Source organism: Bacillus sp. BML-BC051, assembly GCF_019656175.1.
Lineage (GTDB): Bacteria > Bacillota > Bacilli > Bacillales > Bacillaceae_G > Bacillus_A > Bacillus_A mobilis.
Genome location: NZ_BPLI01000042.1, coordinates 57,672 through 115,342, shown reverse-complemented (window position 1 = coordinate 115,342; position 57,671 = coordinate 57,672). Strand labels below are relative to the sequence as shown.

At 32.1% G+C, this 57,671-nt stretch carries 55 protein-coding genes, 4 pseudogenes and 1 other annotated feature (2 of these 60 cut by a window edge); of the genes and pseudogenes, 13 read left to right on the top strand and 46 right to left on the bottom strand.

Features of this window, described 5'->3' with window-relative positions; genetic code table 11:
- From K5S59_RS17635 to K5S59_RS17625, 3 genes are all read right to left on the bottom strand, one after another.
- Positions 1-242: the 5' end (the start) of a sensor histidine kinase gene (locus K5S59_RS17635; protein WP_000593187.1), read on the bottom strand. It extends 742 nt beyond the left edge of the window; only the first 242 of its 984 coding nucleotides appear in the window; the start codon lies at positions 240-242; the stop codon falls past the left edge of the window.
- On the bottom strand, positions 239-946 hold the full coding sequence (locus K5S59_RS17630) for a response regulator transcription factor (protein WP_000238977.1): 708 nt from the start codon (positions 944-946) through the stop codon (positions 239-241). Before K5S59_RS17630 ends, K5S59_RS17635 begins: the two co-directional genes overlap by 4 nt.
- 126 nt (positions 947-1,072) lie before the next feature.
- The gene (locus tag K5S59_RS17625; RefSeq protein ID WP_098147150.1) at positions 1,073-1,987 is read right to left on the bottom strand and encodes an acetamidase/formamidase family protein; all 915 of its coding nucleotides are present in this window, start codon (positions 1,985-1,987) and stop codon (positions 1,073-1,075) included.
- Positions 1,988-2,142: 155 nt separating this feature from the next.
- On the opposite strand from K5S59_RS17625, the gene K5S59_RS17620 reads away from it, so the two are divergent.
- The gene (locus K5S59_RS17620) at positions 2,143-2,571 is read left to right on the top strand and encodes a cell wall hydrolase (RefSeq protein WP_001128407.1); all 429 of its coding nucleotides are present in this window, start codon (positions 2,143-2,145) and stop codon (positions 2,569-2,571) included.
- Between the two features lie 57 nt (positions 2,572-2,628).
- Here K5S59_RS17620 and lysS read toward each other — a convergent pair whose 3' ends face one another.
- A complete protein-coding gene (gene lysS / locus K5S59_RS17615) occupies positions 2,629-4,182 on the bottom strand; it encodes a lysine--tRNA ligase (protein WP_120450224.1) in 1,554 nt (517 codons plus the stop codon).
- A gap of 82 nt (positions 4,183-4,264) precedes the next feature.
- Positions 4,265-4,521: a binding site (T-box leader), on the bottom strand.
- Positions 4,522-4,587: 66 nt separating this feature from the next.
- Entirely contained in the window at positions 4,588-4,758 is a 171-nt protein-coding gene (locus K5S59_RS17610) for a DUF2197 domain-containing protein (RefSeq protein WP_120450223.1), read from the bottom strand.
- A gap of 230 nt (positions 4,759-4,988) precedes the next feature.
- On the opposite strand from K5S59_RS17610, the gene K5S59_RS17605 reads away from it, so the two are divergent.
- On the top strand, positions 4,989-5,690 hold the full coding sequence (locus K5S59_RS17605) for a class I SAM-dependent methyltransferase (RefSeq protein ID WP_001080013.1): 702 nt from the start codon (positions 4,989-4,991) through the stop codon (positions 5,688-5,690).
- Positions 5,691-5,836: 146 nt separating this feature from the next.
- Here the strand turns inward: K5S59_RS17605 and K5S59_RS17600 are convergent.
- The 6 genes and pseudogenes from K5S59_RS17600 to K5S59_RS17575 all read right to left on the bottom strand — a co-directional run.
- Positions 5,837-6,087, bottom strand: a pseudogene (locus K5S59_RS17600) (glutamine amidotransferase); the annotation flags it as partial.
- A 24-nt stretch (positions 6,088-6,111) separates the two neighbouring features.
- On the bottom strand, positions 6,112-7,593 hold the full coding sequence (locus K5S59_RS17595) for a UDP-N-acetylmuramoyl-L-alanyl-D-glutamate--2,6-diaminopimelate ligase (protein WP_120450221.1): 1,482 nt from the start codon (positions 7,591-7,593) through the stop codon (positions 6,112-6,114).
- A 275-nt stretch (positions 7,594-7,868) separates the two neighbouring features.
- Positions 7,869-8,501 (bottom strand): class I SAM-dependent methyltransferase, encoded by a 633-nt coding sequence (locus K5S59_RS17590; RefSeq protein WP_120450220.1) that lies wholly within the window; start codon positions 8,499-8,501, stop codon positions 7,869-7,871.
- Positions 8,502-8,734: 233 nt separating this feature from the next.
- Complete coding sequence (locus tag K5S59_RS17585; RefSeq protein WP_120450218.1) at positions 8,735-9,232, bottom strand: DUF421 domain-containing protein; 498 nt, start codon at positions 9,230-9,232, stop codon at positions 8,735-8,737.
- A gap of 192 nt (positions 9,233-9,424) precedes the next feature.
- The gene (locus tag K5S59_RS17580) at positions 9,425-9,592 is read right to left on the bottom strand and encodes a hypothetical protein (protein WP_098191431.1); all 168 of its coding nucleotides are present in this window, start codon (positions 9,590-9,592) and stop codon (positions 9,425-9,427) included.
- Positions 9,593-9,809: 217 nt separating this feature from the next.
- A complete protein-coding gene (locus K5S59_RS17575) occupies positions 9,810-10,736 on the bottom strand; it encodes a zinc-dependent alcohol dehydrogenase (RefSeq protein ID WP_098257852.1) in 927 nt (308 codons plus the stop codon).
- A gap of 103 nt (positions 10,737-10,839) precedes the next feature.
- Here K5S59_RS17575 and K5S59_RS30205 point away from each other — a divergent pair, with 103 nt between their 5' ends.
- Complete coding sequence (locus K5S59_RS30205; protein ID WP_098257853.1) at positions 10,840-11,082, top strand: hypothetical protein; 243 nt, start codon at positions 10,840-10,842, stop codon at positions 11,080-11,082.
- A 27-nt stretch (positions 11,083-11,109) separates the two neighbouring features.
- Here K5S59_RS30205 and K5S59_RS17570 read toward each other — a convergent pair whose 3' ends face one another.
- The 3 genes from K5S59_RS17570 to K5S59_RS17560 all read right to left on the bottom strand — a co-directional run bounded on the left by K5S59_RS17570 (position 11,110) and on the right by K5S59_RS17560 (position 13,197).
- Positions 11,110-11,313, bottom strand: a complete 204-nt coding sequence (locus K5S59_RS17570) for a hypothetical protein (protein WP_000538970.1) — start codon at positions 11,311-11,313, stop codon at positions 11,110-11,112.
- Positions 11,314-11,461: 148 nt separating this feature from the next.
- Positions 11,462-11,809 carry a hypothetical protein gene (locus tag K5S59_RS17565; protein WP_000087545.1) on the bottom strand — a complete coding sequence of 116 codons (348 nt, stop codon included), beginning with the start codon at positions 11,807-11,809 and terminating at the stop codon, positions 11,462-11,464.
- The gene (locus K5S59_RS17560; protein WP_098257854.1) at positions 11,806-13,197 is read right to left on the bottom strand and encodes an aminotransferase-like domain-containing protein; all 1,392 of its coding nucleotides are present in this window, start codon (positions 13,195-13,197) and stop codon (positions 11,806-11,808) included. Before K5S59_RS17560 ends, K5S59_RS17565 begins: the two co-directional genes overlap by 4 nt.
- Before the next feature lie 127 nt (positions 13,198-13,324).
- Here K5S59_RS17560 and K5S59_RS17555 point away from each other — a divergent pair, with 127 nt between their 5' ends.
- Together K5S59_RS17555 and K5S59_RS17550 are read left to right on the top strand one after the other, a co-directional pair.
- The gene (locus K5S59_RS17555) at positions 13,325-14,263 is read left to right on the top strand and encodes a DMT family transporter (protein ID WP_120450216.1); all 939 of its coding nucleotides are present in this window, start codon (positions 13,325-13,327) and stop codon (positions 14,261-14,263) included.
- A 17-nt stretch (positions 14,264-14,280) separates the two neighbouring features.
- Positions 14,281-15,972 (top strand): M3 family oligoendopeptidase, encoded by a 1,692-nt coding sequence (locus tag K5S59_RS17550; RefSeq protein WP_001164189.1) that lies wholly within the window; start codon positions 14,281-14,283, stop codon positions 15,970-15,972.
- Between the two features lie 14 nt (positions 15,973-15,986).
- On the opposite strand, the gene K5S59_RS17545 is transcribed toward K5S59_RS17550, so the two are convergent.
- A complete protein-coding gene (locus K5S59_RS17545) occupies positions 15,987-17,075 on the bottom strand; it encodes a helix-turn-helix domain-containing protein (RefSeq protein ID WP_001002081.1) in 1,089 nt (362 codons plus the stop codon).
- A 192-nt stretch (positions 17,076-17,267) separates the two neighbouring features.
- Here K5S59_RS17545 and K5S59_RS17540 point away from each other — a divergent pair, with 192 nt between their 5' ends.
- Positions 17,268-18,215 (top strand): phosphotransferase enzyme family protein, encoded by a 948-nt coding sequence (locus tag K5S59_RS17540; protein WP_098257855.1) that lies wholly within the window; start codon positions 17,268-17,270, stop codon positions 18,213-18,215.
- A gap of 76 nt (positions 18,216-18,291) precedes the next feature.
- Here the strand turns inward: K5S59_RS17540 and K5S59_RS17535 are convergent, their stop codons facing one another.
- The 7 genes from K5S59_RS17535 to K5S59_RS17505 form a co-directional block, all read right to left on the bottom strand.
- Positions 18,292-20,169, bottom strand: a complete 1,878-nt coding sequence (locus K5S59_RS17535; RefSeq protein WP_220784071.1) for a hypothetical protein — start codon at positions 20,167-20,169, stop codon at positions 18,292-18,294.
- Complete coding sequence (locus K5S59_RS17530; RefSeq protein ID WP_098047566.1) at positions 20,154-20,954, bottom strand: ABC transporter ATP-binding protein; 801 nt, start codon at positions 20,952-20,954, stop codon at positions 20,154-20,156. The genes K5S59_RS17535 and K5S59_RS17530 overlap by 16 nt, the downstream gene beginning before the upstream one ends.
- Positions 20,955-21,071: 117 nt before the next feature.
- Positions 21,072-21,824: an aminoglycoside phosphotransferase family protein gene (locus K5S59_RS17525; RefSeq protein WP_098257857.1), complete on the bottom strand. Its 753-nt coding sequence runs from the start codon at positions 21,822-21,824 to the stop codon at positions 21,072-21,074.
- A 116-nt stretch (positions 21,825-21,940) separates the two neighbouring features.
- Positions 21,941-22,735, bottom strand: a complete 795-nt coding sequence (locus tag K5S59_RS17520; RefSeq protein ID WP_120450213.1) for a VOC family protein — start codon at positions 22,733-22,735, stop codon at positions 21,941-21,943.
- A 194-nt stretch (positions 22,736-22,929) separates the two neighbouring features.
- A complete protein-coding gene (locus K5S59_RS17515; protein ID WP_098123934.1) occupies positions 22,930-23,682 on the bottom strand; it encodes a class I SAM-dependent methyltransferase in 753 nt (250 codons plus the stop codon).
- A gap of 69 nt (positions 23,683-23,751) precedes the next feature.
- Positions 23,752-24,615 (bottom strand): serine/threonine protein kinase, encoded by an 864-nt coding sequence (locus tag K5S59_RS17510; protein ID WP_098257858.1) that lies wholly within the window; start codon positions 24,613-24,615, stop codon positions 23,752-23,754.
- 237 nt (positions 24,616-24,852) lie between these two features.
- Positions 24,853-25,176 (bottom strand): winged helix-turn-helix transcriptional regulator, encoded by a 324-nt coding sequence (locus K5S59_RS17505; RefSeq protein ID WP_120451100.1) that lies wholly within the window; start codon positions 25,174-25,176, stop codon positions 24,853-24,855.
- Between the two features lie 138 nt (positions 25,177-25,314).
- On the opposite strand from K5S59_RS17505, the gene K5S59_RS17500 reads away from it, so the two are divergent.
- Positions 25,315-26,031, top strand: a complete 717-nt coding sequence (locus tag K5S59_RS17500; protein WP_098047562.1) for an SDR family oxidoreductase — start codon at positions 25,315-25,317, stop codon at positions 26,029-26,031.
- 42 nt (positions 26,032-26,073) lie between these two features.
- On the opposite strand, the gene K5S59_RS17495 is transcribed toward K5S59_RS17500, so the two are convergent.
- Positions 26,074-26,634: an NUDIX hydrolase gene (locus tag K5S59_RS17495; RefSeq protein WP_098257859.1), complete on the bottom strand. Its 561-nt coding sequence runs from the start codon at positions 26,632-26,634 to the stop codon at positions 26,074-26,076.
- 39 nt (positions 26,635-26,673) lie between these two features.
- Positions 26,674-27,240: a D-glycero-alpha-D-manno-heptose-1,7-bisphosphate 7-phosphatase gene (locus K5S59_RS17490; RefSeq protein WP_120450211.1), complete on the bottom strand. Its 567-nt coding sequence runs from the start codon at positions 27,238-27,240 to the stop codon at positions 26,674-26,676.
- Between the two features lie 133 nt (positions 27,241-27,373).
- Between K5S59_RS17490 and K5S59_RS17485 the strand changes: the two genes are divergently transcribed.
- The 4 genes and pseudogenes from K5S59_RS17485 to K5S59_RS17470 all read left to right on the top strand — a co-directional run.
- The gene (locus K5S59_RS17485; RefSeq protein WP_098257860.1) at positions 27,374-28,600 is read left to right on the top strand and encodes an MFS transporter; all 1,227 of its coding nucleotides are present in this window, start codon (positions 27,374-27,376) and stop codon (positions 28,598-28,600) included.
- A gap of 33 nt (positions 28,601-28,633) precedes the next feature.
- On the top strand, positions 28,634-29,278 hold the full coding sequence (locus K5S59_RS17480) for a hypothetical protein (protein WP_259653017.1): 645 nt from the start codon (positions 28,634-28,636) through the stop codon (positions 29,276-29,278).
- Positions 29,279-29,390: 112 nt separating this feature from the next.
- A complete protein-coding gene (locus K5S59_RS17475) occupies positions 29,391-29,591 on the top strand; it encodes a hypothetical protein (RefSeq protein ID WP_162937120.1) in 201 nt (66 codons plus the stop codon).
- A pseudogene (locus K5S59_RS17470) lies at positions 29,521-29,976 on the top strand (transposase); the annotation flags it as partial. The gene K5S59_RS17475 and the pseudogene K5S59_RS17470, both read left to right, overlap by 71 nt.
- A gap of 221 nt (positions 29,977-30,197) precedes the next feature.
- Here K5S59_RS17470 and K5S59_RS17465 read toward each other — a convergent pair.
- The 6 genes and pseudogenes from K5S59_RS17465 to K5S59_RS30195 all read right to left on the bottom strand — a co-directional run bounded on the left by K5S59_RS17465 (position 30,198) and on the right by K5S59_RS30195 (position 34,644).
- Entirely contained in the window at positions 30,198-30,830 is a 633-nt protein-coding gene (locus K5S59_RS17465) for a type 1 glutamine amidotransferase family protein (RefSeq protein WP_120450209.1), read from the bottom strand.
- 74 nt (positions 30,831-30,904) lie between these two features.
- Entirely contained in the window at positions 30,905-31,867 is a 963-nt protein-coding gene (locus K5S59_RS17460; RefSeq protein WP_120450207.1) for a helix-turn-helix transcriptional regulator, read from the bottom strand.
- A 63-nt stretch (positions 31,868-31,930) separates the two neighbouring features.
- Positions 31,931-32,167: pseudogene (locus K5S59_RS17455) on the bottom strand (helix-turn-helix domain-containing protein); the annotation flags it as partial.
- Between the two features lie 318 nt (positions 32,168-32,485).
- On the bottom strand, positions 32,486-33,400 hold the full coding sequence (locus tag K5S59_RS17450; protein ID WP_120450205.1) for a phosphotransferase family protein: 915 nt from the start codon (positions 33,398-33,400) through the stop codon (positions 32,486-32,488).
- A 78-nt stretch (positions 33,401-33,478) separates the two neighbouring features.
- Positions 33,479-33,964, bottom strand: coding sequence for an MFS transporter (locus tag K5S59_RS30200; RefSeq protein WP_236078370.1), 486 nt, complete (start codon positions 33,962-33,964; stop codon positions 33,479-33,481).
- A gap of 44 nt (positions 33,965-34,008) precedes the next feature.
- Positions 34,009-34,644 (bottom strand): MFS transporter, encoded by a 636-nt coding sequence (locus K5S59_RS30195; protein ID WP_002071801.1) that lies wholly within the window; start codon positions 34,642-34,644, stop codon positions 34,009-34,011.
- Between the two features lie 205 nt (positions 34,645-34,849).
- On the opposite strand from K5S59_RS30195, the gene K5S59_RS17440 reads away from it, so the two are divergent.
- Positions 34,850-36,280, top strand: a complete 1,431-nt coding sequence (locus K5S59_RS17440; protein WP_001068146.1) for an IS4 family transposase — start codon at positions 34,850-34,852, stop codon at positions 36,278-36,280.
- Positions 36,281-36,453: 173 nt separating this feature from the next.
- Here K5S59_RS17440 and K5S59_RS17435 read toward each other — a convergent pair whose 3' ends face one another.
- The 10 genes from K5S59_RS17435 to K5S59_RS17390 all read right to left on the bottom strand — a co-directional run bounded on the left by K5S59_RS17435 (position 36,454) and on the right by K5S59_RS17390 (position 49,605).
- On the bottom strand, positions 36,454-37,263 hold the full coding sequence (locus K5S59_RS17435; RefSeq protein WP_120450203.1) for a MerR family transcriptional regulator: 810 nt from the start codon (positions 37,261-37,263) through the stop codon (positions 36,454-36,456).
- Between the two features lie 115 nt (positions 37,264-37,378).
- Positions 37,379-38,830 carry a serine hydrolase domain-containing protein gene (locus tag K5S59_RS17430; RefSeq protein ID WP_098872124.1) on the bottom strand — a complete coding sequence of 484 codons (1,452 nt, stop codon included), beginning with the start codon at positions 38,828-38,830 and terminating at the stop codon, positions 37,379-37,381.
- Positions 38,830-39,342: a DUF1129 domain-containing protein gene (locus K5S59_RS17425; protein ID WP_120450201.1), complete on the bottom strand. Its 513-nt coding sequence runs from the start codon at positions 39,340-39,342 to the stop codon at positions 38,830-38,832. Before K5S59_RS17425 ends, K5S59_RS17430 begins: the two co-directional genes overlap by 1 nt.
- A complete protein-coding gene (locus tag K5S59_RS17420) occupies positions 39,339-39,644 on the bottom strand; it encodes a PadR family transcriptional regulator (RefSeq protein WP_000338007.1) in 306 nt (101 codons plus the stop codon). Before K5S59_RS17420 ends, K5S59_RS17425 begins: the two co-directional genes overlap by 4 nt.
- 411 nt (positions 39,645-40,055) lie before the next feature.
- Entirely contained in the window at positions 40,056-43,226 is a 3,171-nt protein-coding gene (locus tag K5S59_RS17415; RefSeq protein WP_120450199.1) for an ATP-binding cassette domain-containing protein, read from the bottom strand.
- A gap of 79 nt (positions 43,227-43,305) precedes the next feature.
- On the bottom strand, positions 43,306-43,785 hold the full coding sequence (locus tag K5S59_RS17410; RefSeq protein WP_000559809.1) for an SRPBCC family protein: 480 nt from the start codon (positions 43,783-43,785) through the stop codon (positions 43,306-43,308).
- A 189-nt stretch (positions 43,786-43,974) separates the two neighbouring features.
- Entirely contained in the window at positions 43,975-44,535 is a 561-nt protein-coding gene (locus K5S59_RS17405) for a class I SAM-dependent methyltransferase (protein ID WP_000985675.1), read from the bottom strand.
- A 118-nt stretch (positions 44,536-44,653) separates the two neighbouring features.
- Positions 44,654-46,894, bottom strand: coding sequence for a SpaA isopeptide-forming pilin-related protein (locus K5S59_RS17400; protein WP_120450197.1), 2,241 nt, complete (start codon positions 46,892-46,894; stop codon positions 44,654-44,656).
- Between the two features lie 153 nt (positions 46,895-47,047).
- Complete coding sequence (locus tag K5S59_RS17395) at positions 47,048-47,851, bottom strand: class C sortase (RefSeq protein WP_167457951.1); 804 nt, start codon at positions 47,849-47,851, stop codon at positions 47,048-47,050.
- Positions 47,852-47,943: 92 nt separating this feature from the next.
- Positions 47,944-49,605, bottom strand: coding sequence for a SpaA isopeptide-forming pilin-related protein (locus tag K5S59_RS17390; RefSeq protein ID WP_162937138.1), 1,662 nt, complete (start codon positions 49,603-49,605; stop codon positions 47,944-47,946).
- A 568-nt stretch (positions 49,606-50,173) separates the two neighbouring features.
- On the opposite strand from K5S59_RS17390, the gene K5S59_RS17385 reads away from it, so the two are divergent.
- Positions 50,174-51,400: an AraC family transcriptional regulator gene (locus K5S59_RS17385; protein ID WP_120450191.1), complete on the top strand. Its 1,227-nt coding sequence runs from the start codon at positions 50,174-50,176 to the stop codon at positions 51,398-51,400.
- A 298-nt stretch (positions 51,401-51,698) separates the two neighbouring features.
- Here K5S59_RS17385 and K5S59_RS17380 read toward each other — a convergent pair whose 3' ends face one another.
- The 6 genes and pseudogenes from K5S59_RS17380 to K5S59_RS30725 all read right to left on the bottom strand — a co-directional run.
- Positions 51,699-54,365 carry a M4 family metallopeptidase gene (locus K5S59_RS17380; RefSeq protein ID WP_120450189.1) on the bottom strand — a complete coding sequence of 889 codons (2,667 nt, stop codon included), beginning with the start codon at positions 54,363-54,365 and terminating at the stop codon, positions 51,699-51,701.
- Positions 54,366-54,572: 207 nt separating this feature from the next.
- Complete coding sequence (locus tag K5S59_RS17375) at positions 54,573-54,947, bottom strand: hypothetical protein (RefSeq protein ID WP_097844966.1); 375 nt, start codon at positions 54,945-54,947, stop codon at positions 54,573-54,575.
- A 108-nt stretch (positions 54,948-55,055) separates the two neighbouring features.
- On the bottom strand, positions 55,056-55,904 hold the full coding sequence (locus K5S59_RS17370) for a GNAT family N-acetyltransferase (RefSeq protein WP_000617093.1): 849 nt from the start codon (positions 55,902-55,904) through the stop codon (positions 55,056-55,058).
- A 96-nt stretch (positions 55,905-56,000) separates the two neighbouring features.
- Positions 56,001-56,636: an SDR family oxidoreductase gene (locus K5S59_RS17365; protein ID WP_000450431.1), complete on the bottom strand. Its 636-nt coding sequence runs from the start codon at positions 56,634-56,636 to the stop codon at positions 56,001-56,003.
- Between the two features lie 16 nt (positions 56,637-56,652).
- Entirely contained in the window at positions 56,653-57,390 is a 738-nt protein-coding gene (locus tag K5S59_RS17360) for a phosphorylase family protein (protein ID WP_098872130.1), read from the bottom strand.
- Positions 57,390-57,671: pseudogene (locus K5S59_RS30725) on the bottom strand (DUF3885 domain-containing protein); its annotated part runs 30 nt beyond the window's last position; the annotation flags it as partial. The gene K5S59_RS17360 and the pseudogene K5S59_RS30725, both read right to left, overlap by 1 nt.

The window sequence follows — 57,671 nt, the reverse complement described above, 5'->3', positions numbered from 1 at the left end:
GATTTTTGAACAGAATCATCCAAAGAATGCAACGGATTTGCTAATCTTTCATAGAACGTACGATGAGTAAAGTAACGAAATACTAAATAACCTACCATAAAAAAGACACCTAAAAACATTGCATATAATGCCGTTGCAATATGGTTATGCCCATCAAACCAATATACAAGAAATATGGCTAGTAGCTGGATTACTGTAAAACAAATAAGTGGTATATGATCACGAATAAATAATTTTATCATTTCTCCATACCATTATCCCAAGTTATATGTAATCTATAACCGACACTACGAATCGTTTCAATTGCATCTTCAATCTGTAATGTTTTTAACTTTTTACGCACACGAGTTGTATTTACGCTTAAAGTATTATCATCAACATACGATTCGCTATCCCATAATTTATTTAATAGCACTTCTCTACCCACAACACGCGGATAATTTTTCATTAACATCTCTAATAAAATAGCTTCATTTCTTGTTATATCAATCTCTTGATTCTTAAGCCTCAATACAAGCCTTTCGGGATATAAGCAAAGACCTTGTTGCTCAACCATCCGTTCTTCTACTTTCGGTGCATAATCTCCGTAAGCGCGTCTTAAATGACTACGAATTTTCGCCATTACAACTTCGTAATGGAATGGCTTTGGAATAAAATCATCACCACCGTTTTCAAGCGCCATAACTTGATCCATTGTGCCTTCACGAGCCGAAATAAATAATATCGGACATGTAGAAACTCCGCGAATTTGACGACACCAATAGTACCCATCAAAACTTGGTAAATTAATATCTAATAAAACTAACTCTGGTTGTTCTTCTAAAAAAATGTTTAATACATTTTGAAAATCCGATACAATAATTCCTTCATACCCGTATTTCGCGACATGTGTTGATAATAATTCTGCAATTTTCATATCGTCTTCTACAATCATAATTTTAACCATGTGTTTACTCCTTTTTCGATCCACAATCTTATATTCAATTATATAAAATAAATACTACCTTTTTTTATATCATACGTAAATCAAAAAAGGATACTTTTATACAACAGCATCCTTCTTCTATTATTCTTATTTAATATGAAATTTACTCAAAGTAAACCCTAGTTTTTCCATATAATTCATACCTAATTCCATCCTAGCAGTCTTCAGTGGATCCACAACTTGGCAAATTTTTAAATTACCTGCTGCTGATAATAAAAGCGTTGCATCAGCTTTAGACATTTCTAATTCTTCATGTAAAAATGTCACCATATTTCGCACAGCACGATTCGCTGCATCATCTAATAATTTCTCTGAAGCAATCGTCATTACTTTTTCTTTTTGGATAGCCATTGGTAATGGCCATTTCTTTCCTTTTATAATTTGAACTGTTACAGTAACCTCACCAGCAACTTCTACGCCACTAACACCAATTTCACCATCACCCATCGCTGCGTGTAAATCACCTATTGCTAATAGAGCGCCAGGAACATTTACAGGTAATAGTAATGTCGTCCCTTCTTTTATCTCTTTACAATCCATATTCCCACCATGATCATGCGGAGTGCCACATGAAATGCTCTCTTCTTTCGGCGCAGTACCAATAACACCAATCATTGGATTAATCGGAATTTGTAATTCATTTGAAAATAAAACATGTTCATTATGTATTGGGACAATTTTCACTGTATTTTCATGTAGCTCTTCACCCATTACGCCAAGATTCGTTCCTGTAGTTAAAACACCTTGCTCTGCAATTTTAATCTTTTCAATCGATACGACTAAAATATCACCGGGTTCTGCACCATTAATAAATACTGGACCAGTGGCTGGATTAATACGGTTCCAATCTAATTCTTGAAACGCAACATCTTCAGAATCAATTTGATTTTCAAAGCAATCATATGTTTCATATACAACACGACTCCCTACTTCTACTTCCATACAAGGCTGATTATCTGGTGACATTGCGTAAATGATATGTTCTTTATGAATACGATACATGTTATCTCTCCCCTTTTATATTGGCCTACAATTACTAATTAGCTTTTTTCGTACAAGATCCTGTTAAAAATTATAAATTTACATATAGAAAAGCACCTAGCTTATTTTCATACATACACTCTTTACTATAATAGATAAAGAAAGGTGGTAGCACTATGCCCCTTATTCCATATAACGAAAGTGATGTTGATTTACTAGCTCGTTTAATTCGTGCTGAAGCTGAAGGAGAAGGTCGACAAGGTGAACAACTTGTTGGCTGCGTAGTAGTAAATCGTGTATTTTGTGATTGCTTAGATTTTAAACAGCTTCGTTCTGTACGTGACGCGGTATATCAAAGCCCTGGCGGATTTGAAGCAGTGCAATACGGATATTTTTATCAGCGTGCTCGTGATTCTGAAAAAGAAATTGCAAGAAAAGTTTTACAAGGTGAATGGCGCTGGCCAGCACGATGGGCTCTATGGTATTTCCGTCCAGTTGGAGCTTGTCCGCCTGAATGGTATAATCAGCCATTTGCAGGGCAATTTAAAAGCCACTGCTTTTATGAACCACGTGGTGATGAATGTCCAAAAATGTATTCACGATAGCATAATTTGAAACGCAAGTACTCAAATCTCTGAGTACTTGCGTTTCTTTTAGATTGTTTAGAAATCTAATAATGCGATGAACTTTTCAACTCCCACAACATGTATTAATAACGGTATACGCGGGCCGCTAGACTGATTCATAATGAGCCTATATATAATCAAAAACAATTGTTTTTGATTTTCTTTCATTATTTTTTTATTTTCATGATGACAAATTGAATACAAATTTTCCATAAAGTTAGAGTAATCTTTATTAGAACGAAGTATTTTGCAAACTTCTACTAACCATTCTTTCTGTCTTTCATCTAATGTGTTGTAAAACTCTGTATTTCTCTCTAGATTTACCGCAATTAATTTTTCAGATTGAAAGTTTCTTATCCAATACTCTGCGCGGTTACATATCGCTATCATAGCATCTAATGTATAACTTCTATCTATTTTTTCTAATATACCTTGTAAAATAGATGAATCAAAATTTAATAGCGGTAACGTTCCTGCTACTTGATTAAATTTCGGATATTCTTTAATTCTGCTATCAACTCTAGAAAGTTTAATTGCCTCAAATAAATCTTCATTTTTGAGCGTTTTATTCTCATAACTATCTTTCAATCGTTCATATTCTGTATAATTGCGAATTACATCTTCATCAAGACCGATATGAAAAGCTGCGTTTGGTCTATATTTAGCAAACATGAAAAGAATCACTTCTGGTAAATACACTTTTAACAACTCGCTAGGTGTAATACTATTCCCTGAAGAACTAGACATTTTTTCGTGATGCCCTTTTATTCCTATGAAATCATACGCAACGTAATGAGGAGCTTCACGATTAAATATTTCTTTTGCGATTTCCTTGGATACATTATAACTACCCGTTTCCGATGAATGATCTCTTCCACCCGGTTCAAAAATAACATCCTCTATCATCCACCTCATCGGCCAATCGATTTTCCAATTCAGTTTCATTTTATTTGTATTTAATACTGATAATTCATTTTGATTTCCACATACACATTCATACTGAACTGATTTTAATACTTCATCAAAATGTGTAATCGTTGTTGCATCTTTCCCGCATTTTTCACAATATAATGTAACTGGATAAAAGCTCTCTCGCTCTTCTTCACTACACTCTCCAGTTTTAAAACTCATTAAAATATCATATATTTCTTTTCTTTTATATAAAGACTCGAATATATTTTCGTTATACCTTCTGCTTCTATATTCAGCATGTTGATATATGAATTCCACTTCAATTCCAAATGCTTGAAGAGATTTCTCAAACTCTTTTTCAAAATGCTCTGCATACGAATTATGACAGCCATATGGATCTGGAATATCACAGTATGGCATACCAATATATTTTGCAAAAGATGGATCAATATTTTTAGGGACTTTTCTAAACCTATCATAATCATCCCATGAAAATATAAAACGAGTCTTTTTCCCTAAATCTTGAAGTGCTCTTACAACGAAATAAGTCGTTATTATTTCGCGAAAATTCCCAATATGAACAGAACCAGATGGACTTATTCCAGATGCACAAACAAATGTTTCTTTGTTTGGATGTTTTCTAATTAATTCATGTGCTACTTCATACGCCCAATGCATATATTACTCACCTCATTTATTATTTGTTTTTACATTTTCAAATTTATACAATAAAAAAACTCCCACCCCCAAGATTATTCATCTTGAGGACGAGAGTTGTTAGCTTCGCGGTACCACCTCAGTTTGTTAATACATCGCCATATTAACCTCTTCAGGTACGACAAAATATGCTTATACCCTATCTCTATAACGGGAGAACCCGTCGCACCATCCCTAAACAAATTAGTTCCTTGCGCAGCTCCAAGTCTTTTTTCGTTAAAATGTATACCGCTCTTTCTCAGCTACCAGAGCTCTCTGTACGTATCCTTTTTTAACTACTCTTCTCTTCCATGCCATTTTATATATTAGTTTTTTCATATGATAATTTATAATACTATTATTGTCAAACTTTTTCAGAAATAAAAGCTATCTAAATAAATGCTTTATCGCTTCTAATTGAATTTTGTGGCTACACTCATCACAACAATATGTCCCTTTCGATTTTTCTTTAAATCGCTTATATTTTTCACTTCCCTCGTAAACACGGAATATATTTTTACAAGAAAAACAAACAATTTCATAAAACATCATATGCATTTTCCTCTCCATGTTTATACATTTGTTTAATCGCTTGAGAAAACTAATTTTCCAAAATACAAATCTTAATATCTTCCGACTAAAGGTTTACCTCTATTCTTATTGAATTATATAAATATCTTATAAAGCGAGGTGAAAATCTTGATCAGCAATATACAATTGGTTTCATTTACCAAATCTAGTTTAGCTGAAGAACCTTGCTGGAATGAAAGTATTGGAGTTGAATCATTATGAATCGTATTAGTTACATAAGAAACGAAGAAAAGAAATATCATGACCTTTGCTATGAACAATACAAACTATTTGAAACTGGCTCTTGGCTTTACAAACCGGTTAAAACAGTTATGGACTTAATGGAGTACTTTGAAGGACAAAATAACTTACAAGTACTTGATCTCGGCTCTGGCGTTGGAAGAAATAGTATTCCAATTGCACAAAAAATAAAAAATGCTAGTGGTACTGTTACTTGTGTGGACTTACTGGATTCCGCTTTAACAAAATTACAAACTTACAGCAAAGAACATGATGTATTTGAAGTCATACAAACAGAACAAGCAGCAATTGAAAACTACTACATCCAACCTGATACTTATGATTATATCGTTGCAGTATCAAGTTTAGAGCATGTCAAATCAGAAGAAGATTTAAAAAACGTGCTCCATTCTATGAAAAAAGGTACAAAAACTGGTGGTATCAATTGTTTCATTATTAACTCGAACATACAAGAAATAGACTTACATACGAATGAAAAATTAGATGCTTTAATTGAAATTAACCTTCCTACTGAAGATATGATATATCTATTAAAAAGCATTTATAAGGAATGGAAAGAAATAAAAATAGAAATAAAAGAGTTAGCTTATGTTATAGCCCGAAATGAAAGAGACATTCAATTAAAAACAAATGCCATTACGTTTGTCGTTCAGAAATAATCGTATAATAAAGATGTGACTCTTTCTCTCAAATTCATTTTTATTATACAAAATTTGTTACTTTATATATTTATTAATCAAAATACAAAAACCATGCTTCAGTATCATTAGAAACATGGTTTTTATTATTGATTATACTAAAATGCTTAGCTATTTAATGAATTCATTAACTGGAAGAAAAAATGTTCAGGTTCATGTGTTTTATTTAATTCATACCATGAATGGAGTGTGTCCGGCGCTAATACATCTATTTTTTCAATACTACCACTGCAAATTCCAAAGGAGCTACTCCAGATGCAGTAATAAGATTTTCAGCAGACGCTACAGGTCCCATTTCATATAAATTTTCCTCTTTATATGTAGGACAAACCATTTCCATATAATCTAAATTATTACTTTCTAGTCTTTTCTAAAAGATAATCTATTTATTATTTATAATTGCTTGTCGAGCTTTTTCTTTATCATCAAAATGAATAGTCGAATCCTTTAAAATTTGATACGTTTCATGCCCTTTCCCAGCAATCAAAACAATATCATTAGAAGATGCCATGTTTATTGCATGATTTATAGCAAGTTCACGATCTACTTCTACTTTATAATTCAAATTATTATTCTGTGAAAACCCTTTTTCAATATCTTTCATTATTGCCTGTGGGTCTTCCGAACGTGGATTATCAGAAGTAATATAAACAAAATCACTATAACTTCCAGCAATTTCACCCATTATAGATCGTTTTTTTGTATCTCTATCTCCACCGCAACCGAAAACAGTAATAATTTTTCCTTTTGAAAACTCACTAATTGTAGAGAGGACATTTTCTAACGCATCGGGTGTATGAGCATAGTCCACAATTACAAGGAAATCTTGATTTTCGTCTATGATTTCCATTCTACCTTCAATGCTCTTTACATGAGATAAACTGTCACTGATGTTTGTAAGCGGAATATCTTCAACCAATGCAACTGTTATTGCTGCTAATGCATTATAAACATTAAAGCGGCCTACTAGATTTAGATTGATTTCTTTTTCCCCATTAAATGTAGAAACTAAAAACTGAATTCCTTTTGGGCTTAAAGTTATGTTCTTCGCTTGAACATCGGCTCCATTATGTATCCCATACGTAATCACTTCAGCAGAAGTAACTTTTTTAAAGTATTCTACTGATGGATCATCTGCATTCAAAATAGCAATTTTTTTATCTGTAGTAGAAAAATCATTTCCTAATCTAGAAAATAGAAGGCCTTTTACTTGCTTATATTCCTCAAATGTTCCATGGTAATCCAAATGATCTTGCGTTAAATTTGTAAAAACAGCGGTTTTAAAGTTACACCCTTTAACTCTTTCCATATGTAAACCTTGTGAGGTAACTTCCATAACACAATAATCTGTATTATGATTTTTCATCATTTGCAAATTCCGCTGAAGTATCGGTGGCTCTTGCGTATTAATATCAGTAGGATACCATTTCGGACCAACTTCCACTCCGTTATTCCCCATAAGCCCTGTTTGAAATCCATGATCAGTCAAAATTTTTTCAAGTAAATAGGATGTAGTGGTTTTACCATTTGTTCCTGTAATTCCAATGAGCTTTATTTTATTAGATGGGTAACCATAGAAATGTGATGCAATAATTGCCATAGCATACCTTGCATCTTTAACGATTATTTTAGGTATTTGAATGTTTACATCTCTTTCTACAATTAATGCCACGGCACCATTTTTCACTGCATCTTCAACAAATTGGTGACGATCTTCAAGAAAACCATCAATACCTGATACACATATAAACAGATTTCCACTTGTAATCTTTCTGGAATCCATTTCTAATCCCGTAATTTCTACATTCATATTCCCAACGGTATCTTTAATCAATAACAAATCCGCCAGCTCTTTTAGTTTCAAATCCCTCGCCCCCTTACACATTTACCCTACTTATTTTACCACTTCATATAAAATAATGGTTTAAAATTCCATATCAGTCGAACGAATTTTAATTATCTTCAATATACATAAATAAAAGAGCACTTGTTTCCGCAAGTGCTCTTTTGGGGATTTTGAGATACCCTATTAACGAAAGTTAAGGTTACTTAAAGTTAAAAGGTATTTATATTATATGCTTGTCCTTTTTGTTTGTGCATTATCAATATATAAACATCTTTAATAATATTTAATAACTATTAATTATAGTTCTTTTTACATTTTATCATTAAGAAATTAATTGAAGGCTTATTAACCATGTTCTTATTTGGTTCGTCAATTTCTGAAACTTGTACTAGTCCATATTTATTAAAATCTTGTTTTACAGATTCAGAATCATAGAAGAACATTTTTACGCCTTCCATTATCTCATAATAGTCTTTATCCAACTGGTTTCCTTTTCCATACATAGGAGCTTTTTTAGAAACTGTTGTGAAAACCATATATCCACCTGGTTTTAACTGATTATAACAATCTTTAATAAATTTCTCTCGCTCCTGCTTATTCAACAAATGAAGAAGTGCATGACTAAATATCCCATCATAAAGTTTATCATCAAAAGGCATCTCGTTTACCGAGCCGTGATATATACTACCATCTTCTAGTCCATTTTGTTTTGCTAAATCAATTGCAGTTTTTGAAATTTCAATACCAGTTACATTTATACCATTTTCGATAAATACCTTTGCGTTTCTTCCGTATCCAATACCCGGAACTAGTATGTCTTTAACGTTATTTTCTAGAAAAAAATCTTTTGTCAAAATTGCAGATTCTGTAGGTTCAAAACCCCACATTGTTTGTTTCTCAATAAAGCTTGATTCCCAAAATTCCATTTTTTTATCTCCTTATTCTTAACCCATATTTAGCATCACATGAAAGACTTATTAATTATAACGCTGCTTTTTTCACCACAGTCACTATAGGTCCATTGAATATAGCATATTAATAAGCCTATATCTATTTTAAAGATTGGTTGAATATTTATTCTAAATATTAACCATAACGTTTAGAGAAAAAATAAAAAAGCCAATACTTCCGTTGTAGTATTGGCTTTTCTAAAGAGAAATTATTTTTTAAATTTGTGCTGATCTAATATCTTTTCTAACATTTCAAAAGTTATCGGTTGAGCTTTCTCTAGTAATTGAAAACCAATACGCCCATTTGGTTCAGCCGTAACTTGCTGTAAACTCTTCAAATCATGAATTCCTTTTTCTCTTAATTGCATATATAGTTGTTGCTCCGACATTTTTGCCTTCATTAAATTCTCTTTTACAATCTCTCCATTTTCAACGATTATAATGCTACTGCCATTAAGGAATTGTTCCACCTTCCTTGATTTCAATTCAAAGTAATGAATGATAAGAAGTATGCTTGCAAATATTACAGCCGCAAATATAGATGGGACTACTTTCCTACTTAATACAGGCTCTACAATAATACGTCCAATTGATACTACTATAATGATTTCAGCTCTTGTCATTTGGCTAACAGATGTACTACCAGTCATTTTTAATGCAATCATTCCAGTGAAAATTAAAATAATACTCTCCAAAATCATATTCATTATGGCCCAACCCTTTAATAGTGAATGTTATTAGCATTCTAAATGAATTTTAATTAAACTTTTTTGCGAAAATCATACTTACATATTCTGAAAAGAAACTATTCTGATCAATCTTTTTTCAATAAGGATTGTATGATCCATCCTCCATTGTCCCAAAAATAAAAAGCACCCGAATGGATGCATAGATTAAACTTATTCATTATTACTTTCTTCACTTTTATCATCAACTGATTTCAAGTCTAACATGCTGCCTATATCAGGTGGTAAAGCTAACTCTATACCAGCTACTGGTTGATTATCTTCATTAAACCATTGTTTCTTAAATTTACTCAATGCTTCACTTTTCTTATTTTCATCCATATTACCCCGCCTTTTATGTACATGATATTAAACACTTTACTTAATATGTACATTGAGAAAGATAATATACTATTTGTACATAATGAAAGAGTAAAAACCTTCTCTGTTTACAACAACCGTTGCACCTGTAAAAAAAAACCTATAGTTGTTCCCCCTCGTTTTGTTATCATATTCATGACGAAACATACGTGAGCTATGTGACATGTACCTGATCATTTTATTCATACGAGACAAATACTTTTAAAGGAGTAATTATCCCCTCACTTAATTCCTCAAAACATTTTTCAAGAGCAGTATAGTGAATTTCATGTTGAAAAATCTCTTCTATCCATGGCGTCTGTTCTATTTGATTAAAAAACCAATCTGCATGTTTTTGATAATCATATCCGTCACTTGAACCAATGATCTGCAATTCTTTTCGATAAAAGTCGGCGGTTAATGTTAAGTCTTCTATATTACCATCAGAAAGAATACATATAGGCCCATTACTTTTAATAGCCTTTTGCAATGTGTGAAACCCTCTATTTGTAGCAGAACATTCCAAACCGTAATTATATGTTTCTATTATTTGCTTTTCTGAATCAAAGAGGTTTTTCGCACCAAACTTCTTTGCAAATTCTCTTCTATTTTTATTAGGATCAACAACATCCACATGTTCCACAGCTACAAAGTATTTTAAGAAATAACAAGCGAGTAAACCGATAACTCCCATTCCAGTAATAAGTACTTTTTCATCCTGTCGCGGGTCTAGCTTCAATACCCCTTTAGCAGCATCACACGAAAGAATAGATAATAAAGCAACTTTAGATTTTATATAACTAGGCACTCGGATTACTTTATCTCCCTTAACTATTCCTATCGTATTATGCCCATAAAAAGAGACTACTTTATCACCTACGTTTAAATTTGTTACTTTATTACCAACTTGAATAACTTCACCATAACTTTCATATCCAGTTTTTCTAGGATACATAGGATTTGTATCTGAAACATCCGATTCTTTATACTGTGGTAACTCTGCTCCAATACTTATTGCACCTGCAATTGTTTTAATGATAATTTCCTCATCCTGTATAGACTTAATTTTACAAGTTTCCCACTTAAGACGTTTTAGTCCTTCTAAAACTAATTTATTTTGTTCCATTTATAACCCTCTCATTTTATAAAAATATATTCTCACTAAATTTCAAACAATGTATAATAGATTCATCTAAAATTTATGCTATAAAATTGGCTAGCAACCAACAGTGATAATTGAATTTGATGGATATGAAATAAATGAGTATGTTATTGGCCTTAACTGTTCTCTAAACGAATTAAGAACAATGTATTTAAATGTGAAAAATGAAGAGATATCTAACGAAGATCTTCTAAGCTTATTTTGTGTACGGTATCACTATGAAAAACTCTCAAAATTACTACAAGAAGAAGTCCTAAGCGATGTTGTCATTGATTTAGATACGGACTATATTTATATTCCTAATAGATAACAGAAAACTAGATGAAATGAATAGAAATTACGATTTAGCTAAGTGTTTAATAAAATAAGTAATTGCCCAAATTAATGTCGCAAATTGAGTGACAAAATACATTGTCCATTCAAAACCAGTCAATTTTCTCTCTCGTTTCACTTTCTTTAAGTATCTGTAAAATATAAATGTACTTAAAAACATTAGTAACAACGATAATTGTTGTAAATCATAGACTATACGTACCCCCATAGACTCCATCACCTTTCTATTCAAAATAAATGCTATACTTTCAGGATATCACCTATTGGTAGTTTATTTCCATTTTATTTTTTCGCATAAACAAAAAGAGCACTCAGCAATCGAATGCTCTAAAAAGTATTAACGTAACATTTTTCTCTTACCTTTTATAACTCAGTTCTATCACTTCCGGTATATGATTGCTATCATATTTCCTTGTATAAATTTCTCCGTCTGGAGTAACAAATTGTAATACAATCTCACCACAAACACCATGTGGTATTTCAAATTCACCTTGTGTATTTGAAATACTGCGCACCTTACCTTCAATAGAATTTTCATAAATTTTCACATTAGATATTGGTTCGTTATTTTGATTTACGATAATACCTCTTGAATACTTACCCACCGCAATGCATTGATCATCTTTTTTATAATATTTAGTCACAACTATAGCTCCAATTATTATAGCGATACACACAAACAAGAGAATTATTTTGCGACTCACAACAAACCTCCTAATTCATTTTTTTCTTTTTTAAATTGAAAGGTTATACGTTCCACTTGTTTGATTTCCTCCATTACTTTACGAATTCCTTCTTCAATCCTATCTTCCTTCACATTCGATACGTTTAACTTTAATAGTCTTTCTTTCGGAAAACCTCTCACATAATTTTTATCAATCGTATCAATGCTTATTTGCATTTCACCTAGTCTTTGTAAAAGTATTTCTGAAATACTATTTTTATGTAATTCTAAACAAGTGTGGATTCCAATTGTGTTTTGCTTTGTATATGTAAAAAGCTGATTTTCATTATGCATTCTTTCTAATGTTTCTGCTAGTTTTTTAGATCTATCGTGATAGGACGATTTAATTTTATTTTTATGACGTTCAAACATGCCACTCTTTATATAAATTTCTAAAGCAGCTTGAGATATCATTGGGCTATCAATATCTAAAATCTTTTTATATGTATGGAAAGCATCCGCAATAACCGGTGGAATTACTGCTACACCAACTCGTAAACCTGGAAAAATAATCTTCGAATAACTTTTCAAATATATGACATGATTACCATGATCCAAGCTATATAACGGATCTGCTTTTGAATCCGTTTCTAAATCTGCTAAATAATCATCTTCCACTATAAATACATTATATTTTTTAGCCAGTAGCACGATTTTTTCTTTCTCCTCTTTAGAATAAGACGTTCCAAGTGGATGATGATATCTTGGTATTGTATAAAAAAATTTTATTTTACCTGTTCGAAAAATACGTTCCAATTCATTTAAGTCAATACCTTTATTCGTACGTTTAATACCGGTCACAGGAATTTTGTTTATTTCTAGATATTCAATATATAGATGATATGTTGGTTGTTCAATTAATATCGTTTCATTTTCATTTGGAAATGGTATAGAAGTTAGTATCGCTAGCGCTTGCTGTACACCTGACGTAATAAAAATATTTTCTTCTTTAGTGAAGACTTGATAGTTTGCTAATTGTTTTTGAATGACCGGAATTAAAGACGGTAAACCTTTCGGCGTTCCGTATACGAACAAGTCATTTTTATACGTATCAATGGCCTTATTAATACAATGCTGAAAATCTAAATATGGGAAAACATCTGGATCTGGTGCTGAGGAAGCAAAATCAATTATCTCGTCGTTTTCTATAGCACTCCCTGATTTTCGAACAACGTAGTATCCACTTTGAGGGACGGAATAAATAATGTGTCGCTTTTCTAATTCATGTAATGCCCGTATAACTGTCGCCTTATTACATTCATATTGCGTAACGAGTGTCCGAATAGACGGTAGTTTCTTACCTTCTTTTATCTCCCCATTTTGAATCATACTTTCTAAGTCGTTGAAAACATGTAAATACTTATACATCATTACCACCTCAACATTTAATTTGTACCGGTACAGTTTGTGATTATTCACATTGTAGCACTAGATCATAAAGATTACTATGTACGTATACTGGCCAGTAAGAAATCAATTACGATGAGGTGAAATTATGAAACTTACAACAAAGGCATATTTATCAGCTTTACTCTATTCATTTATTATTGGATTCTCCTTTATGTTTGTGAAATTAGCATTAACCGTTACGAGCCCACTTGATACCCTTGCTCATCGTTTTACAGTTGCTTTCGTAGCTGCAAGCATTCCCATTATTTTCGGTTTCGTAAAGTTAAATATGTCATTCAAAAATATACTTGCCCTATTACCACTTGCAATATTTTATCCAGCACTATTTTTTGCTTTCCAAGCATTTGGCTTAGTGTATACAAGTTCATCCGAAGCCGGAATTATACAAGCGGCGATTCCTATATTTACGATGATGTTAGCTTCCTATTTTTTAAAAGAATATACAAATACATGGCAAAAAATATCTGTACTCATTTCTGCCATCGGTGTCATTTATATATTTATCATGAATGGTATAGGGACTCATGAAACTAGTTTCATAGGTATTATTCTTATTTTGCTATCGGCATTATCATCTGCTTTCTATAATGTGTTAGCTAGAAAAATGACGAAGAAATTCAAACTAATGGATTTAACTTACACAATGACAGTAATCGGCTTTATTAGCTTTAATTTAATCGCGATCGCCAGCCATATAAGCAAAGGTACAATAACGGCATACTTTAAACCGTTTACGAATGGAACATTTCTTATCTCCATTTTATATTTAGGGTTACTATCTTCCTTGCTAACGGCATTGCTATTAAACTATTCCTTATCTTATATTGAAGCAGCTAAAATAAGTGTTTTTAGTAATTTATCTACACTTATTACAATTATCGCTGGCGTTATTTTTTTACACGAGCAAATTTCTTATTTTCATATCATTGGTACAATAATGATTATTCTTGGTATAATAGGCACAAATTTTTGGGGTAAAAAAGGAATTACAATGCAAAAGAAGAATATCTCCATGAATAAATAAAAAGTGAGGGATATTTCATGCAACACTTAAATACGATTGATATTAGTAACGTTCTAGAATTAGAAAATACTCTTTCTACTTTAGAAAATGAAGTGATTTCTTCAAAACTAGAACTTGAAAACTGGTTAAAAAAACAATCTACATTCATTTGGGAAATTGAAGAACAATTAAGATCGCACTATATCGCCTTTCAATGTAATACAGATAATAAAAAAATAAAAGATACTTTTGAACATGATCAACAATTTGTAAGGCCTCTTTTGAAACGTTATCAAAATTCATTTGATAATAAATATTTAGAGTCTCCTTTTCGAATGGAACTTGATCCAAAAACGTATAGCTTACTAGATAAAAAAATAAAGAATGCGCAAACATTATTTTGTGAAAAGAACATTGATTTAGAAATAAGCGAAGACAAATTAGTTACCGAGTACTTCGAAATTACAGGTGGTTTAACTGCGCTATGGAACGATGAAGAAAAGACAATTACTGAACTACAGTCTTACTTACAAGATCCGGATCGTCACATACGAAAAAAAGCAAAAACGCTCATTTCTGAAACATTCTTATCTGTTGAAGATACATTACAAAATATATTAAATGAATTAATAGCAATCCGTCACCAAAAGGCCAAAAATATCCAATTAGATAATTATCGTGATTATATGTTTAAAAAACATGAACGTTTTGATTATACACCTGATGATTGCTATGAGCTGGCTGAATCTATTCGTAAATACGTAGTACCACTTATTGATAAAATATTTAATGAGAAAAAATCTGAACTTCAAGTAGATTTCCTTCGTCTGTGGGATGTAAAAGCAACCGCACCAAATCAAAAAGCATTAAAACCAATCGAAGACGCGAGCGATTTAATCGAAAAAAGTTCTCATGTTTTACACAAACTAGATCCTGAATTTTCAACATTACTGGACCGTATGCATAAAAATAATTGCTTAGATTTAGAAAGTCGTAAAGGAAAAGGACCAGGAGGGTTTTGCGAATATTTACCTGCTTCTCAACTATCTTTCATTTTCATGAATCTTAATCATACACATTATGATGTTACTACTTTCCTCCATGAAATGGGCCATAGTATTCATAATGAATGTATGAAGCAGTTAGAACTTCAAAAATATTTGGAAATCCCTTCTGAATCAGCAGAACTCGCTAGCATGACAATGGAATTATTTTCGATGGAATATTGGGATACATTTTATGAGAATAGAGAAGAATTTATAAAAGCAAAATTAGATTTCTTTAAAGATATTGTTAAGTATTTACCACCAATGCTTATCGTTGATCAATTCCAGCATTGGATGTATGAAAATCCTAATCATACTGCTAAGGAAAGAAACGAAAAATATTTAAAATTACATAACACTTACCAATCAAACGTCGTAAATATCGAAGGTTATGAAAATTGGATCGCAACTGGCTGGTTACCTGTACTGCACATATTCGAAATCCCATTCTATTACATCGAATATGCTATCGCACAACTTGGTGCGTTGCAAATGTATAAACAATATAAAGAAAATCCTAAACAAACAATAGAAAATTATAAAAAAGCTTTATCATTAGGTAGCTCTAGATCTTTAACGGAAGTATATGAAGCAGCTGGAATTCGTTTTGATTTTTCTGGCGAAACAATTAAAGAACTAATGTTATTTATAGAGGGCGAATTAGCGTTACTTGAACAATTGTAAGAAGGAAGCTGTTCCTATATTTTAGGTTCAGCTTCCTTCTTTATTTTATTTATCAGTTCTACGTATTGAGAATCACCGTATCCGATTGTTGGAAAAAGTTGAAACAACTTTATTAATAATTCTTGATTTGATAAATCTTGATTTTTAAAGATGAATTTCATTACGATATTATCTTCTTTTAGCATTTCTAAATATAAGTCTATAGCCTGATACATTACAGGTGGTACCTTATGAGAAGTCTTTTTATGGTTTACTAATACTTCATTGTATATAGAAGAGTAATTTCCCAATTCAAGTTCAATTTGATTTACTTTAAATTCATCTTCTCTGAAACTATTTAAGTATACTTTCCCTTCATAAGAAGACTGTTCAAGGTAAGAAAGTATAGTAAGTAGATTCATTTGGCAAAACATATCTTCACCAAACCATAAAACAATGTATTTATACTTTTTCGTAAAAAGATTTTTTAACGGATCTATGACCTTTTTTATATAACTTTCTACTGAAGTGTTATGACCTTCTGCTCTTGTTTTAATAAACTCTTCATTAAAAACTTGTGTAGTAGCCTGGTTCACACACATTGCCTCATTAAATGGTGCATATTCAGAATCACCCATTAGCTTTTCATTTTTAAAGTCTTCATACATCATTTGACCATTTAATATGTTTAGTACATCTTTATCAAACAGCTCTCTTTTCGCATTTCGTAACTGCTCAACCTCTAATTTTCTAGAAACATTCATTTTAAACTCCCCTTCTATTTTTAGTTTAATAAATGACTGAACAGGCATTTTGTTAAGCTGGAATTCTCTTGGATTCATTCCAAAAACATTCTTAAAAGCTCTACTATAAGCCTCTTGCGAAGAATAATCGTAATCCAATGCAATATGTATTATCTTTCTATTATTCGTCAAATCCTCCGTAGATAAATACAATCTTCTCAAAAGAATATAGCGTCTAATACTAATGCCTGTTACTTGGTGAAATCTAAAAGAACAGTAATACGGAGAATAACCCATATAACGAGATAATTCATTTAATGAAAATTCTTCTTTTAAATTGCTCTCAATCCAATCAATCATCTTCTGTATATGTTCATTCATTTTCTTCACTCCTTATTTATAAGTATAAAAGAGGTTCGTTTCTTTCTTTTGATATTTCTTGTGTTTTATAACATAAACCATTCATTACTTCATGCTTCATTTTAAAGGAAATCAAAAATAAAACACGAATGTTGTAAGTTAAGATTCTTTTAGTTAGATGTAAAAAAATTACAGTTCGGAAAGGACGTTACAATGAACGAGTTAGAAAAAGAAATACTCAAATTAATAAATGAACGATATCCATTAAATTTTATTAACATTAAACCAATAACGAATGAAATGTATCAATGTCTTACAGAACTAGATACATACTTCATTAGAATTACAAACTACAAAACATATGAAGAACAGTTAGAAGAAGTTACATATACGAACTTTTTATATGAAAATGGTTTAGCAGTTCCTCCAATAATACCTTCTCTTAATGGGAATTTATTAGAAAAGTTAACATTAGACAAGGAGATTTTTTCCGTATTATATAAAGCTGCTCCAGGTATACATTTACCAAGGTGCGAATGGAATTCTAATGTATTTAGAAAGCTTGGTAAACAAATTGGAAAATTACATCGTATTTCTAAAAGCTTTGAAAAGACTAAACCGGTTAAACATATAAACGATTGGTATGAAAACGAAGAATATAATTTTCTTAAGTATATCCCTAAAGAAGAAACTACTATTAGAGAAATTGCCTCTGACGTTTTAACTTCTATAAAGGGGCTAGAAAAATCCACTTCGAATTACGGCTTAATTCACGGTGATTTATGGTTAGAAAACATTTTAGTTGGAAACAATTCAAACATAACAATGGTTGATTTTCAAGACTGTGAAAAACATTTTTACATATTTGATTTAGCAGTTCCTATTTATAGTGCGATTGAATATTCATTTGCTGGAAATGGGAATATCGTTGACTATGAGCATTCTATTACAAAAGCACTATTTGCAGGGTATCAAGAAGAAAATGAACTACCTAAAGAGATGATAGACAAGTTGCCTATGTTTATAAAATTAAAGGAGATTTTTGAATATAGCTTAATGCATATGTATTGGGATAAAGAAGAATTAACTGAGGAACAAGTACGGATAATGAATCTTTATAGGATGAAAATCGAAAATAATCGTTCTCTCATTAATATTTAGCAGAAGTGTTGTTCAACTACATGGTAATGATAGTTGAACAACATCCTATAATTACTAGATTATTTTAAACAGTATTTTACATTTCATCTTTTATAAATTGATGTTCCTTCCCATGTTTTTTCTTAATTACAATTGCTTTATACAAAGATGCTGTACCTAATATAGCAAATAGGATGATTATAGGAATACGAACAATATGTGGAACATAGCGCGGTAGAAAGAAAAGACGAACTTTTTCATCTACACTAAATATCTCAAAAATTAACGGGACTACACTTTGATGTATCAAAAAAAAGATACCCATAAATACTAAAAGAACAACAATAGCTAGTTTTTTCTTAGGTAATTCAACCGCTTTTCCGTTATCTTTCTTTTTGTTATCCCCACGCAATATTTTCATGCCATTCTTCATTTCAAATAGCAATTCAGATCCACTTTTTTCAAGTTTTAAGTAAGCAATTCGCCCAAACCACCAAGCAAAAAACATTCCTGTACAAATGCCAGTCAATAAACCTAGCCATTGTAAGAACTGTACATGTAGTAATATCCCAAGCCATACAACTAACAAAGCGGGCATAGTTGTTGCTAGTACCATCACCATCATTAACCACGTTGTTATAAACATTTTACTCGCATTCATATCATCACCTGAGATAACACTCCCTCTCCCACGGCGATGAGGATCAGTTATTGGTACTAAGTTACATACAAAAAATAACATAATAAGACCTGCAGCTCCACCAAGTAATGCTGGTATTACTGCAAATACCCAAGGATAAATGAAAGTAAGTCCGCTAGAGATTGTGAAAATAATTGTTGTTATAATCGCAATTGGACCAACCGCTAGCAACCATGCAAATTGACGGCCACGCACATCAATTCGTTCTGCGTCAGGTGTCATCAAAGTTAACCATAATGCACTCCCATCGAAACCATATATATTACAGGAAAACATACTTGTAAATACAATCATCATTATCCCTGCCCAAGGCATTAAGTACAATATATTAGCGCTTGTAGCTAAAATACCATAAAATACCCCTATCCAAATACCCATCCGGAGGAAACGGCCTCGTTGTGGATCTCTTCCCCAACTTTTTAATTCTTTCGAAATTGTTGCTCCTATTTTCGTGTCTGAAAAGAAACGTAAAGCTTTTCTATGTTTATTAGTATTAATCCTTCCCTCGATTTTCTTATTTTCTGTACTTTTCATCAATAATGTAGTCCATATAAAAAAGAGAAATCCACATAATATTGTTAGAAGCATTAAAAAAACAAAAGCTAATAGCAAATTGGATTGAATCGCATACTCTACAGCGAGCATCGCCCAACTAGACGGAAACATGTAAAGTAAAGTTGAATCACTAAGTGTCATCTTATTAATAGCAGGAAGTACATACCATCCCACATTTAGAAACGCTATAATGAAACCAAAGAGCATTGCTCCCACTTCCATGCCAATCCTTGATTTCAACGTCTCACCAATAATACTAACTACTACTTTTGATAACAATACTACAAATATTAACTGTAAAATAATTGCTGGAACTGCAACTATAGTTGCAGTTAAGCTAACCCTAGCTGCGTAAATGAATAGTCCTATGAAGGCTATTAAACTAACGATTGGTCCTAATCCTATAAAAGCTACAACAAGTAACGCCCTAGCAAGTTTATAAGAAGTAAATGGAAGCAACGCGAAATATTCAGGACGTAATATTCCATCTCCCCCAGCGATAATTGGACCCAAAACCCACCCTACTGTCCACAGAGCGAATGTAATGTATAGAATACTTTGTGAAATGTTCTGTTCCGTAGGATAAAAAGAAAAAAGCAGCATGGTTCCAATTGCAATCAATAAACCAACTATTCCTGTAATAATGAAAAGAACTGCTTTACCACTATTCATTGAATTTTTAAGGATAGATAACTTCATTCGAATCAAAATACTAACCAAGACAGTTCCTCTCCTTTAACAGCAGGGATGCCTACTAACTGAACGAAAATGTCTTCGAGAGTTTCTTCACCGCAAACATCTCCCATTGTTCCTGAAGAAAGCACTCTTCCTTTTGAAATAATTGCAACGTGATCACAAAGTTGTTCAACTAACGCCATGACGTGACTTGAAAATACTACAGAACCACCCGAACTAACAAATTTCTGTAAAATCTTTTTGATAGTAGCTGCAGAAATAGGGTCAACCGCCTCAAAGGGTTCATCGAGAACGAGTAATTTCGGCGCATGAAGAAGTGCCAGTGCAAGACCGATTTTCTTACGCATACCAGTAGAGTAATTAATAACTAGAGTCCCCTCAGTATTATTCAACTCTAATATTGTAAGTAATTCTTCTGTTCGCTGAGCAACTTCCTTGGCACTCATTCCTCTTAACAATCCCATATATGTTAATAATTCACGACCAGTAAGTCTTTCCGGTAAAGCTAACCCATCTGGTAATACCCCAATTAGCGTTTTAGCTTGTTTTTGATTACTCCAAACATCAATTCCAAAAACTTTTGCGCTCCCACTATCTGGTCGTAATAAACCAACGGCCATCGATAATGATGTAGTTTTCCCTGCTCCATTAGGCCCAACAACTCCGTAAAATGATCCTCTTGGTACAATTAAATCAATATGATTAACTGCAATAAATTCTCCGAAACGCTTATGTAATTTCGAAAGTTGTAGCGCAGGAGCAACCTGCTCAAATTCAGTATGCATTGAAATTGGTTCACCAGTTTTCATAAAATGGACTCCTTCTTTACAAATGTAAAACCCGATTACAAATCTCAATAACCTTACTCATCCATTTGCATTGTTAGAACGAATTTAATAAAAAATGAATTTAGGAAGAGCTTTTCTTTAATTACAATACTGCGCTACCAAACCACTTAAATATTCAATGTTTGTAGCAGTTACATTTTCAGATATTCTAGCCGCAATAATAATAGGTGCCCATTGAAAAATCTCATCTCTCGATAATCCAGTATTTCTGCAATAAATATGTAAATACATATCAGCTAATTCTACCGAAGATTGTGAGTACAACAAGTATGTCCGAAACACATCTGCGCGAATGTCACCTGAACTAGCATCAACCCAATCTATAATATTCACTCTCTTATTACTCAAAATTAGATTAAACGGATGAAAATCCCCATGACATAATCTTGGTTCAAATTTGATTGAATGTAGCTTATTCAATATATTTCCCTTTTGTTTTTCATCCAATTTATAAACAGATTTAATTTGTCGCTCTAATCTTTCTCTCATTGATTCTATTTCATCTCTGTTCATACGAATAGAATGAACCTTCTTTTGTTCATTCACACAAATATTTATGTAATGCTCTGCCTCATTTAGATTATTTAGCAGGAGATCACCAATACTATTTCCTTTTATGTATTCCATAATAATTGCCTGCCTATTTTGTATCTTTGTCACTTCAAATACGTTTGGAACTGGTAGCCCGCATGAATAAGCATATTTTTGTTTTTTTGCTTCATTTATAGACTCTGTATCTGGAAGATATTCTTTAAATAATTTTACAACCTTACTATCATAGAGATAGATTTCCGCTGTATTCCCTTTAGCTATCGGATTTCCTAAATTCAATTCATTTCTCTCCTTATTGTAAATTAAGCTAACACCTTATACTCCTTTATACATTCATTGTAATTATGCGGAAACCCTTCTCTACGAAAATATAAAAAACTTATCACTTTCTATCCTTAAATAGAAAGTGGTAAGTTTAATTTACTAGGAATATCGGAAGGAAAATGTGGTGTATGCACAATTGAAAATGCATATCCTTGCTCAATAAATGATACTTCATTATGTTTACATTGAAATGGTACACAATTTCTCTTAAAGTTAATTTGGATTTGCTGTAAAAATGCAAGATCTGGTGTTCCGAAAGAAACATGCACTTTCGGTGGTAAAGCTTTCATCGCAATCGGAATCCAAGGTCGTTGCCACCAAGTCGCAACAATATAGGCAGTGCCACTAACTACAAAGTTGAAAATATCCCCATCTTCCATCGTTTTCATATTTAAATTTGATTTCAACCATTCGCGAAATACGGGTACACTTCTAACAGGAAGACCAACTTCCCTTACGTATAAAATATTTAAAGGTGACTGCGGAACTAATACATCTTCTTTCACATACGTATGTGCGATAATCTCGAGAAGGTTTCCATCACTGTCTTTAAAGTATACATTGAATAGACCACTCTCTTCACCAATTACATTTCCATTTTGCCATTTCACAATGAGTAATCCAGAATCCTTTAACCATCTTACTGTTCCGTGGAATTTTGAATATGGAATCTCAAAAGCGAAATGTGCAGGTGCGATTGGTTCGTATACTTCTTGAAAACTAATTGTTGTATATGGTGTTACTTCAAATTGAATAAAAGATGCCGTTTCTTTTTTTATTGGAAAAGATAATATGTCCTTATATACTTGCTTTACCCCTTCTATCGAAACCGTTTGTAATTTTATATCTGATATATGTGTAATCACGTTACATTCCCCCTTGTTTCATATTATCTATTCGTATTGTATTACACTTATAAATAGATAAAATCAAACAGAAGGGTGGATTTTTTCATATAAAAGCTACAACTTTAGTATGAATATTTAAATTTATCCTGCATTGTTTCCATACAAAAAAGCTGCCTTTCCTTAAATGAAAAGCAACTTTACAATAAAACAAATCATGATTTTACAGCAGTTATCATAAATCTTTTTGAATTCGTATAAATCCCTTTTTCAGAACTATTTGCATCAATGAACTTTTGTAAAATAGTAAAATCATCTTCCTCTTCTCCAAATCTAGGAATAATAGGTGTATGTTTTAACAAGAAAATAAGATCTTCAGGCGTACTGTAATAATCAGTAACATCATATTCACGTACTTGCACGAGTTCAAATCCTGCATTTATAAGTTCACCCATATACTTTTCTTTTAAAGTTCCATCTCTTTCGCCTATGCATTGTCCTCTTCCAAATGCTTCTTTTAGGTTCAATTTATCATGTTCGCAAACTTGTTGCGTTAAAAACAAAGCGCCTTTTTTCATTACTTTTGCTAATTCGGATGCTATAAATGGTGCGTGACAACTAGAAGCAATATCAAAATGCGCATGTGGAAACGTTAAAGCTCCAGAATCCATTTGAAGAAACTCAACATTCTGTACATCTGATTTTTTTAAGTTAGAATGTGCTGTTTCAATCATGCCATTAGAATTATCTATTCCAATTAACAATTTAGCTGAAGATGATATATTAAGTACATTTTCTCCTCCACCTGTACCAACATCAAGTAAAATATATGATGGTTTACATCTTTCTTTTACCTCTCTATAAAAGTCCCATGAATCTCCTACAGTTTCACATTTTATTTTACTAAAGTCCCATCCATTTAATCTTCCTACTTTATTATAAAAGTTTTTGTACTCTAAATCGTTCATTTTATGCTTTCCCCTTTGTTGATACTTATATATTCCATAGCTTCTTAATGAAAATGAGCCATCAATTATTTATTCTATATATGCAAGCCAAGCTTCATAAAACGCTTGAACAGTACTGTACCTGTTACTTTTTTCTTTATGTAGCGCTTTTTTACATATATTATATAATTCTTGTGTACTTTCCCATTTTTCATAGCTTTTATCATTTTTTCCGCCGATAAAGGCAAAAGCAATTCCGGCTAACACATACACATTCGTTTCGCTTGTAATTTGTGCATGCAGTTCATATTCCTCCGGTGCTTTAAAGCGAGTTGTTCCCCAAAAATCCTCCCCAATTTCATTGAATACAGGTGTTTTTTGAAAGAAATCAATATCACAAATCGTCAGTTTTGATTGTTCAAAATTATATAAAATACTACCGTCATAAAAATCAACCATGACATATCCTAGTGACTCCACATATGCTGCAAACTCAAAAATTTGTGTCAATATGTTAAGTCTCTTCGACACACATAATTTTCTTAACTTCACAAAAGGCGAATTTGGTGCATGGTGCTTTTCAAACGTTGTAAAGTCCCAATGATTGTGCATGCATTCCCCATCAATCCAATGAAACCTTAAACAAAATCCATTTTTCATTTGAATCGAATTAATATATGGAACTAGTAAAGGATGTTGAATTTGTTCATATACTTCCTTTGCTTTCATTAATCGTTGAATTGCGTCCTCTACATTACCTTTGTACTCTAAATTACGAGAACCGGCATACTTCAAAAAGTAGCGATGTCCATTTTCAATAATACCAAAGCTAATATTTCCTGAATCTTGCTGATCAAAAACAGTAAATACTTCTACACCCTTTAACCAATCAAAATTATGTTCCTCAGCTAATGTTATTGGGTATTGATTTTTTCCTATTGTAATATTTATCATGCGCTGCTCCTAGCTTTGAGCGAACGTAGTTTATAGAGGCATGATACGCATACTCAAATGATTTTCACCTCATACTTTGCTTTCGTCTGTTTCTTCATAAAACATCACTCCTTTCAAATAAAGACCATTAATTTCATTCAATAACTACCAAAACATTCTTACTTTCTATTATATATTATAAAATACAAATTATAAGGAAAATATATTCCTTGTGCATAAATAGTTTACATAATAATTTTATAGTTTATTTCTATTTATATAATCTAAATGTCTTCTCCCCCAACCACACATACTATCTAACACTGTACTTACTGTTTTTCCATGCTCTGATAAACTATATTCCACTTTAGGTGGTATTTCTTGATAAATCTCGCGTTCTATTAGTTGATCTTGCTCTAATTCCCGCAATTGCTTTGCTAACGTCCCTTGAGATATATCTGGTATTAATCGCTTTATTTCACCAAACCGTTTTGTTCCATCTGTTAATAATATAAACAAAATGAGTGGTTTCCATTTTTCACACCTCTCCTCTGACATCACAAATCTTTTTTCACATTGCATATTCGCATGAATAGTGATTAGTACGAAATATGCGACTATGTACATAAAAAGTGCGTACTTTTCACTTGCTATCTTTTAGCGAATAATAAAGGCATAACAGCTTTATTTTAAAGTTTTTATTAAAGGAGTGGCTTAAATATGTCTATTACTACATTAAAAGGTAGCCGAATCATTATCATTGGTGGAAGTTCTGGTATTGGTTTTGCAACAGCACAACAAGCAATTGAACAAGGCGCACATGTTATTATTGCAGGAAAGTCCAAAGAAAAATTAATGATTGCTCAAGAAGTAATTAATAACAATCATCTTCAGACTTATGTATTGGATAACCAAGATAAAAACCAATTACAAGCGTTTTTCAAGAACATTGGGGATTTTAATCATTTGTTCACACCAGGAGCTTCTTACACACTCGGACCAATAACCACTACAGATGATATTGCCGAAAGTAGCTTTATCGGAAAGTTTTGGCCACAATATTATGCCGTAAAATATGCAATTCCTTTTCTTGTAAACTCTGGATCTATCGTATTAATGTCCGGTGCATTTAGTCAAAGACCACTTAAAGGAGCGCCTGCTTACGGAGCATGTAATGGCGCAATTGAAAGTTTAGGGAAAGCTTTAGCTATTGAACTAGCTCCAATTAGAGTTAATGTTGTTTCTCCCGGAACAATACAAAGAGAGAATGAACAAAATGAAAATAGACTAGCTGCTTATGAAACTTATAAATCTCTTTCTCTTGTAAAACGGCCTGGGCATAATGATGAAATTGCGCATACTGTACTATATTTAATGCAAAATAGTTTTTCTACAGGTAATGTACTGTTTCCCGATGGAGGATACACTTATCATTAAATTATGTAAAACAAAAGCCACTTATTAAGGTGGCTTTTGTTGCTAATTGAGAATCTGCTGAAGCAATATAGGATCCTCTTTTAAAAGTTCCGCTAAAAACATAAGTTGTGGAAAAGGCTGTAAGATTAAATCTTTATTTATTTTTTCTTTCAATATAGCCATTCCACCTTGTTTAATATAATCGTTTAGACAAATTAGACTAATATCACTTACTGAAAGTAATAATAGCCCTTTCGTTTCAGAAGATGGATTTGGTTCATTTTCTGAGTATGCCATATACATAATAGATAAAGTTTCATCTGGACTATCAATAATTAATATTGGATTTATTTCATTTTCTACTTTTATTTTCTTTGATTGTGCATCCCAATTCTTTTTATAATATGTACTTGGTGAACTTAATATTGCAATATCAATAGCAGCTTCTTCTTTCACTTCTCTTTTAGCAGTTTCTACTGCTGATTCATCGGCTTCTTTATGTCCCCCGAGCCTTACTACACCTAATGTATCCCCTTTACTCGTTGGACCAACTTGAAAAACAAATAAATTTTTATACACTACATACGCACCAGATGTTCTTACATTCTTATCTATATGTATCAATATTCTCCCTCCTAAAAAATCTTTGAACAAGATAGTTTACTATAATTTTATTATGTTTTTTAAATGATCTTCAATCCAACACACAGCATCAAGTAGATTTTGCGCTATATAATCAGGTACTGTTTCTTTCCACGAATTTCTATACTTTGTTAATGAGCTTTCTCCCCATCCTGTTCGTACTAAAATCTTTTTCATATTAGCCCTTTCAGCTGCAATCATATCTGTACTCCCTGTATCTCCAATAAGAAAACATTCTTTTAAGCATAGATCATGTTCTTCCGCTGCTTTCAAAAGTAAACCTATATTCGGTTTTTGGCAGTCGCAACTATTATTCATTTTATGTGGACAATAGTACATTCCAGCTATATATACATCTTCATCTTTTAAAATTTGTTGCATCTTTTGAAATCCTTTAAGCAGTTCTTTTCCGGTAAAATATCCCCTTCCAATTCTAGTTTGATTTGTATATAAAAACACTCTTAATCCTAAGTAATTTAACTTTTGAATTGCTTTAGGTGCAAAATCAAATAATGTAAATTCATTCGGGTGAATCCCTCTACCTGTCCCTCCAATTGTCCCATCTCTATCTATAAATACTGCCTTCATTTTTATTTCATCCTTTAGATTTTAAAATACCTCTAAAAAGTAGGATTCATCAAAAAATTACAGAATTCTATATATAACAAGTATTGGACGGATGATTTTCAAATTCCTCTATAATAAAGGTGGTATAAATAGTGTGAAACTTAAACAAGAACAAAGACTTACCGTAAAGACAACTTTCTCTAAAGAATACAAGATTTTTATTTTTGGTTTACTCATTTCACGAATTGGGGATTCACTATACACTTTTGCGTTGCCTTGGATTGCCTATCAATTAACCGGTTCAGCTGTAATTATGAGTTCTTTATTTGCTATTCATGTATTGCCAATTGTTTTATTTGGCCCATTAGTTGGTGTAATAATTGATCGATACGATCGAAAAAGGTTACTTTGGATAGCGGATATTACCAATATTATTTTAGTAAGTCTTGTTCCCATTCTACATACATTACATCTATTAGAAATCTGGCATTTATACGTAATTACTTTTACCTTAGCAGTTATGTCTATGCTTTTTGATGTAACAACTGTTACAGTCATTCCACACATCGCAGGAGCATCATTAACGAAGGCTAATTCTTTCTATCAAATGATCAATCAATTGGCTAGTTTGTTTGGTCCAATGATAGCTGGGATTTTCATATCTTTTATTGGCGGCTTTCAAGTACTTTGGATTAATGTTCTTTCATTTATTGCAACATTAGTTGCTGTGATGTTATTACCTTCTATGAAAACTGTAAACAAGAAATGCGAAAATAAAAATGCAGTTCAAAATGTACTAGCTGATTTGGTTAATGGATTTAAATGGCTGAAAAATGATCGCTTAAATTTAGCTTTATCTTTTCAAGCTATGATTGGAAACTTTGGAGCAAGTGCAGTTTTAGGTGTGTTCATGTATTATTTACTATCTACATTGCAACTTACCCCGGAACAAAGTGGCTTTAATTATTCATTAATTGGAATAGGTGGTCTTTTAGGAAGCTTGATTGTAGTTCCTTTAGAAAAGAGATTGCAGCGCGGCATTCTAATTCCTCTACTCCTATTTGTTGGAGCAATTGGCTTAACTTTTGCGCTTTGGAGTACATATTGGCTTACTCCCGGTATTGCTTTCGGTATTGCAATGGCTTGCAATATTGCATGGAATACAATTGTAGCCACAGTTCGCCAGGAAACAGTTCCATCAAATATGCAAGGAAGGGTTTTAGGATTTTCACGTGTACTTACACGATTAGCGATGCCACTCGGGGCATTAGTAGGAGGTATTATTTCAGCCTATAATCCAGTGTTTATATTTGCTTTAGCTGCTTTCACGAAGCTACTTGAAGTTTTTATTGCACTATATAGTCCGATACGAAAACTATGATGGAAGGATAGATAATTATGTATGATTGGTTAATTGAAATCGAAGAACAAAAATATCCAGCACCTACTATATATAAATGAAGATTTTTATATAGAAAAGGCATCTCCTGTATCTTCAAATACTTCTCTCAGTCCAATTTGCCAACTTTTCAGTGGGATGGATGTCATACTTGAAGAGGACGTTTATACGTCCTTTCCCATTACAAATGACATTACTTTAAGTATAGTTAAAAATGAATTAATCCCTCATTATAAAGATGTGAAACAAGTTTTTATTAATAATGAATTCCATGAAATTTTCATGATAGGTTTAAAGAAAGAATCAAAACAAACTTTAAAAGCACTTCTAACTAACTGTATATATCCCGTAGTGCCTGATTTATACCGAAGTTGTTCTTTTAATAGAATTGTCGGTAGAAGAACATTAAAATATTATTCTGTACTATTCGATTGCATTGCTCCGCTGTTCTTAAAAGAAACTCAAGAAATAGCATATTTCCTCAAACATTCATTCTTTCAAAAAGAGGGTTGCATTTCTTTAGTACCAACAGGTTGGTTTTTAAAAGAGTCATTAAAGGATTCCATTACACTCCGCTCATTTTGTACATTTGCAAATAAAATTGTACTAGTAGTTGACGAATCGAATCAAGAAGTAATTTCTCTTGATATTTACGGATAAGTTGATATAGGGGTAGCATCACATCGCTATCAAGCTAAGATAAACTTGTATCCATATAATCAAAAAAACGCTATTCTTTTTGTAGAAATATACAGAAAGGATGGCGTTTTTGATGAATCCTATCATTTCCAATGAACTGAATCTTTTCGCACAAGAGCTACAATACTTTTTATCTCCAATAGTCCTACAAGATATCGCCAAACAAGTTGGTTTTGTACAGCGATCTAGTAAGTATCAAGCAAACGAACTCATTTTTAGAAAGAGTACCAATGAACTACGTGCACTCATTGTATTCACTTCGTTGGCAGATTGAAATTTTGTTTAAAACGTGGAAGTCATTTTTTGAAATTGATGAATGTAAAAATATTAAAAGAAAACGCCTAGAGTGCCATTTATATGGACAACTCATCGGTATTCTCCTCTGTTCTTCTACGATGTTTCAAATGCGACAGTTTCTGCTTGAAAAGACAAAGCAGGAGCTGAGTGAATACAAAGCGATTTATATGATTAAAGATTACTTTCCGTTACTGTTTCAAGCGATAGCCGGTGGCACAGAAGAACTTTTGAAAATTTTGCATCGTCTTTATCTACTGCTCAAAAAGAACGGTCGTAAATGTCATCGGTATAAGAAAATGACCGTCTTTGATATTCTAGGGATTGTGTATAAAACGACGGTGAAGCATAGACAATCTGCCTAGCGAAAAAATCAGATTTTAATAAGGTTCTTTAGTATGCCTACTTTTCTATCAATTGCTAGTTTTGAAACAAGGATCGTTTCTTATCTAGTAATTTACTTGGTTAGCTTGATGGGCATGGGGTAGCATCAGGAAAATACGAATTTACAACGATAAAGAAATTCCAAATTAAAAAGCCCAACTTCTCTACAAATCAAAATAGAGAAATTGAGCTTTCAGTTACTTCATTTATTTATTGAATTCATTAACTGGAAGAAGTATTCAGGTTGATGAGTCTTATTTAGGTTATACCATGCATGTAATGCATCTGGTGTAAATACATCTATTTTTTTCAGTACCGCCATTGCAAATTCCAGAGGAGCTATCCCTGATGCAGTAACTAAATTTGCATCAGATACCACAGATCCCAACTCATAGAACTTTTCTCCTTTATAGTTAGGACATACCATTTTAGTATATTCTAAGTTATTACTTGTATGCTTTCTAGTATCTAAGTATCCCATATTCGCAAGACCCTCAGTTGCGCCACAAATTGCAGCAACAATAGTACCAAGCTTTAAAGCTTGGCCAATTCTTTCCAAGATAGGTTGATGAATTTCTTCACTCCAAGTAGTCCCTCCTGGTAAAATTAAAAGATCTTTACTCTCAAGAGTACATTCATCAAGGGAAATATCTGGTTTTATGCTCAGTCCTCCCATAGTAGTAATCATTTCTTTATTAGCTCCTACTGTAATTACTTTTAAAGGTGCTAAATCTTTTTTGAAATATCTTCCTGAGTTTAATTCAGCAATTAAATATCCATATTCCCAGTCCGACATTGTATTAAATACATATAGAAATGCTTTTTTTGTTTGCATCCAATAACACTCCAATCACAATTTATATAGCTATTATAATATAACTTCCCTGACAGTTAACGTCAGGGAAGTTATCATACTTGATGAAATTTTATTAATTCCGAAAGAACTTCAATAAGTCTTTTCTTAAGACTTATTGGCTCAATAACTTTAATAGATTTATTGTACGGTAAAAGTAAATAAGGTACATATGTATGTAATATATCTTTTTCAAGAAGAAAAACTGCTTGATTTGAAGTCCGTTCTTGTAAATAATGTCCTAAAAACCAATGTTGGCAAATATCAGCCAATACACTTTTATCCCCATTAATAACCAAAGAAATAGTCCCTTCCTTATCTTCTATAGTTGGAAGAAGACCATTTATAAAAAAGTCACGTGCTGAAAAATTTTCTGGTCGGTTAAACTTATTTTCTGTAAGCATTAGACTTTCAATTCGATCTACTCTAAAACTACGGATATCATTCCTAAGATGACAAAATCCAATCACATACCACTTATTATTCCAATAGATAATTTTGTACGGATCGACCAATCTATAATTTAATTGCTTTTCGCCACTTTTATGATAAAGAATTTTTACTGAGTACCCGTCAGCTACAGCCTGCTCCAACTCCTTCAAAAAAGGTTCCATAGAGAGTGAACTTAATCGACTTATTACTTCAAGACTAGCTAAATGTTGGTTTATCTTTGTTTCCTGCTCTTGATTTGAATATTTACTTAGTTTTGAAATGGCCCTATTTAGTGCTTCACCTCCATAATATCCGGCTTCTTCTGCAAAAACAGCAGCGTGAAATAGTGCAGTCTGCTCCTCAAAATCAAAAAAAAGAGGAGCCTCAATAAAATTGTTCAATAAAGTGTATCCACCGTTATGTCCTGGTTCAGAAATGATAGGTACGCCACTTGTTGAAATTGTATCAATATAACGATATACAGTCCTTATATTCATCTCTAACTTTTCTGAAATTTGTTTTGCAGTAATTTTTTCACCTGAACGAAGCATCCATAGAATTGCTAACATATTGTCAATTTTAGGCATATAATTCCACCTCTATATGAAATTTATTTTCAATTGTATATTTCCTATTTTTGGTATAACTCATCAACTGTTCCTTTCCGATAGCTTTCTATATAATGAGAACCTAGACACATTTGTAATTTCACAAATTTGATTTACAGTCATATCTCCCTCTTTATTAAGCTTTACTGCATGATGTTTATGGTACTTCTTTAACCGACCTTTAAACTTTCCTTCTTTCTTAGCCAGTTCAATTCCTTCACGCTACCGCATACGGATAAGATCACGTTCTGGTTGGTTTACACCCGCCATAACCGTAATCTTGCACCATATGTCACCTTTTTGCTGGAAACATATTAATTTGCTAGGAGAATAACAGTGATCTCATTAGATTCTTTAAGACCACTGAAACTTTCTTAACATTGTTAAAAACGAGAGTAACGTCATGACAATAGGCTTAGCGTTGTAAACCCGCTTTTCCCTGACGGTACCCCATGCCCATCAAGTTAAAATCTCATATTACCCCCAGAACGAAAATTTTGTGCATTTTGCTCGTATTTATTGTTTTGGGGAAATTCATATTTTTAGCTTGATGGCGATGTAGTGGGCCTCCTATGTCAAAGCATCTTTTATTTATTTTTATAAATATCTATGTATTTCATTATGAAGTGTTTTCACACGCTCTTTATAGAATATGCCTTTTTCCTCTATTTTCAGTTGCGCTATAAACAGATTTGCAAGCATTACCGCTGTATCAAGCTGATAAAATAAGCTGACAATACGAGGCATAGATTCGAAGATATCTTTATTCTTATATCCATCTTTAAATTCATACCAATCAATTTCATTAGTTTCAGCTATCCTCATAAGTTCTAGCAGCGGGTGACCAATTAGAGCATTATCCCAATCAACCAACGCCTTAACTTCTCCGTTATATCCAATTAGATTTGCTGGTCGAATGTCCATATGTAATAATTTCTTTACATGATCTGCTTGTTTAAGAATCTCTTCGATTATCGATATATCAGGAAATTCAATATCGCAATGTGTAATTTTATTAAATCCTTCTACTCTTTTTACGAGACGTTCAGCTATATACTTACTAGATGGTTTCCTAGTCCTATGTTGGTAATTTAAATCCTTAATTGTAATATTATGGAGATCATTAACTACTTCTCCTATTTTGTACGCAGAAATTTGAATATGATCAGTAGCCAGGTAATCTGAAATTAAAAAATCAAGTTCCGTAGAAAGGTGCAGTCCGTGAACCTTTGGCACTGGAATGTCTTTAGAATTACAAAACTTAGAAAGCTCCGCTTCCTTTTGCAATGAGATTCGACTATTAAAAAACCCTTCATTTATATTTTTCACTTCACGTTCCCAAGGTACTCGAAATGCTAAAGGTCCTTTTTCCGAATCCCCTCGGAACACAATATTTTGTACTCCATTTCCTATTACTTTTAACTCCTGAACAGCCAATTCTTTATATTCTCGATTCAATATAGTTTTTAATTTCGCCCTTAATTCTTCTGTTTTCGAACGTATATTAACCATTTTACCCCTCGATTCGCAAGTTATTTACAACCCGTAATAGCATCTCTGAATAATCTTCCAGATGTATTTCCCTTCATTTTAATACATGTTTTTTTTTATATTTCCAATCGTAATAAAGCTAGCCAATATTAAGATAGAAAATAAAAGTAAAATATTATTCACTCCCATATGAGTTATTAAAATACCAGTCGACAGAGCAGAAGATATCTTAACAAATGATGCTAGAATTGTTCTTAAGCCTATTACTCTACCAATATATTCTGTTGTAGTATTCAACTGTATTAACGTTTGCACGATAATCAAATGCGACATGGTAAATAGCCCCATTATAAATATACAAATAACGGCCGTTGTTTTATAGTCATTCAAATATAATAAAAAAGAAGAGGTTGCCATACCCATCATCGTAATAAAAATAACTTTATGTTTAAACTTTTTTAAAAAATAGATAGCAATCAAGCCTGCTATAATTCCTCCTACTGAAAATGCTATCTCAAATATTGAGTAAAGTCCGCTACCTCCTTCAAACTGTTCTGCAAGAGGTAATAATAAAGTTGTTGTCATTTGTATGCTAATGCTATTCAAAATGGATAAAAACAGTAAGTACTTCATTCTGTTTGATTAATAAAACGCCATCCCGATATTAATTCTGCAAGGTAGGATATTCTTGTATTTTTTACTTTTTTAGGGTTCATTCTTTTTATAGAAGAAAAGAAAATGGCCGCAACTAAAAATGTTACAGAATTAATAAAGAAACTAGTGGCTAAAGAAAATTTAACTAGAAATAACCCAGATATACCAGTTCCCACTAGTAATGCTGCTTCATTTAATGAAGATGCTTTTGATATAACAAATGGTATATCATGATTACAGAATGCTTCCTTAATAAATGCAGAAGATGCAGGTTTGTAAACAGTGTAGCAAACTGCTAATAAGAATTGCATAATGTAAAAAATAAATACTGATTCAAATTTTATGAAAATAAGTATTGCCAGGATTAAAACAAGTACAAATCGAATACTATCTGTTAGAACAACAATATTTTTAGAATCATGATGATCTACATAAACAGACACAAAAGGTGTTAAAATGATACTTGGTATATAATAAATTGCAATCATTAATCCGATAGAAGTTGCTTGTCCTGTTAAATGAAAAATATACCATAGCAAGGCAATTTGTTGAATTCCATCCCCAAATCCGGTAATGCTAATCCCTAATAAATATTTCAATTTATTATTCATAAAATTACCCCTTATATAATTGTTATCTTCATTTTAGGTGCATCACTTCAATAGAGTAAATTACAATTTATTTATCTATATTTATAATTTATTCTTATAAGGTATCTCACCACTTGCCCGTCAAGCGAAGTTAAAATCATATCCTCAAAATAGAAAAACGCTATTGCTTATCGTAAGAAGTTTATGAGAAAGGATGGTGTTTTTAATGAATCCTATTATTTCAAATGAGCTGAATCTTTTCGCACAAGAGCTACAATACTTTTTATCTCCAGTAGTCCTACAAGATATCGCCAAACAAGTTGGCTTTGTACAGCGATCTAGTAAGTATCAAGCGAACGAACTCATTGCCCTTTGCGTATGGCTCAGTCAAGAAGTCGCCAGCGCATCACTTACACATTTGTGCAGTCAGTTAGAAGCTTCAACTGGAGTACTGATGAGCTCAGAAGGATTGAATCAACGCTTTAATCCAGCAACTGTCGCATTTCTTCGAGAAGTCTTTACTTCTCTTCTCAAACAAAAACTCTGTTCAAATCACTCACTTTCTGCACACATGATCTCTACTTTCAATCGTATCCGTATTTTAGATGCGACAGTGTTTCAACTGCCTGATCATTTCGCCACTAACTATCAAGGTTCAGGCGGGAGTAGTAATACGGCAGGCGTGAAAATCCAATTGGAATATGATTTACTTAGTGGTCAATTTCTTAACGTGCAGCTTGGGCCAGGAAAGAATAATGATAAAACATACGGTACCATCTGCCTTGAAACCGTAGAGGCGGGCGATTTGTGTTTACGTGATCTTGGTTACTTCGATTTAGGAGACTTACAAACTATTCATGATAAAGAGGCTTACTATATCTCGCGGTTGAAGCTGAATACACGCATTTATATCAAGAATCCTGAGCCAGAATACTTCAACAACGGCACGTTAAAAAAGCAAACAGAATACATACAGCTTGATATGACACAAATAATGTCGAGCCTAATCCCTGGTGAAACAATAGAAATTTCCGAGGCATACATTGGACAAAATCAGAAGCTTCCAGCACGTGTCATTATCCATCGTTTAACCGATGATCAAACGCAAACACGCCTGAAAAACCAAGCGATACGTGAAAAGAAAAAAGGCATTGTCATGAAGGATAAAAGTAAACGTTTAATGGGTATGAATGTATATATCACGAACACGTCTCTAGAAGGAGTACCAATGAACTACGTGCACTCACTGTATTCACTTCGTTGGCAGATTGAAATTTTGTTTAAAACGTGGAAGTCATTTTTTGAAATTGATGAATGTAAAAATATTAAAAGAGAACGCCTAGAGTGCCATTTATATGGACAACTCATCGGCATTCTCCTCTGTTCTTCTACGATGTTTCAAATGCGACAGTTTCTGCTTGAAAAAACAAAGCAGGAGCTGAGTGAATACAAAGCGATTTATATGATTAAAGATTACTTTCCGTTACTGTTTCAAGCGATAGCCGGTGGCACAGAAGAACTTTTGAAAATTCTGCATCGTCTTTATCTGCTGCTCAAAAAGAACGGTCGTAAATGTCATCGGTATAAGAAAATGACCGTCTTTGATATTCTAGGGATTGTGTATAAAACGACGGTGAAGCATAGACAAGCTGCCTAGCGAAAAAATCAGATTTTAATAGGCTTCTTTAGTATGCCTACTTTTTTATCAATTATTAGTTTTGAACCAAGGATCGTTCCATATCTAGTAAGTTACTTGGTTAGCTTGATGGGCATGTGACGGTAGCCCATAAAGAAAAAAAGGCATATAATTAATGCCTTTTTTCTTTGTCATCATTTAACTGGATAACAAACTTCTGTAACCCACTTATTAGGATCCGATTCCATCGCTGGGCTCACATGATAAATATTAAACATCGGGCCTGCTAATTCGTAACCTTCTGTCTCAATCCATTTTGCTGCAGCCTCATTTACAGCTGTCATCTGTTCATAACTTCCATTAACCGTTATGGAAGCTACATTAGTGGATTCAATTTTTTTAAATGTAACGTCTTTTGTATTTTCATGCTTACCTAAAATACTTAGCTGTATTTCTACATCTACATCAATTTCTTTGTATTCATGATCATGGAAAACCGCAATACTATAACTCGGATGGGCAATACTAATATTTTTCATTTGAATTTCTTGCATTAATATACCCCATAAATCCCCTTCACAATTATATGATGGAATAATCTTTCTAACACTAGCTACATTTCTATGTGGAATCTCTTTTATTGAAACATGATAGTTCATCTCAACAACATCCTCTCTCATCATTTTCATTGAGGCTTCGAGAAGACGTAATTGTTTTTGGAGGGTATCCATATCATCCTTTATTTGAGCACTACGATTTTCAAATTGTGATTTTATTACTTCCATATTATCGCTCGCTACTATTTCTTTAATAGTAGCAATATTAAACCCCATATCTTTTAATGTTTGAATTTGATTTACTTTCTTTAATTGGGCTGCTGAATAATATCGATATCCACTTTGTTCATCAACTTTTACTGACTGTAACAATTCCACTTTATCGTAGTGTCTCAACATACGAATACTAAGGGAAGATAGTTTTGAAAAGTCACCTATTTTAAACATATTTTCCTCCCATAAATTACATCTACTTCCAAGCTCAACTTTATCTTAAACAATGACATCGTGTGAGAGTCAACTGTTTATAACACTTAAATTATATTTCTTTAATTATTTCCCCTTATACTCTCTTCCGTCTTAAGGCTATAAAGATTGATATTAATCCGTTCACAGCTAATAAAATTACTATAATACTTGTAAGTAAAGCTATATCTGCCGCAAATATTTTAATCGTATGCCATGGTGAGCTTGTACTATAAGTAAGAAGCGGGATGAAAATAATAGATAATAGTAGGAATAGATTCCCTATAAATAACCAAGTTAGTCTTTTAACAGTTTTCTTATGTTTATATTTTTTAATTAACATAATTGATATAATGAAAAGCGCGAATATAACTATAGACATAACAATTTGTATAAATGGTATGTTTTTAGGGGGATCAACCGGTACTTCTCCATTCAAAATACTAATAATCCCATTTTTCAATACCGATAGTACTGATTCTTCTAATACATGATTTTTATTTGTTAAAATCACACCACCCCAGCCACTTTTATTTAAAATAAATATTTCTGCACGAGCATCAGGCGTTGATCCTGAATGCCAAATCATCGTTTCGCTTTCATTTATATTTGTTGTTCTTAATCCAAAACCATAACTTTTTTCTGAATTTATTTTATAAAGTGGGGACAGATAAAGATCCATGTTTTCTTGCTTTAAAAATTGAGCATCCTCTGGCCGATTCAAAAACATAATATATTGAATCATATCTTCTAAATTTGCAGTAATATAGCCATACGATGCCCCTGCATTATCATAGGACACTACACTTTTTCTTGGTATGCCAAACCACGACTGATAACCTGTTAAATAACCTTTTTCATATGCAGTTTCTTTACTTGCTGCCGCACCATTCATATTTAACGGCTGAAAAACATGCTTTTCCATATATGATGAATATGTTTCATTTGTGACGGCCTCAATAAGCGCACCAAGTATTATATAATTCGCATTACTATATTGATATTTTTCACCTGGTGGAGCAGTTAATTTTACATTTGATAGTTTCATTACATTTTCTTTTATAGCTGAAGAGCTTTTAGATTGTATATCTGATAATGCCAAACCTTCGTATGTGTTTATTCCGCTTGTGTGAGTTAGTAGGTGTCGGATTGTCATAGTGGAGGTTAATTGATTGTCTTTTTGTTTAAACCAAGGAAGGTGTTGTTGAACTGAATCCTCTAATTTTATTTTTTTATCTTCAATTAATTTCAATATAGCTAAAGCTGTTAAAGATTTACTTATTGAGCCAATTGCGAATGGTGTTTTATTAGTTACCTTTTTTTCAGATTCTCCAGTAATCCCCATCGTTTTTGTGAAGAATACATCTTTATTGTGTACAATTGCAACAGAAGCTCCTGGAATGTTCTGCTCCTTTATAAATTTTTCAATATACTCATCTAATGCAATTTTTATATTTTGCTGAGCGTAAACTTTTGGATCTGTAATACATAACATTAATACATTACAAAGAATATAAATTAGAGACATTTTATAGATCGTATTCTTCATTATGCCTTAGACAGCTTTCTTTTTTTATAACTTACTAAACTAATAAATACTACTACAGAGAGCGTAAAACTAAACATTATTAATAATGAATTCCACCATTGATTCTCTGAAATACGATATAAAAGATTATACTGAAATGTATTTTTACTATTAGTTGGATTAAATGATCCAGTTAAAAATATTGTAAATGTAGTTTGCGAGATGAGGTAAGTAATAACTGCGATGAATATGCCATGTAAGATAAATGTATTGAATTTTGCTTTTTCATTTTGAAGTCGTTTCATCTTAACTTGTAAATCAATTTCGTTTATTTCTAAAAAATCTTGAACAAATAATTGAGGTGTACCTAAATCATCTATACTATCTTCACCATGTTCGCGACATTCTTGAATATGTTCTAATATTTGTTGCTTAATATTTTTCCTTTCTTCTAAACTAATATCGTATTGCTTTAATTCCTTAAGTACGTCTGTTAAAAATTGCTTTTCTTTACCTATCAATCTATTCCTCATTTCAGAAGGTCTCCTTTCAAACCGCTTTTTAATAATGTTTGAATATCTGATTGCAATTCTAACCACTCATTAATTTTCTTCTCAAGACGTATTTTTCCGTTTTCATTAATTTCATAATAAATCCTAACTTTACCACTGTCTGTTACTACTTGATAAGTATTAACCCACTCTTGATTTTTCAACTTAGTTAATATGGGATAAATACTTCCTACTCCTTTCAATTTTAAATTGTTTACTTCAAGTTCTTTCATAATCTCATAACCATAACTTTTCTTTTTCGATAAAATAGATAATACACACATTTCTAAATGACCTTTAATTAAACTTGTTCTGTCCATAGGATAAATTTAACAGAAATATATACTTCATTCAAGTATATATTTCTGTTAAATCAAAAAAATCAGAAAACATAACAAAGATAAAGATATTACTCGCGAACTGTTTTTCCCCCTAACAATCACTTTTATAATATAATAATTACATAATATATCAACTGTTTTCCCTTTTATTTTTCTATCTCTCCCCCCATATCTTAGTTGGAAATGTAGTATACGGGACATAAAAATACTAAAAAATCCAATTCCTTAATTTTCACATTAAGAAATTGGATCTTCTTTCATTACCTTGTAATACTCATACTGCGTTATTATAAACATTATAAAGAATATACGTTTTATATAAGTCATGTTAATAACACATAAACTAATATAACTTTACTGATTACTCTCAAGACATTTATAAACCGCCATCATATCTCGTTTATCCAATTCGCGAATGCGATTAAAAATTGATATTTGCGAAACAGCTTCTGTTAATAAGCTCTCATCCACAACATCATTAACTTTTCCAGTTAACCATGTTTGTACATCCACGCCCTCAACAACTTCTTTTAGTCCTTCGTCATTAATACCAGTTGCATTACAAGTTACACATGGAATTGTTAGTTTAAATACACCATCATGTAGGTTATCTTCCGTTATAACTTTCTTTCCTTTACAAAATGGACATGGATTACTTTTTTTAATTTTATTAATTTGGGTAACTAACTTTTTGTATCCAAACGCTTCGTATACATATGTAAGTTTTTTATATTTACCATTTGTGAAATACTTATCTATAATGGTTTCTCTCGTTTCATAAACATTAGGGAAATCACAAACAGTTACTTGATTATTAATGCTAATGGATTCGATATTTCCTTTTATTTCGTCCAAGAATGGTAAAACATTTTGTAACACCATTTCATAATTTGAAAAGCTTGCCTGTTCTAATTCAAACATTTTCAGTGCAACTTGTGCTTTTCTTGGCAGTAAAGAAACATCTTCTGTCAATCTCATATCGCCACCAACAATAAATTTCAATTTTTGAAGTGCAGGTAAATCACCGACTATCTTCAACACTTCATCAACTGGTTGATTGATAATTTCCCGAATATCGAAGTTACCAAATTTAAGCGGTTTATGATGATTTAATACCGTCCCTTCACAAATTGGACATGTCATCTTTTCTTTAGAAGTCTTAATTTCTTCTTTAATAGCTGCTTTTGAAATAACAATATATCCACCAATAATCGTATTAAATCCTACCCATGTTCTGCGTGTCTTTCCTTTTTTATCATAAAATGATTTTTCAAAATATCCGTACCAAAACGTATGCTTTTCTTCTTCTGACATATCATTATAGCTCTTTGATAAATCGTGACCAAGCTCATTTTTAATTTCTTCAAATAGAAATTCTATTTTTTCATATTGATAAAATTTTAATACTTTCATGATTTCCGGATCAAATAAACCGTCCCAAAATGGAATGTTTTTATCTTGAATTGTAATATCTTTATCGAAAACTTCAATTTGAAGACGTCCAGAACAAGATGGACAATGGTTGTCCTGTGAATAGAAATCAAAACTTCTCGTATCTTTATTAGTTGGATGAGCAGCTACAATATGATTAATTAATCCACCAATTTCATATAAGAAACTATATTGACTATATAAATGTCTTTCAAGATCAATAGCAACAACAGGTGCAATTGTATCAGATTCATATTCGCCATAAATTAAACGGGCCATTGATGATAAACTTTTTAAAATACCACCCTTATAAATGTTTTCCGCATTTTTAAAATAGTTAATATGATTTTCTTCTAAATAGTGAACGCCTTCTTTTTGCTCAAGTGCTGAAGAAATATGTATTTGTTCAGCATTATTCACACTGCTTTTTTGGCGATAATAATCTTGATGACTTACTACATCAAGATGTTTTATAGATTCAAGCTGTCTTTTCCCGAAATCTACAATATAATCAGAGCTTTCTAACATGTAACTATTATGTTCAATCATTATGATAGAGACTGATTCATCTTGCAATATCCCTCTAACACTATCTATAAATTGATTTAAAATATTTTGTGATAAACCTTTTGAAGGCTCATCAAAAATAAATAATGTATGTGGATTTCTAGTGTTTGCAAATAACTCCGAAACTAAATGAACACATTGAAACTCACCTGTTGATAATGTTTGTGTTTTTCGTTCTAACGTTAAATAACCAAGTCCTAATTTAATTAGTAGACTCAAGCGTTTATACGCAATATCCTCATTTGGGAGTTCATCTATAATATCTTCAATCGAACGCTCAAAAATATCATCAATTTCTTCGCTATACTTTGTTAGTTTCTTTTTAATATCTAGGAAAGTGGCTACAGTTGATCGACTTGTAATGGATTGATTTCGATCTTGTCCTACCATAACTAATTTATCTTTTGGATATCGTTTCAAGAAATCTGTAGCTAAACATTCGTTAACAAGTGTAGATTTCCCGCATCCAGATTCTCCTGTAACCGTTACAAGTCTATTTTTAGGAATTTGAAACTCTGCCATTTGGATATTGCGGCAATATAATTCTTGGAATGTATAATATTCTGTTGGTACTTCTTTATTTATATCCCACAGTATTGGTTTTGGTCTTGGTGATTCTTTCACAATTTTCCCACCATATTTTCCGCTACCAGGTCCAAAGAACAATTGCTCATCTGTTGTATCCAGTACTGTATCTGAATGATCAATGAGCCAAATTTGATTTTTACAGCCTAACTGCTTGATCTCTTCTAATATTTGTACCAATGTTTCATGATCAAGTCCAACTGAAATCTCATCAATAATAATGACCGCATTTTCACTTACTGCCATAAATTCAGCCAAATAAAGTCGTGTTAACTCTCCACCTGACAACGTACCCATAATTCGATTTAATGTTAAATAACCAATGTTCATATTAATTATATTTTGCAGTATATGTTGTTTTGCTTCACTAATATTTAACACTTCTGCTAACGAAAGGATAGACTCAACACTTAAATCATTAATATTTGAAATTGTATGTGGTTTAGCAAATAAATCTATCGTATGTTGTTCGATTTCTTCACTATAACGTTTTCCCTTACATTTTTTACACTCAATATTTTTAGTAGTGCCTCGACCTTTACAGCCAGTACACCAGCCTAACTGGTTATTGAATGAAAAAACTTCAGGTGAAAGATGAAATACTTCGGCAAGTTTTTCGCGAACTTCAGTAAACACGCCAGTATGAGTACCTATTGTTGAACGCGGGTTGGAAGAAATCGATGATTTTCCTAGAAAAAGTACTAAAGGCATATCTTCCATCTTAATTGCACTAAAATTCGTTTCCATGATATTAGGAAATAAATATTGATATTCAGCTTTTGGCAATAAAGAAACTAAACGTTTTTTTGATTCTTCGCCAATCGTTTGACAAAAAGTTGTTTTACCCGATCCTGATAAACCAGCGATTCCAAAAGACTTATTAAATGGAATAGCTGTATCTAATTTATTTATGTTATTAGCAATTAATTGATTTACTTTCATATTAACCTCTATTCTTATTTTTCATCAAAAGAATTTTTACAGTGTAATAATTACACAACAAATATAACCTCTTACACAATTATCCTCTCACTTCAAGAACCTTATCTTTATATATTTCAAACCATTGTTGCCATTCATCTTTAGAAAATTCCTTTTCTTTCCCTTCTAGTACGGAGGAAAAAAGATTTAAGCAAATATGCCAACCAGCTATATCTTTCGGAGTATGATCCGTTAATTCATGAATGTACTCTTTAAGAAGGAAAAGAGCACCATTTTTTTCTTTATGTATTTCAAATCGGACACGATCTTTATCCCAAGTAAATTCAAGTACTGAGTTTACTTGACACTCTAAAATATCAATATTTATAAATGAACCGTCCATCATGTCAAACTTGATTATTCCACCTGTTTTAAGGCTTTCAATCTGTAAATTTGACATCCATTTTTTAAGCTTACTGTTTTCCGTTAAAACAGACCAAACTTCCTCTATTGTATATGGAAATTGTCGTTCAAATTTTACAATATATCCATCAGTTACTTTTTCAATTTCAGCTATCATATATATTGCCCCCTACTCTCAAACAGAATATATGTTCTTCTTTTATTTTACCCGATTTTATATATAAAATAAATCTTTAATGAAGTATTAATTATCATAAATAATCTCTTCCATATTACATGCCAATAAAAAAAGCCGCATTTGCGACTCATGAAATTATAGTATTAACCCTTGCTTTTATTGAATGACTTACCGCTTAATCGCATCAACAATTAAGGATGGAAAACCAAGTTTATCACCCTTATTTCTAGAATCATATCTTTTCGAACGGAAAATAACACCGTCGTTTGCATCCCATTCGTTGTAATAAAACTGACCATTTTCATCACAATATTCAAGTAAAACTACCTCAAACCCGGCAAATTTAAACATTTCCGTTAATGTTTTATAATTATGAACAATTTTATGACTTGCTGCTGGATGATCTTTCGGGCCAGGTCCGCCTATTTGAACTATGTTTTGATATGCTTCATCTCGGAAAAATGCATCAGGAACACCACAACGAATATGCCCTCCTGCCTTTAAAAATTCATAACAAATTTCTGCTGCCCTTACACCTTCTTCAAACGTAAGGTGTTCCCATACATGCTCAGCTAAAATAGCTGAAATAGAATTGTATTCAAATCTTTCTTCCCACGTAACTTTATCTAGTAAATTAAGTTCATCTTCTTGCGTTTGTATCCAACCTGGATTATTATTAAACACCCCAGCTCCGACTACTACTTTAATTTCGTCTTGTTTTATTGCCATCACTTTCACCTCGTAAACATTTTAATTATTAATATATTCTATGTTTACTATTATCCTTCCTTCTTCAACAAATTTAGTAGCATGAATCTATTACAATACCGAACTCATCCCCTAAAAACTATCTAATGTAACGATTTTTCTTACAGAAATATAGCACGCCAAACATTAGCACAAAACCAATCACGTAAAAACTTGTTGTTCCGCTGCCACCAGTATTAGGAATTACCCAATTATTTTTCACATTTTTCACTGTTAGTTTTTGTGTCCTTACCGCTTCTGTAATTTCTATTTCTATCGGATCTCTAAGTAACATATATCCGTTTGGCGCTTTTATTTCTTTAATCGTATACTTTCCAAGTACTAACTGATTGGAAATCACTTTTCCTTTTTCATCCGTTGTTAATCTAGTAACTTCTTTACCTTCTTTATCTAAAACTTGAAATACAGCACCTTTTAGTTTTAAATTAATATCCTTATCATCAACTTTCTCAATTTCAAATTGCCCAGTCGGATCTGGTAATTTCTTATTCCCTATTTTAATTTCTACTACTGTATCTTTTTCTATTTTTACAGCTATTTTATCTTTTAATAATTCATAACCTTTAGGTGCTTCTACTTCCACTAGGGTATAGTTACCTATTGGTAATTCCTTTGATATCGCTTCTCCTTTTTCATCTGTTACTAACTCTCCAACTACTTTTTTATTTGAATCTTCAATTTGAAACTTTGCCCCTGCTAGCTTTTTATTTTTATCGCTCGTATCTACTTTTACTAACTTCATTTTCCCCATTGGATCTGGTAATTTCTTATTCCCTATTTTAATTTCTACTACTACATCTTTTTCTACTTTTACAGCTATTTTATCTTTTAATAATTCATAACCTTTAGGTACTTCTACTTCCACTAGGGTATAGTTACCTATTGGTAATTCCTTTGATATCGCTTCTCCTTTTTCATCTGTTACTAACTCTCCAACTACTTTTTTATTTGAATCTTCAATTTGAAACTTTGCCCCTGCTAGCTTTTTATTTTTATCGCTCGTATCTACTTTTACTAATTTCATTTTCCCCATTGGATCTGGTAATTTCTTATTCCCTATTTTAATTTCTACTACTACATCTTTTTCTATTTTTACAGCTATTTTATCTTTTAATAATTCGTAACCTTTAGGCGCTTCTGTTTCCACAAGAGTATAGTTACCTATTGGTAATTCTTTTGATATCGCTTCCCCTTTTTTATCTGTTACTAACTCACCAACTACTTTTTTATTTGAATCTTCAATTTGAAACTTTGCCCCCATCAATTCTTTATTATCATTATTACTATCTACTTTTTTTATCTTTACTTTTCCTGGACTAGGCTTGTTCCAATGTTGCCAATTAAATTTGAAATTGTGAAATTCAAATCCACCAGTTTGTTGTACTGCACCGACAAATGCTTGTCCATTAATCGAACCACCTTTTGTTTCTAATACAGCATTTGGAGCAAACACACTCCCAACGACACCATATCCCTCTGTTGTGACCTTTTTTGCATTAGGAAAAACCCAAATCACCTTCCCGTATAACTCAGTGAACGGTGAATTTGGAGAATAGGGTTGTGATGTAGGAATTATATCTGTAGCCCTACCAATATTGTTCGTGTCATATAAGATAGCACCATTTTTAAATGTAACCTCTATTGCATCCGAATACATAACGATAAAATTTTTTCCTTTAGCATTAGGTAAAAAGACATCTCTTATATCTAAATTGATTTTCCCTACCAATTCTGATGAAACATAAATATTAGGATTGTTTATATCTTTTCCGATTCCATAACTCATATTTGGAATTGGGGTATTCGTTTTATATTTACCTGCATTTTTACCGACTTGGTTCACTATGTTGTGAAATTCATTAAATTTCGCGTCAATTTCTAGCTTTTCTTTATAAACGATACGATCATAAGAAGTTTGTATGATACGATCTGGATCACTCTCTTTTGTCATTACGACTATTCCGTTTTGAATGATAAAAGATTCCTCTCTTGATTTTTTAAATTTTCCAGACAATAACAAGGATGGATATCCCTCATCATCCCATTTTTCCCCAACTATATTAGATGTTCCCGCTGCTGCACCTACAATTGTATAACCAGATGCATCCATATCACCTTGAACTGCAATTGCTCCTTCAATGTCGCCACCTACTGCTATATGGTTACCAAAGACAACAGCATTATAACGCGATATATCCCCTAGACCTTCTAAGTTAGTCGTGGATCCATATGCTTCTTTTGGTGCATATGCGACAAAACTTACACATAACATTAACAAAACCATAAAATGAATACTTACCAACTTTAATCGTAATCTCAATTCCTTTGTTCCCACCTTTACCGTATCTTTTCTACAGTCGAATAAAGTGAAACTTTTTTCAGTGAAGATTTACTTCATCCTCTATATTCCTTCTTTGCTTATCTCTGGATTTCCGGTCCAACTGCCCATTAATACAGGATAAATAAATTCATTCTATCGAGTTAATTTTTTCTTATAAATTGCGACTAGTAACACACATAATAATAGGTTTAAGACTACTACTGTCCACTTATTAAACATAAATATCTCTTTACGCATTTTTTGTTTTTCTTTCTCGTTAAACTCCACACGCTCCCCTCGAACCAGTAATCTATTTGTATTTACTCCATAAGGCGTACATGTAATTAATGTTATATAATCTTTATTTTCCACAATTTTCAAATCGTCCGTTTCGTGTGGTAACACTACTTTAATTTGATCTACTTTATAAGCAAGAATTTTGTCTAAAGAATGAATATAAAAAAGATCTCCCTCACTCAACTTATCTAAATCTGTAAATAATTTTGCTGATGGTAAACCACGATGCCCTGTTAAAATAGTGTGCGTATTTTCTCCACCTACCGGAAGTGAAGAATAATCTAAATGACCTACCCCGCGACTCAATACTTCCTCAGAGGTCCCTTGATAGATTGGCAGTTTTATACTAATTTTCGATATTTCAATATACCCCATTACATCACCTAACTTTAACGCATCGGCATATGCTTGATGATTATTTTTTTCTTCAGAAAATGGATCTGCAAATGTTTTCATGGAAGTTTGAACTTGTTTATTATATTTGGTTGCTTCTTTTTCCCTACGTTCAACTTCTTTCTTTTGTAGTGCTTTAATCTTCTTATCGTAGGAGCTAATCTCAGAATAATGTGCACGAGTCGCCAACGAATTACTAATAGTAGGATATAAAAAAATAGCTAATCCAAATAAAAAAATACCTCCTAAAACAAGATTTCGTTTCATATTTCCACCTCTGTATATACTAAAATATCGAAAAGAGGGAAGCATTTTGCTTCTCTCCTTTTCACATCACTTGGTTACATGTTCCTAAAACCTTAATTATTAGCAAACTTTTTTCTAAAGAAAACAAATGCCGCTGTAGCCATTAACGCAAGGCCAAGTACAGTAAATAGAGTCGTTCCGATACCACCCGTTACAGGAAGAATCCATCCACTTTTATTATTTTCAATCGATAATTTAACCGTTTGATTATTTTCGCTAATCTTTACATCAATAGGGTCCTTTAATAATTGATATGAAGCTGTTGTACCATCTTCTTTTGTATAAGTTGGTGCTTTCGTTTCAAAAATTTGATAGTCTCCATACGGAATGTTAGTCCATTTAATAACACCATTTTCATCTGATACACCTGTGACTTCTTTACCTGCCACAACAACTATTTTTCCATTTTTATCTTTAAGTACAAACTCCGCACCTTTTAATTTCTTCTTATCAGCACCATCAACTTTTGTTAACTCGATAATTCCAGTTGTCGGAACAACAACTACAGGTTTAGATTCCTTTTCTCCAATTACATCATTTTTATTTATAGAATCAATTTTAGCTGTATTTAAAATTTCCGAACCAGATAGTACTCCATCTTTTACTTGTGATTTAATTTGTAAATGAAATTCTTTTTTACCATCTAACTTTGTGAAATCTTTTACTGTAGCTGTTACTTTTTGGCCTTCTACAGCTACATCTACAATACTTGCATTTACTTCCGCTCCATCAATTTTCACGACTGGTTTTCCTTGAATCATTAAACGATTGTCTAAAGTATCTGTTACTACATATTTTTTGTATTCTTTAATGTCTTCTGGAATTAATGTTTTGATATCATAATTGTAATTAGTTAACGGATTAATTGGTAACGCTTCCAAATTCCCGTTAATTTTTTTATCAATATTTGGTTCTGCATAGTTTTGCACTTCTACTTTAACTACTTTACCAGAAGTAATTGTTCCATCTTCGTTAATAGTTCCGGAGGTCTTTATAAAAAACTCGTGTTTAGTCGGATCAAGTACATACCCTTTCGGCGCTTTTGTCTCTTGGAAATAGTATTCCCCATACTCTAATCCTTGCACGCGAATATGCCCATTACCATCTGTTGCTAACTCTTTTTTCACTTCTGTACCATCTTTTTTAAATAAAGAGAATACTGCACCTGCTAATGCTTTTTCATTTGCACCAGTCTTTACTAAATCAACTGCACCACGTTTAATCTCATTTTTCGGATACATATGAACATCATAGTTTAGCACCTTACCCTCTTTATTCGTTAATGGAATATCCACTGTATACGTATTTGGATTTAGGTTAACATGCGGAGGTCCTGCCACTTCTTTCACTTCATAACGTCCTAGCGGAAGATCTTTTAATACAGCTTGTCCGTTATCATCTGTTACTACTTGAGTTGAAGTTTCTCCCATTACAGGCTTCACATCTTCTTTCACGATTTTCCCATCGTTTGAAATCTTTTCAAACGACGCAACCCTTTTCACTTCAAACGTTACACCTTTTAACGGTTTCGCATTTGTTGGTACCTCTTGATTTGCAGAGCCGTCACCTTCTAGCCCCGGTGCACCATCTTTTTCTTGTTCATATTTATGAATCGTTAAAGTACCTTTGGATGGTGAAGCTGCCTTTACTAATACACTAGACCATGTAGAAAATGTTAAGAAAAATACTAAAAGCACACTAAATATTTTTTTCATTTCTCTTATCCCCTTTACTACTTCTATCATTTTAAAAATCTCTTTATTACTATTACCCTCTTAAAAGCAATAGTGTGACAAGTACCAGATTTAAACGAGTAACCTAAAACATAGTCGTCCAACAATCCATTGTTTACAATCACTTATTCACTCTTCTTATTTTCTATTATTACGTTGTCTCTCCGTATGATATATGTAGTTTTCTCCCTAAATTACACTTATATTTCTACTTTAAAAATCGTTACACATTTACTTCTATCGCTAATTTTCATTAATTACTTAAATTCAATTCATTAATCTCTCCCTTCCTATCCCTATTTTAAATCCAATCTTAATCATTTTTGATACATATAAGCAATGACCAACGAATAAGTGTGACAATTCATATTTTACGTTACTCCTTAAAACTATTACCTGTATATTCAAATAATATGTGCTAACCATGTTAAATTATGGTATTATTCTTAGAAGTTTATAATTTTTATAGATAAAGTTTTCCGTTCCTACTTATGAAAAAAAGGAATATGTAAACATTCAACTATTACGCACAACTGTAAGGAGGAATAATATGACTAAAAAGCTCATTCTAGTGGAGATAGAGTACATTTGTAATATTTTTTTCCAATCTTTTGAAATTCCAGTTTGTTTTTTAGATTGTAACAAAAATATTCTTTTAGAATTTACATCAAAAGATGATTCACATTCGTTCTATAAATCAAAAATAGAACAGTTACATGTGCTTTTTCAAAAAAATGATTCATTTAATTCGCCTATCTTCAGAACTCACCAATATTTAGGGCACTTCATTTTAATTCACATAAAGAGCGATTATATAGTGAACGGTACTGTTATTATTGGGCCCTTGACACATGTGAATTTTTCTACAAGTAAAACGGATAGTAACCTTAATTTTATTTCGAATTATAAAAGAACAAGAGACCATTATTTTTCATTGTCAGTCAAAGATCAAAATTTCTTTGTAAATATAGCAATATTGTTCTATAACATTCTCTATAAAAAAAATTCAGATGTAAGTACCTTTTCAAATAACAGTGACTCATTCCAGTTAAGTCATAGCAGTATCTTAAACGAGGATCTATATATTTCAATGCCAAAAAGCGAATCTATCTGTCATAATTTGTATATAGAGAACCAACTACTTGGAGCTATAGAAAACGGGGATAAAGAAAGCGCACTCAAATATTATTACGAATTCCAACAAGAGACTCTTTCATCCTTATCTTCATTTCATCAATTAAGACGTCATAAAAACATTTGTATTTCATCCATCACACTTGCTACTAGATATGCTATAAAAGGAGGACTTCCTTCCGGGATTGCTTACAAGATTTACGATCTACACATTCAAAAGACAGAGGATTTAAAAGACACAGAATCTGTTTGGGATTTATTAAGAAATGTTTTCTGTACTTTTGCAGACCGTGTAAAAGCACAAAAAGTACAGAAATACTCAAAGACTATCGCTATTTGCAAAAACTATATTTTTGAAAATATTTACAATCAAATATCTGTTAAACAACTTGCTAAATTTGCAAACGTAAATTCAGATTATTTATCTATATTATTCAAAAAAGAAGTCGGTATTTCATTAATTGAGTACATTCAACGTGAACGAATCGAAGAAGCAAAAAAATTATTAACTTTCACAACCTATCCATTATCAGACATATGTGCTTCGCTCAACTTTAGTGATCAAAGTTATTTCACTAAAATTTTTAAAAAATTCACTAACGAAACACCTGGTAAATACCGAAAATCTCATGTTGTCATATAGAGTTAAACTTTCATTAAAACAAAGTGTTTTTAGTAACTTATCAATGGCAGATTAGAATTACTTCCACATCCATGACCTTTTAAATTCAGGCTATTTTTAAATCAAGAAAACACGTTACTATTCTTTTATTTGAATGAGAATAGTAACGTGCTTTATATGTAATGTAGATCTGTAGGCAAAATAACGTCCCAGCACAAAGTTTTATAGAAGCAAAATACACTACTTAAATACTAAAATCTTATTAAGTAAAAAATTCATCTAATAATTATTGTGTGAGAAATAATTCCTACTATTATTTTTATATCTTTCTAAATTTGCGAACCAAAGTGAGTACTGTACCGACAATAATCATCCATATGCCCATTGTTGCACTGTTAGTTGTACTAGCACCCGTGTTTGGAAGTTCTTTATATATAGATTCTTTTTTATCGGAATTACTGTTGTTCGGGATATTATTGTTATTAGTAAGGCCATTAGCTTTGCTAATGTTTTTATCTTTCACCAATACTTTTTGCATTGTATGAACCTCATTACCTACGGAATCTTTGACACTATATATGATTTCAAAAGTACCAGCTTTAGAGATATCTACAGTTCCTTCATACGTTACGTTAGAAGTAACGTCACCATCCTCTTTATCAGTAGCTAATACTCCTACCATTGGATCAAATTGATCTCCCTCAGTAATTGTAGTTGTAGAAGGTACTTTAAGGATTGGTATTTCATTTTTAACTTCATCTCTAACTTTGACCGTTACAGTTTGTTCCGCAGTTACTTCATGACCTTTAGAATCTGTCACTGTGTACGTTACTACGTAAGTACCAGATTTAGAGGTATTTACTTCACTATTAACTTTTACTTTAGAAGTAAGATCGCCGTCTTCTTTATCAATAGCTAATACTTTTGCCATAGGATCGAATGAATCTCCTACATGAATTGTCGCTGCAGTAGGCACTGTTAATGTAGGGTTTAAATCTAATATTTCTCCATTTCCCTCTACAATTACCTTCTGTGTAGCCGTTGCATTCCCTCCTTGAGAATCAACGACCGAGTAGTCCACAATGTATGTACCTGGTTTAGAAGTATCTACATCGCCCTTATGTTTTACTTTATTTGTTAAATCACCATCTTCTTTATCAACAGCTTTTACATTACTCATCGGGTCAAACATATCACCAACACGCAGTGTAATTGTAAGCGGTACAGTTAATTCAGGGACTTGGTTTTCTGCAGTTTTTTCGTTTTCTTTCACTGTTCCTTTAATTTTTGCTGTATCAAAAGCTTTTTGGACCGCTTCAACCTCAATTGAGTTCGCTCCATATTTGTTTGTCGCAACTTTAAGACACGCTATTCTTAATTCAGAGAAATTAGAAGTCATGTTCAATTCATCTGTATTTGCATAATAGAAAATATCAAACATTTTATCTTCACCAATACCATTTACAGTTACACCGTTATGAGTGCCACCTTGTGCAATTAAATACGCGACTTTATTAATAATACTTGAGTTGAAATGAACGCCCTCATTATCTTCTCCGTTTAATTCACTGTATTTGCTATAATCATCTGGATACGGTAATCCATTAATAAATTTGACTGCAGATGGATTTTCCATATTACGGAGAACTGATCCACTTTGTTCTCCTATTGTCCAATTAAATTCCCCATTATTTATATATTTCTCAATAGCCGTTCCCATAATATCAGATAACGCCTCGTTAATTGCGCCAGATTCTCCAAAAAATTCAAGATTAGATTCACTAGATGTAACCGCATGTGTAAATTCATGACCTGCTATGTCAAACGCTCTAACCATTGGATCACCATATATAAGCATACTAACATTGTTAATATTAGCACTAAATGCATTTCCCCAATTTTTAGGATCATCTGTTTCTCTAGAATCCCATGCATGTACAACCGAAACTACTTTTTTCCCATTATTATCAAAACTATTACGCTTATATTTTTCTTTATAAAAATCATATACGTTTGTTGCTAAGAAATGAGCACTTACCGCTTTTGGATCATTAAATGTTGTTGATGTGCTAGTTGCTAATATACCAGGATAATTTTTTTCTTCAGAAATAATATCACTATAATTTACATCGTAAGTCTCAATTCCTTGCCCCCTTGTGTAATCAGCAAGTGCATATTTCCCATTACTTTGTTCAGAAATACCGAATGTGCGAATTATACCTAAATCATCTTTACCTGTTCCGACTAATGATTTGACATTACTTTTTTTACTCGCCTCAATAGATTTAACATGCTCTTCACTTACTTTTAAACCTGACTCTTGCACCATATTTTTCAACATATCACCATTATGAGCATTTACTAAATACGTTCCAGATACATAGTTTGGTGTTGCAGCTGTAAATCTAACTTGATATGCATTGCTAGCCTGCCCATTATTTTCATTTACAAAAATAACTTCCTTAACTTCTGGCTCAGAAATAAATTTAATATCATTCCCGTACTTCATATAAATATATTGTTTTGCCTCTTCTTTTGACAAGTTAATGGGATTCTTTAAATCTTCTTGTGTTAAATTTTGTGCACTTTCTCCTGAAACACTTTTAATAATACCCTTTTTATCTACATGAGCAGTCAATTGGTGTCCATACACTTCTTTTCCTTCATATATTTGTTGCATACGAACAAGTGTAGTCCCATCATAAGCCCCACGTTTTTGAAGAACCTTGTAATCTACCCCTTCGTCTCCACTCACTTGTTTTGGAGACAAAGCATGCTCCGTCTTTTCCTTAAGTGCATCTTTCACTACATTCTCAGGCGTCTTTTGTGATGGTTGTGTAAGTTCACCTGTACGGAACGAATCCTCTTGAATTTCAACTTGCATTTGACCCGCTTCCTCTGCATAAGCTACTCTATATGGTGTTATATTTGTTAAAGCTAATCCTGTTGTTAAAGCAACTATAGCTATTTCTTTTTTATTTTTCATGTTATTTCCCTCGTATAATTTTCTAAAATATGAAACTGCTGAAATGTATTCCTATCAAAAATAGAAAAATAAAAAGTACAACACATTACGCAAAACTGTATTATAAAAAGATGACTTCTGTAAACAACAAAAGTCATCCTTTCAATATGTAATATCCCTAATATATTTTTAATGCATAATTTCTATATAAAAAGAAAAAAGCATTCTTTAACGAGCATTTTGCATTACTTTTATTAGGTCATTTATATTTTCAACTTTTTGCTGAAACTGATCAAATCTGCTATGTAGCAATGACGGATTCTTGTCTTCAGTTGAAATAACTTTTTTTAATTCCTCTTCTAATTTATCATATGTATCAAAGAAATTATCAAATTCTACACTTACAAGTTCTTCATTTTCACGATAAAACCTTTTTGATTCTATATATGTCATATATGATTTATTTAAAAATCCTAATGAAATTAAATATTTAGAAGTGTTTTCTTGATAAATAGCAATATCACATGCTATTTTAATATCTGAATAAGTTTTTTGAACGAAACAATGTAATTCAAAAATCTTAAACTTCAATCCATTATTCATTTCATCCCCTCCCATCCTATCTATTCTACATAAAAAAAGAATATTATACAAAGTAAAATATCAATATAGTACAAAAATAAAAAGCGAAAGAATAATTCCTTCCGCTTTTTATAGCAATACATACATTTCATATTGCGCTAAAGAATTCTTTTCAAATCCAGTTTTCTTAAAAAATCCTTCTAGTAAATTGTTGTTTGGAAACCCAATTGATAAACTTGTTACATTCAACTCATCTCTTGCTACTTGTAATAATTTTGATCCAATATTACGATTTCTATAGTCTTTGTCTATGAAAAGAAAACTGATTTTACCTTGTTCATTCATACATATTGAACCTTTTAAATCATTATCAACATATGCGCCGTAAAATGTATTATTTGTTTTTTCGATATACTCCATATCATTTTGCCAATTTATATGGAAGTGTAACCATTTCTGAATTTCAAGTTTAAAAGATGGAAAATCTAATTGCTTTACTTCAATTCCCTTACACTCTTTATTTATTATTTTAGTCATATCTTTTAAATTATAATAAGATAGATCATACACTTTTTCATAGCCTAATTTCGTATAAAAATGAATCGCTCGGTCATTGCCTACAATGACTTCAAGAAAAAGTTGCTTACACTCATTTTGAAGCGCCTCTTCTTTATGCAGTTCAAATAACTTTTGACTCACACCAATACCGCGGTAATTAGGATGAACCGCTAATGTTCCACAGCGCATTGTTTTTATGTTTTCGTAATCCTTTATCCCGCCAAGTATTACACCAACAGATTTGTTACCGTCTACAGCAAGAAAGGAATGTTTTAGTGAATTCCCTTCAGCTCCAAAAAATCTTTTTATAAAATCTTCTTTTGAAACTTCCATTTTAATAATATAATCAGAAAAGCCATCTTTAAATGCTTCATATACTAAATCTATACTTACTTCACTACCTCTTTTGTATTGAATCATATAAAATTATCCCCCACTTACTAGCGTTAATCTTAACACTCGAATAAATAAAATGTACTAGTTCTAATCTACAAATCATTCTTTTAATTTTACCCATTAATTTGATATAAACGGGTACTTCCCTACATATCTCTCACTATTAATTTGTTTTATAACAAACGGTGCAATATCACTATTTTGGATTTTGATTCCTGGCATATCTACTAAACTCTCCTTTATATTTCCAATGCCCTTCCCTTCCATAACAAATGGTAATCTAACAATTGTCCAATCTACATCACTATCTTGAATAGTTTGCAATTCTTTATATTTATCTTGCATCATCTTTGATAAAAATACTTTAAACAAGGTGGCTCCTATTTTATTTACAATTCCCTTTTGATCTCCTGTAACATCTAAAGAACCTCCAGAAATTAGTATATATCTTTTTATTTCAAATTCTTTCATTGCTTCTAAAATATGCTTCGTTACTGTGCTAAAAATATAAGATTCATTTTTTGGTTGACCTACCGCATTAATTACAGCTCGACAACCTTTAAGTAATTCCCGTATTGAAGAAAAATCACGTGCATCTCCATTAATAATCTCTAAATTTTCATTTTTTATTTTGATATTATTAGAAGTTCTTGTTAATATTTTTACTTGATATCCCTTTTCTAACGCTTCGTTTACAAGGAATTTCCCGGCTTTTCCGTTTGCACCCAGAATAGCTATTTTATTTGTAGTTTCCAATATTAATCCCTTCTTACTATCTATTATTTACTACATTAATCTCATACACTCGTAAAAAAGCAATTAAATGCTCGCACGCTCGTTCACACGCTAACATTTTAAAGATTTTTTGTTCCTCTTTCGTTTTATCATTCGCTTGATCTGATGCAGCTTTTAAACTGAGAAAAGGTTTGTTATTGATTTGACACACATAAGCAAAAGCTGCCACTTCTTGATCAACCGCTAATGCTCCATATACAGTATGGAGTAAATATCTCATTTCTGAACTACGGATACGTTGATCTCCAGATAAAAATGTACCATAATGCATCGGATCATAAGATCGTACCTTTTTTATTCTTCTTACAAGTGACTTTGTCGTTTCAATAGGTGCTGTCCTACCATTATATAAATTAAAAACATCTTCCCCCGAACCCGCAGCAGTAACGTCGTGTTGTATTGCATTAAGGGCTACTACAATATGTCCATTTTTCACCTTATTTGATAGACTTCCACATATTCCTGTCATAAACAACTCATCTGGCTGAAACTCACTAATTAATAATTGCACACAACTAGCACAGCTTACTTTGCCAACTCCAGTTATTACGGAGATAATCTCCAGATTATTAATATAATGAAAATGAAATTCCCAAGCTGCTCGTTTTTCAATACGTTCACTTGGATAACATTGATGCAAATACGTAAGTTCTGGTTCCCATGCGGCTACGATTGCAATACGTTTCATTACATGCTTCACTTCCCCTATTGTTATCATGTAAATAATTTATCTATACTTTCTCGTTCATAATCTGGAATCCACTCTTTATATTTCTCATATAAATTTCGTATTGTTTCTTTATTCTTCGCAATTACTTCACATCCTCTATCATCGTAAACAAACATGATAATATCTTTCGATACATTTATAAGGAATACATCTGGATAAGAAATTTCTTTTTTGCGTCCAAAACGAGGATAGAGACCTGGAAAATCTTCATGATTTGCAGCTTGAATAAGCTGTTTGTACTTTATATCGCTAGCAAAACATTTTAA

Excerpts from the sequence above, each read along its gene's own strand:
- K5S59_RS17630 (WP_000238977.1), bottom strand. The coding sequence starts at position 946 with ATGGTTAAAATTATGATTGTAGAAGACGATATGAAAATTGCAGAATTA.
- K5S59_RS17625 (WP_098147150.1), bottom strand. The coding sequence starts at position 1,987 with ATGTATCGTATTCATAAAGAACATATCATTTACGCAATGTCACCAGAT.
- K5S59_RS17620 (WP_001128407.1), top strand. The coding sequence starts at position 2,143 with ATGCCCCTTATTCCATATAACGAAAGTGATGTTGATTTACTAGCTCGT.
- lysS (WP_120450224.1), bottom strand. The coding sequence starts at position 4,182 with ATGCATTGGGCGTATGAAGTAGCACATGAATTAATTAGAAAACATCCA.
- K5S59_RS17610 (WP_120450223.1), bottom strand. The coding sequence starts at position 4,758 with ATGCATATGATGTTTTATGAAATTGTTTGTTTTTCTTGTAAAAATATA.
- K5S59_RS17605 (WP_001080013.1), top strand. The coding sequence starts at position 4,989 with ATGAATCGTATTAGTTACATAAGAAACGAAGAAAAGAAATATCATGAC.
- K5S59_RS17590 (WP_120450220.1), bottom strand. The coding sequence starts at position 8,501 with ATGGAATTTTGGGAATCAAGCTTTATTGAGAAACAAACAATGTGGGGT.
- K5S59_RS17585 (WP_120450218.1), bottom strand. The coding sequence starts at position 9,232 with ATGAATATGATTTTGGAGAGTATTATTTTAATTTTCACTGGAATGATT.
- K5S59_RS17580 (WP_098191431.1), bottom strand. The coding sequence starts at position 9,592 with ATGGATGAAAATAAGAAAAGTGAAGCATTGAGTAAATTTAAGAAACAA.
- K5S59_RS17575 (WP_098257852.1), bottom strand. The coding sequence starts at position 10,736 with ATGGAACAAAATAAATTAGTTTTAGAAGGACTAAAACGTCTTAAGTGG.
- K5S59_RS17570 (WP_000538970.1), bottom strand. The coding sequence starts at position 11,313 with ATGGGGGTACGTATAGTCTATGATTTACAACAATTATCGTTGTTACTA.
- K5S59_RS17560 (WP_098257854.1), bottom strand. The coding sequence starts at position 13,197 with ATGTATAAGTATTTACATGTTTTCAACGACTTAGAAAGTATGATTCAA.
- K5S59_RS17555 (WP_120450216.1), top strand. The coding sequence starts at position 13,325 with ATGAAACTTACAACAAAGGCATATTTATCAGCTTTACTCTATTCATTT.
- K5S59_RS17550 (WP_001164189.1), top strand. The coding sequence starts at position 14,281 with ATGCAACACTTAAATACGATTGATATTAGTAACGTTCTAGAATTAGAA.
- K5S59_RS17545 (WP_001002081.1), bottom strand. The coding sequence starts at position 17,075 with ATGAATGAACATATACAGAAGATGATTGATTGGATTGAGAGCAATTTA.
- K5S59_RS17540 (WP_098257855.1), top strand. The coding sequence starts at position 17,268 with ATGAACGAGTTAGAAAAAGAAATACTCAAATTAATAAATGAACGATAT.
- K5S59_RS17530 (WP_098047566.1), bottom strand. The coding sequence starts at position 20,954 with ATGAAAACTGGTGAACCAATTTCAATGCATACTGAATTTGAGCAGGTT.
- K5S59_RS17515 (WP_098123934.1), bottom strand. The coding sequence starts at position 23,682 with ATGAACGATTTAGAGTACAAAAACTTTTATAATAAAGTAGGAAGATTA.
- K5S59_RS17510 (WP_098257858.1), bottom strand. The coding sequence starts at position 24,615 with ATGATAAATATTACAATAGGAAAAAATCAATACCCAATAACATTAGCT.
- K5S59_RS17505 (WP_120451100.1), bottom strand. The coding sequence starts at position 25,176 with ATGCAATGTGAAAAAAGATTTGTGATGTCAGAGGAGAGGTGTGAAAAA.
- K5S59_RS17500 (WP_098047562.1), top strand. The coding sequence starts at position 25,315 with ATGTCTATTACTACATTAAAAGGTAGCCGAATCATTATCATTGGTGGA.
- K5S59_RS17490 (WP_120450211.1), bottom strand. The coding sequence starts at position 27,240 with ATGAAGGCAGTATTTATAGATAGAGATGGGACAATTGGAGGGACAGGT.
- K5S59_RS17475 (WP_162937120.1), top strand. The coding sequence starts at position 29,391 with ATGAATCCTATCATTTCCAATGAACTGAATCTTTTCGCACAAGAGCTA.
- K5S59_RS17465 (WP_120450209.1), bottom strand. The coding sequence starts at position 30,830 with ATGCAAACAAAAAAAGCATTTCTATATGTATTTAATACAATGTCGGAC.
- K5S59_RS17460 (WP_120450207.1), bottom strand. The coding sequence starts at position 31,867 with ATGCCTAAAATTGACAATATGTTAGCAATTCTATGGATGCTTCGTTCA.
- K5S59_RS17450 (WP_120450205.1), bottom strand. The coding sequence starts at position 33,400 with ATGGTTAATATACGTTCGAAAACAGAAGAATTAAGGGCGAAATTAAAA.
- K5S59_RS30200 (WP_236078370.1), bottom strand. The coding sequence starts at position 33,964 with ATGACAACAACTTTATTATTACCTCTTGCAGAACAGTTTGAAGGAGGT.
- K5S59_RS30195 (WP_002071801.1), bottom strand. The coding sequence starts at position 34,644 with ATGAATAATAAATTGAAATATTTATTAGGGATTAGCATTACCGGATTT.
- K5S59_RS17440 (WP_001068146.1), top strand. The coding sequence starts at position 34,850 with ATGAATCCTATTATTTCAAATGAGCTGAATCTTTTCGCACAAGAGCTA.
- K5S59_RS17435 (WP_120450203.1), bottom strand. The coding sequence starts at position 37,263 with ATGTTTAAAATAGGTGACTTTTCAAAACTATCTTCCCTTAGTATTCGT.
- K5S59_RS17430 (WP_098872124.1), bottom strand. The coding sequence starts at position 38,830 with ATGAAGAATACGATCTATAAAATGTCTCTAATTTATATTCTTTGTAAT.
- K5S59_RS17425 (WP_120450201.1), bottom strand. The coding sequence starts at position 39,342 with ATGAGGAATAGATTGATAGGTAAAGAAAAGCAATTTTTAACAGACGTA.
- K5S59_RS17420 (WP_000338007.1), bottom strand. The coding sequence starts at position 39,644 with ATGTGTGTATTATCTATTTTATCGAAAAAGAAAAGTTATGGTTATGAG.
- K5S59_RS17415 (WP_120450199.1), bottom strand. The coding sequence starts at position 43,226 with ATGAAAGTAAATCAATTAATTGCTAATAACATAAATAAATTAGATACA.
- K5S59_RS17410 (WP_000559809.1), bottom strand. The coding sequence starts at position 43,785 with ATGATAGCTGAAATTGAAAAAGTAACTGATGGATATATTGTAAAATTT.
- K5S59_RS17405 (WP_000985675.1), bottom strand. The coding sequence starts at position 44,535 with ATGGCAATAAAACAAGACGAAATTAAAGTAGTAGTCGGAGCTGGGGTG.
- K5S59_RS17395 (WP_167457951.1), bottom strand. The coding sequence starts at position 47,851 with ATGAAACGAAATCTTGTTTTAGGAGGTATTTTTTTATTTGGATTAGCT.
- K5S59_RS17390 (WP_162937138.1), bottom strand. The coding sequence starts at position 49,605 with ATGAAAAAAATATTTAGTGTGCTTTTAGTATTTTTCTTAACATTTTCT.
- K5S59_RS17385 (WP_120450191.1), top strand. The coding sequence starts at position 50,174 with ATGACTAAAAAGCTCATTCTAGTGGAGATAGAGTACATTTGTAATATT.
- K5S59_RS17380 (WP_120450189.1), bottom strand. The coding sequence starts at position 54,365 with ATGAAAAATAAAAAAGAAATAGCTATAGTTGCTTTAACAACAGGATTA.
- K5S59_RS17375 (WP_097844966.1), bottom strand. The coding sequence starts at position 54,947 with ATGAATAATGGATTGAAGTTTAAGATTTTTGAATTACATTGTTTCGTT.
- K5S59_RS17370 (WP_000617093.1), bottom strand. The coding sequence starts at position 55,904 with ATGATTCAATACAAAAGAGGTAGTGAAGTAAGTATAGATTTAGTATAT.